Below are 56905 nucleotides of genomic sequence, written 5' to 3' on the forward strand. Positions count from 1 at the left end.
GTGAGCCACAGAATCACTCGCCGGATGACGAGGTCTGTGGCTTGCGTCGTTTCAGGGTCATAGGTGGTGGATTTCGACAGCATCGCTGATCTTGTCCAGATAGCTGCTGTTTCCCACGCGGTCTTGTACCACCGCTCCGCACACGATGTCGGCCACCCAGAGCGCAGGTCCGATTCGACCGACGCTGTGATGCAGACGTAGACCTGAGGTAACCATTTTTTGTGCGCGGAACTTCTGAAGTAGATCGAGATCGCTTCGGTCCTGGTTTCCTCCCGATTCCAGCGTAACGCGGGCGCATTGCATCTCGGCGAGGTTCGGTAACAGCAATCCAAGCACTTTCGGCGATGCCGGCGATCGCTTGCTTCAGTAGTGTGTACGAGCACCAAGCCCATCATCGGCAGGGAGGCGATTGCCTCCACGAGAAGGTGGCGGCAATCGGGACTACTTCCATGCCAATGCACCTTGGGCTCGGTGACGAGGCGGACCTGTTCCATGGTGTTGCGCCATTCCGGCACATCACCTCCGTCGCACAGGACCGCCGCCATCAGATAGGTGTGAGGATCTCGGCCGGGCTGAGACCCGCTCTCGTCACCCCACGCAGTCAGCATGGGCGGCGAGTTCACGGACCGGGACCGACCGAATCCTCACTCCGAAAAGGCCATGGCCCTGGGACCGGCCGTTCCCGCTCAGCTATGCGCGTGCAACGGCCGTCCCGACAGTGCCATCATCGCTTCACCGAGTGCCTCGTTCTGCGTGGGGTGCGCGTGCACGAAGGTCCCGACCTCCGACGGCAGTGCCTCCCACGCGACCGCGAGTTGTGCCTCACCGATCAGCTCGCCCACGCGGTCACCGACGAGGTGGACGCCGACGACAGGACCGTCCTCGCGTGCGCGAATAACCTTGACTCCGCCTGCGGTGGCGAGAATGCGACTTTTGCCGTTGCCGCCGAGGTCGTAGACCACCGACGTCACGGCTCCGTACTTCTCCTCTGCGGCCTTCTCGGTGAGACCGACCGACGCAACCTCGGGATGCGAATAGGTAACGCGTGGAACGAGATCGCCGTCTATGCGTGCGGGTGCGAGACCGGCGATGTGCTCGGCAACGAACATGCCGTGCTGAAAACCGCGATGAGCCAACTGATACCCCGCCACGATGTCGCCGACGGCATAGACGCCGTCTGCGGTGGTGAGCAGGTTGTCGTCCACAGTGACGAAGCTACGTTCGGTGGCGATGCCCTGCTCGGCCAGACCCAGTCCGTCGGTACGGGGTCCGCGACCGACGGACACCAGGACGAGATCCACCGAGAGGGTGTCACCGGACGACAGTGTCACCGAGACGTCGTCGGAAGATTCGGTGACGGTCTCGACTTTGGTCCCGGTTCGAATGTCGATGCCGCGCTTGCGTAATGCTTTGGTCAACTGCTTCGAAGACCACTCGTCTTCACCGGGAACGATACGATCGAAGGCCTCGACGATGGTGACCTTGGCACCGAACGAGGACCAGATACTGGCGAACTCGATACCGATGACTCCGCCGCCTAGCACGACGACAGATTCCGGAACTCGATCGAGTGCCAACGCCCCGTCGCTGGTGAGAACACGAGGTCCAAGTTCGATACCCGGGATGGTGCGTGAATACGATCCGGTCGCGAGGACCAGTGAAGCCCCGGTGATGCGTCGCCCATCGACTTCGACGGTGCGAGGACCGACCACCTGGCCGCGACCGGACACGATTTCGATGCCCGGCCGCTTCAACAGCCCTTGCAGTCCGGAGTACAGGCCGGCGACCACGCTGCTTTTATAGTCCAGCGCCGCAGGCATATCCACACCGGTCAGCGAGGCCGTAACGCCGACGTGAGCAGCCCCGCGCACCGCATCGGCCACCTCGGCGGTGTGCAGCAGCGCCTTGGTGGGGATGCACCCGCGATGCAGGCAGGTGCCACCGAGTTTGTCCTCCTCGACCAGCGCAACCGAGAGACCGAGCTGCTCGGCGCGCAGGGCGCAGGAGTACCCACCTGATCCGCCACCGAGGATGAGAACGTCGACATCACTCATCGGACGGATCCCAATGCCACGACGGGGTTTTCGACAAAATCGGCAGCAGTGCGCAGGAACCCACCAGCGACTCCGCCGTCGCACACGCGGTGATCGAATGCCAACGACAGCTGCGCTACCTTGCGGACGGCCAATTGACCATCGACCACCCACGGGCGGTCGATGATGCGTCCGATACCCAGAATCGCAGCCTCGGGATGATTGATGATCGCGGCCGAGCCGTCGACCCCGAACACCCCGTAGTTGTTGAGGGTGAACGTTCCGCCGCTCAGGCGAGCTGCAGGGAGAGAACCAGTACGTGCGAGCTCGGTCAATTCGGCCAACCGCTCGGAGAGTTCTTTCAGATCGGCCTTGTCTGCTTGCGGCACAACGGGAACCATCAATCCGCGATCGGTCTGTGCGGCAATGCCGAGTCCGACGTTCTCGTAGCGCAGGATCTCGCCCGCGGCAGTATCGACCGTGCTGTTCAGCTCGGGGAACTTGGCCAGAGCGATCATCGTCAGCTTGGCGAGAACCGCCAACAGCGTCACCTTGACTCCGTCGATGGAGGCGTCGAGGTCGCGTCGGGCCTGCAGTAGAGCTGTTGCGTCGACGTCGACCCAGACGGTGGCCTCGGGAATCTCCGAGCGACTGCGAGAGAGCTTGTCTGCGATGGTCTTGCGAATCCCGGTGATAGGGATTCGCGTGACCCCGTCGGTAGTGGGAACGCTGGTGGAGAGTGCCCGTTCCACGTCCGCACGGGTGATGACTCCGTGGCCGCCGGCTGTCTCGATAATGGCCAGATCGAGCCCACCCTGTAACGCCATGCTCCGGACGACGGGGGAGAGCACCTTCGGTGCATGTGAGCGGAAACTCGTAGCCTGGGTCGAGTTTCCGCTCACCTGCGGCGCAGCCGCTCTCCGACGACGGCCGGTCGGACCGTGTCCCGTGCCGTAGCCGATCAGCACATTTCCCGAGCCGGCTTTCTCCTCTTCGCGGTAACGCTCATGGGCAGCGGACACATCGGCGACGGCACCGCCGGTGATGCTGATCAGCGGAGCACCGACGGCGAGTGACGTGCCCTCGGCGGCATGCAGTTCGCCGACGACACCCTCGAACGGGCAGGGCACCTCGACGGAGGCTTTCGCCGTCTCGACCTCCACGACAACTTGATCGATGGTGACGGTGTCGCCGGGCTTGACCTTCCATTCGACTATCTCGGCCTCGGTCAGTCCTTCACCGAGGTCGGGGAGCAGAAATACCTGCATGCTCATACCGTGACCGCCTTGCTGAGGTCGGGGGCGTCGTTCCACTGCAGTCGGTCCATCGCGTCGAGCACGCGGTCGGCGGACGGCAGGTGGAAGTGCTCCAGTTTCGGTGCAGGGTAGGGGATGTCGAGACCGGTGACCCGCAGAACCGGAGCGTGCAGGTGATGGAAGCAACGCTCGGATACCCGCGACGCGATCTCGGCGGCGACACCCGAGAAGCCCTGCGCTTCCTGAATCACAATGCAGCGACCGGTCTTACGTACCGAGGCCGCGACGGTCACGTCGTCGAAAGGATTGAGCGATCGCAGATCGATGACTTCGACGCTCCGGCCGTCCTCGGCTGCGAACTCTGCCGACTGCATGGCCACGGACACGGTGGGGCCGTAGGCGAGAAGAGTGACGTCGGTACCGGCACGGCGGACGACGGCGGTGCCGATCGGCTCGGTCTTGGTCAATTCGATGTCGTCCTTGGAGAAGTACAGCCGCTTCGGCTCGAGGAAGATCACCGGGTCCGGATCGGCGATGGCGTCGCGCATCAGTGAGTACGCGTCGGCGACGGTGGACGGGGATACGACCTTCAGGCCCGGGGTGTGGGCGTAGTAGGCCTCGGACGAGTCGCAGTGGTGCTCCACTCCGCCGATACCGCCGGCGAACGGGATGCGAATGACCATCGGCGCGGTGAGTGAGCCGCGAGTTCTGTTGCGCAACTTGGCCACATGGGACACGATCTGCTCGAAGGCCGGGTAGGCGAAGGCGTCGAACTGCATCTCGACGACGGGCTTGTAACCCGACATCGCCATTCCGATCGCGAATCCGACGATGCCCGACTCGGCGAGCGGGGTGTCGAAGCAGCGGTCGTCGCCGAAGTCGCGGGTGAGGCCGTCGGTGACGCGGAAGACGCCGCCGAGTGTGCCGACGTCCTCGCCGAACACAACTACTTTCTCGTCCTCGGTCAACGCGTCGCGCAGAGCGGCGTTGAGGGCTCCGGCCATGGTCATCGTGGTCATGACAGTTCTCCTGCAGCGATTTCGGCGGCAACCTGATCGCGTTGTTCGGTCAGGCCGGGTGTGGGGGAGGAATAGACGAACCGGAACAGATCCTCGGGGTCGACTTCCTGCTCGACGTTCATGCCGGCGCGAAGCGCAGCGGCGTCGGCGTCGGCCGATACCGTCATCTGCTCGCGCAGCTCGTCGGTGAGCAGCCCCTGGCCTTCGAGGTAGGAATCGAGGCGCAAGAGCGGATCTCGGGCCAGCCACCCTTCGACCTCGTCGGCCTTGCGGTAGCGCGTAGCATCGTCGGCGTTGGTGTGCGCGTCCATGCGGTATGTGTGCGCCTCGACGACCACCGGTCCCTTGCCCGCTCTGACGTACTTGACGGCCTCGTCCATCACGGCCATCATGGCGATCGGGTCGTTGCCGTCGACCTGCTCGCTGCCGATTCCGTAGCCGACTCCCTTGTGCGACAACGAGGGAGCCGCACTCTGACGTGCCAGGGGAACGCTGATCGCGAAGCCGTTGTTCTGCACCAGGAAGATGACCGGTGCCCGGAACACCGCGGCGAAGTTGAGGGCCTCGTGGAAGTCGCCCTCACTGGTGGCACCGTCGCCGCAGAAGGCGAGGGCGATGGTGTCGCGACCCTGCTTGGCCTCGGCGTACGCGAAGCCGGTCGCGTGGAGCAATTGTGTTGCCAGTGGGGTGCATTGGGGAGCGACCTTGTAGGCGGTCGGGTCGTAGCCGCAGTGCCAGTAGCCGGCGAGCATGCCGAGCAACTCCACCTGGTCGACGCCTCGCGCCGCGAGAGCCATCGAGTCACGGTACGTCGGAAACATCCAGTCCTGCTCACCCAGACACAGGGCGGCCGCGATCTGGCAGGCCTCCTGTCCGCGCGAGGACGGGTAGACCGCGAGACGGCCCTGCTTGGTCAAAGCTGTTGCCTGCTGGTCGAATCGGCGACCGTGCACCATCGAGCGGTACATCTCGAGCAGGCGCTCGTTGGACGGGTGTGCGTAGCGGGCGGCACTGTCCACGCCCGTCCCGTCCGGCGCGAGATACTGCACGGGACGGTCGGCGGGCATGAACTGTTGGTAGGACGTTGCCGCTACCTTCTCGACGGTCGTCATGACGCACTCTCCTGAAATCGGCTTGTACGGCGATTCTGGCCGATTTTGTGATGAACAAGTCCGAAGGTCGTAGAATTGCAGACATATGGCCGCTGATCGCCGCGCGAATCCAGAATCTGTCCGATCGGCGCAACGAACCACGAGGTAGGAGCGGACGAATGGACGACGTCTCGAGGCGTGTGGAGTTGGACGACACCGATCGTCGCATCCTCGCCGAGCTCACCGCAGACGGCCGGGTCTCGATGCGGGTGCTGGCCGATCGGTTGAATCTCTCTCGTGCACATACCTATACGCGGGTGGACAGACTCAAGGATTCCGGTGTCATCGAACGGTTCACCGTGCAGGTGGATCACGCGGCGTCCGGGCTCGGAACCTCGGCGTTCATCGCCTTGTCCATCCGTCAGGATTCGTGGCGGACCGTGTCCGAGGGGCTGAGGGCGATGGAGTTCGTCGACCATTTCAGTTTGCTCGGAGGGGATTTCGACGTACTGGTACTCATCAGGACTCCCGACAACGAGAGCCTGCGGCTGGTGGTGCTCGAGGGCCTGCAATCGCTCGACGGCGTTCGGGCGACCCGCACATGGTTGATCTTCGACGAGGACCGAGGCGGTCTGGGACGCACGACGCCGCCCACCGAACGCTGACAGTGGGCGGCGTCGAACAGATCACGAGTCAGAAGTTTCCGCGCGCGTCCTGCTCCCGCTCGATGGCCTCGAACAGTGCCTTGAAGTTACCGATTCCGAAGCCGAGCGAGCCGTGGCGTTCGATCAGCTCGAAGAATACCGTCGGGCGATCGACCAGTGGCTTGGTGAAGATCTGCAGGAGATACCCGTCCTCGTCACGGTCGACGAGAATGCCGCGCTTCTGCAGCTCTTCGATCGGAACCCGAACGTTGCCGATACGGGCCCGCAGTTCCGGGTCCTCGTAGTACGAATCGGGTGTGGCGAGAAATTCGACGCCCGCTGCGCGGAGGGCATCGACCGAGGACAGGATGTCGTTGGTCGCGAGCGCCAGATGCTGTGCTCCTGGGCCTCGGTAGAAGTCGAGGTACTCGTCGATCTGTGAGCGCTTCTTGGCGATGGCCGGTTCGTTCAGTGGGAACTTCACGCGGTGGTTGCCGTTGGAGACGACCTTGCTCATCAGCGCGGAGTAATCGGTGGCGATATCGGCCCCGACGAATTCGGCCATGTTCGTGAAACCCATGACGCGGTGGTAGAAGTCGACCCACTCGTCCATCTTTCCGAGCTCGACATTGCCGACCACGTGATCGAGAGCCTGGAAGATGCGCTTGGGAGCGCCTTCCGGTCGCTGTAACGTCGACGTTCGCGGTACGTAGCCGGGTAGGTAGGCGCCGGTGTAGCGGGAGCGGTCCACCAACGTGTGCCGGGTGTCGCCGTAGGTCGCGATGGCCGCGGTGCGGACTGTGCCGTGCTCGTCGGAGGTGTCGGTCGGCTCTTGCAGTACTCGAGCGCCCTGGGCCCGCGCATGTTCGATGCATCGATCCACATCCGGTACGGCCAGCGCGATGTCGACGACGCCGTCACCGTGGCGGGTGTGGTGGGCGACCAGATCGCTGTCCGGATCGACGGCTCCCTTGATGACGAAACGCACTGCGCCGGACTTGAGCACGTACGCGTGGTGGTCACGTTTGCCCGTTGTCGGGCCGGAGTAGGCAACGAGCTCCATGCCGAACGCGGACTGGAAGAAGTGCGCGGTCTGCGTCGCGTTGCCGACGACCCACACGATGGCGTCCCAGCCGCTGACCGGAAAGGGATCTTTCTTGTCGTCGTACTCGACCAGGCCGACGAGCTGTCGAAGCTGATCTGCATCGAGATCGGCCAATCTTTCGTCGTCGTTGAGGATGCTGTCGAGGCTCATGAAGGCTCCCTGGTTGGTGTGATGGCTCGGGCGCGGCGACGAGGGGATCGGCCGCCTTCGGTTCGAGCTGAGCGAACTGTCCTGATGACTCAAACATTGCCGGTGAAAGGTGTCAATCGACCGAACTTCTGCTACATGAGCTGCACAGATGGGCCAGGAGAATGCGCTGCTTGCTATACAATTCGTACAGAAAACTGGAGGTGCGCGATGGAATCCACATTGGACGAGTTGGACCGGGCGATGCTCGCTGCGCTGCATGACAATTCGAGGATCGGCGTGCTCGAGCTGTCGCGGACGCTCGGCGTTGCGCGTGCGACTGTGTCGGCCCGTCTGCAGCGACTGGAGGACACCGGTGTCATCAGGGGGTATCAACCTCGAATCGGCTTGGCTGCAGCAGGTTACGGCGTTCAGGCGTTCGTGACGTTGGAGATCGCCCAGGGCGCTCTCGGTGACGTCGTCGCTGTTCTGGAGCAAATACCCGGGGTGTTGGAAGCATTCGCAACGACCGGTGCTGGCGACGTACTGTGCCGGGTCGCGGCCGCCTCGCACGACGATCTGCAGCGAACTCTGATCGTGCTCAACCAGTCTCGTACGATCGCACGGTCCACCAGTGTGGTCGTGCTCTCGGAACTGGTCGAGTTTCGAGCGATGCCGTTGCTGAACACCGCCGAGCCCGAGAGAACGCCGAAGGCCCCTGCCTATCGACGAACGCGCGACTGAGCACGTCCGCGTCGAGGCAGGGGCCGAAGTGGCTGTCGAATCAGGTCATCGAAGGCCCGACCACCGTCAGCAACCATACGGTCGGCGGAGCGAGGAGAACGACGAGTCCGCAGTAACCCAACATCTTTCGCTGGAATCGGGCTTTGTCGTCCACCCGTGCCTCGGCCAGGACCATCACGCCGTTGGTGGAGAACGGGCTCACGTCCACCACCGTCGCCGAGAAGGCAATGGCAGCAACGAATCCGATGGCTCCCAACTCGCCGGCGGCGAGCATGGGTGCAGCGAGTGGGAGGGCGATACCGATGGTGCCGATCGACGATCCGAACGCCGAGATGATTGCCACCGCGTAGCACAGGATGAGTGCCGTCAGCAGTGGTGATCCCAGGGCTGAGGCGGCGTCGCCGAGGAATCCCAGCGTACCGTTCTGGGTCATGACCGCCATGTACGTCTGAACACCGCAGACCAGAACCACGGCGGGCCAGGCGATGTTGTCGACCACCTTCGGATGAGTCTTCGGTGCCAGCAGCAACAACACGACCGACACGCAGATCGCGCTGACGCCGATGTCGACGCCCAAAGTCACGGACAGCAGAACCAGGGCGGCAATACCGAGAAGCGTGAGTACGCGCACTCGAGTCAGGGGAACGGCTTGATCGGGAACCGTTGTGACCGAGGCTGCTTCGATCGGATCGGCTTCGACCTGCACGGCGGTGCCGCCACCGCTGCCCTCGGGCAACCCGGTGTTGCCCGGACGCGGTCCTGACGGCACCGGCAGCCCGCCCTCCTGGTCGCGGAGATCCTGGACATCGAACGCACGCGTGCGGTCTTTGATCAGGTCGCGGCCGAGAACGAGGAAGAGGACCAGTGCGATCAGCGTGTTGAGAACGAACGGGATGAGGAACAGTGCGAGCGGATGTGAGCCCACACCGGTGGAGTCCATCAAGCCGTTGACGAAGGCACCGTAGAGGTTGATCGGGGAGAAGCAGCAGGCGAGCGCGCCATGGCTGACGACCATGCCCATCAGGAAGGGATTGATGTTGTTGCGCTTGGCCAGCGGCATCGCGATCGGTGCCAGCATGCCGACGGCGAGCACGGATCCGAGGGCCATCAGCAGGCCGGACAGCAGGAACATCATCCACAGGATGGCCCAGCGCCGTCCGCCCACCAGTCGGAGGGATCGATCGATGACGACGTCGATGGTTCCGTTGGCTTTGGCGATGGCGAACAACAAGGTGATGCCACCGACGATGATGAAGGTGCTACCTGGGAATGCGTCGATGATGTCTTCGATGGGTATGCCGGATATCGCGCCACCGATGAGGAAGGCGCCGGCGAAGGCCAGTAGGCCCATGTTGATGGGAGTGATCGTCGCGACCGTGAAGATTGCGATGAGGGCGATGATCGAGATTGCGTAGACCATGGCTGGCCTTTCGGACGGAGGATGAGGTTGTGCCGCAGGGGAAGCGGCGATGCGCGGACCGGAGCCCGCCTGATCAGAGAGCGGAAGCAGAAGTGGGGAGAGGAAGAGCGCGATCGACCACTGAACGAGCGAGATCGGCAGCGGCGGCCAGAGCAGCCGTGTCGATACCGGTGTCGATTCCGGCGCGATGGAACCTGTCGACGAGCTGCTCGGTGGCCAGGTTTCCGTGCGCGCCCGGGGCGAAGGGGCAACCGCCGTACCCGGCGAGCGCGCTGTCGAAGTGCTCGATCTCGAGGTCGAGCACTGCACGAACCGCTGTTTCGAGGGCCTGGTCGTGGGCGTTGTGCAGATGCAGGCTGATCGTCAACTCCGGCAACGCCTTTCGGACGGCGTCGGCCCCGGCCAGTACCTGATCCGTGGTCGCGATGCCGAGGGTATCCGCGAGACCGAGGCTCGATACGCCGATGTCGGCCATGCGCGTGCAGACCTCGACGAGCCGTGCGGGCGTGATGATGCCGTCGAACGGGCACACGAACGCGGTACTGACTCCGCCGATGAACGTCCGATCCGGATGCGCCGCGACTGCACGGTGCAAATCCTGCAGAGCGTCCTCGGACGACCGTCCGGCATTCGCGCGGCTGTGGCCCTCACTGGCGGAGGTGACGACCTGGATGACATCGATGTCGGTCTCGGCGGCCCGGTGCACTCCCCGTCCGTTCAATGTCAATGCGGTGTAACGGATATCGGATCGGCGCGGTGCACGCGAGACGACCTCTTCGGCGTCGGCCATCTGCGGCACTCGGGTGGGAGAAACGAACGAGGCGATCTCGACGGTCGTGATGCCCGACGCGAGGGTGGCGTCGAGCACGGCGAGTTTGTCCTCCGTGGGGACGATGCATTTCTCGTCCTGCAATCCGTCGCGGAGATAGACGTCGGTGATGTGTACGCGAGGCATGTCAGATCACCTTCCTGGCGCGGAGATCGTCGAGCTGCTCCTCGGTGAGCCCGAGCGTGCGGCCGAGGACATCGTCCGTGTGCTCGCCCAGGTCCGGTCCGGCCCACTTCACGGCGGTGGGTTCGTCGCCGAAGCGTGGAACCACTCCGGGAAAGCGCACTTCCTCGGTACTACCCTGTTCCACAGAGACTTTCAGAGGTTGGACCATCCCGCGTGAAACGAAGTGTTCGTCGTCGGCGATCTGAGCTGCGTCGAACACTTCTCCGACGGGAATGCCCGCGGCACCGAGTTCGTCGACGACAACAGCTGTCGGCCTTACCGACGTCCAGTCGGAGATGGCTCCGTCGAGTTCGGCCTCGCGCGCAAATCGTTTGTCGCCGTTCGCCAGTTCCGGGTCGGCGGCCAGGTCTGCTCGGCCCACCGCGGTCATGAGCCGTCCGAACACGCTGCTCGAGTTTCCGGCGATCATGACGCTGCCGTCCTGGGACGGATAGATGCCGCTGGGGACCACGCCGGGGAGATTGCCTGCTGTGCGCTGGCGAACCGTGCCGTATGCGTCGTAGTCCGGGACCAGCGATTCCATGGCCATGAACACCGCCTCGTAGAGTGCGACGTCGGCAACCTTGGGCCGGGAATGATCTCCGCTTCGTTCGCGAGCCAGGAGCATCACGAGAGCGCCGACGGCACCGTGCAATCCGGCCAGTACGTCGCCGATGGGTGCTGCGGGCCGAACGGGCTCGCGATCCGCGTGACCGGTGACGTGGCGCAATCCGCCGAATGCTTCTGCTACCCCGCCGAATCCGGCCCGGTCTCGATGCGGGCCGGTTTGGCCGTAGCCCGAGATACGGACCATGACCACGTCGGGATTGGCTTCCTGTAGTCGGTCGGGTCCGAGGCCCCACCGCTCGAGGGTGCCGGGCCGGAAGTTTTCCACGACGACATCGGCGGTCTCGACCAACTTCAGCGCGAGATCGCGGCCTTCGTCGGTACGCAGATCGAGAGTCACCGAATGTTTGTTGCGAGCGATGGTTCGAAACATCATGGAGGTGTCGCCGCGGCTTCGACGCCAGCCGCGGAGTTCGTCGCCGACGCCGGGGCGTTCGATCTTGATGACGTCGGCACCGAAGTCGGCGAAAAGGCGACTCGCGAAGGGTGCAGCGATGAAATTGCCCAGCTCGATCACACGGATTCCGTGCAAAGGGCCGTTCTCAGTGGTGATGGACACCGGTGGTCACTCCCTGCAGTACGTAGTAAGTCAGAGTGAAGATGGCCTGATTATCATTATTTGATAAAGGCATTATCTTCTGATAGGAATGACCATAGTGTGCTGGATCACGTATGACAACCACTGTGATGTGGATTTCTCAGATATTCGTGCCGCTGGAAGGAAACAGGAACTCATGACCGACAAGAACCCAGGGTCGATGCTGCTCGCGCTCGAGTGCGGATCTCCTACTGTCGACGCATCTGCGTGGGTCGCCCCCACTGCGACGCTCGTCGGGCGAGTGAATCTCGGTCCGGACAGCAGTGTCTGGTACCAAGCCGTTCTACGGGCCGACTCGGAGGAGATCACGATCGGCGGTGGGTCCAACATTCAGGATGGTGTTGTTGCACATGTGGATCCGGGCTTCCCGCTTACGATCGGACGCAACGTGAGTGTGGGACACAATGCCGTCTTGCACGGTTGCACCGTCGGCGACGGAACCTTGGTCGGCATGGCTGCCGTCATCATGAACGGAGCAGTGGTGGGGGAGGACTGCCTCGTTGCCGCAGGTGCACTGGTGACGGAAGGTGCGCAGATCCCACCGAGATCATTGGTCGCCGGTGTCCCTGCCAAGGTTCGGCGGGAATTGACCGCCGAGGAGGTCGAGAACTGCACAGCCAACGCGCTCACCTACCGCGACCTGGCCGGCGTCCATCGTGGCGCTCGGCCCTGCTGACAGCGTCGTCGACCCGCCCGACACCTATGCTGCGTAGGCAGTGTCGGCCATGTAGCCGATGCTGTACGGGAATCGAAAACGGAGGTCGACAGCAGTGACGGACGGTAGCGCCGACACCACTACCGGGGTGCTGGCCCGGGCCGCGGCGATTCTCAATGCCGTCGAGGCATGTCCGCGAACCACCGGTGACCTCGCCAAGATACTGGGCCTGTCTGCATCGACGGTCTATCGACTGGTCGGCGAGATGGTGCGGTACTCGATGCTCCGCCGGGACAACGACGGTCTTCTTCATCCCGGTGATCGCTTCGGCACCTCCACCCTCAGCGGACTTGCGGTACCGATTCTCAGGCGCCTGCGGCAAGAGACCGGAGAGTCCGCCCAGCTGTGGGTACTGCGGGGATCGCATCGGTTGTGCCTCGTCTCCGAGGATTCCCAGCACGAACTCCGCGCATCGTTGCCTGTAGGGGCGCTACTTCCGCTCGGAGCCGGGTCGGCCGGTCACGTGTTGGCCGGCGATCTCGACGCCGACTCCGAGAGCCGCGCACTCGGCTGGTGGGAATCTGTATCCGAGCGAACACCGGGACTGACCTCGGTGAGCGCCCCGGTTCGCCGAGACCAGCGCATCGTGGCCGCCGTCTGCGTCGCGGGACCGATCGAGAGGGTGTCGACGTCGGCCGGCGTATTGTGGGGGCAGGCCGTGCGCGACGCAGCACTCGAAATCGAGCAGTCCCTCGTCGTGCGCTCGGACTGGTAGCTGTCGCTCAGGCGGGCTTGATACGACCCCGAACATCACCGAATCCGATGCGAGATCCGTTGGGTCCTGGGGCACTCCCGGCGATGACAATTTCGTCGCCGTCCTCAAGGAAGGTTCGGTTCTCCGATCCGAGGGTCACGGGTTCTGCTCCACCCCAGGTCAATTCGATGAACGCGCCGCGCTGATTCTTCTCGGGTCCCGAGATGGTGCCCGAGGCGAACAGATCACCGGTTCGGGATGTCGCACCGTTGACGGTCTCGTGCGCGAGCATCTGAGCCGGCGACCAGTACATTGCACTGTAGGGCGGGTGCGAGACGACATGCCCGTTCCACACGACGGTCAGGTCGATATCGAGAGCCCAGGAACGAGATTCGCGGAGGTACTCGAGCGGCTCCGGGTCCTGAACCGGCGTCGAGGTTCGCGCCTGCTCCAACGCGAGCAGGGGCACCACCCACGGCGAGATGGACGTCGCGAAACTCTTGCCGAGATTCGGCCCGAGTGGCACGTACTCCCAGGCCTGGATGTCGCGCGCCGACCAGTCGTTGACGATGACGGCTCCGAACACGTGGTCCGAGAACCGATCCGGCGATATCGGCCCGTCGGACGGAACGCCGACGACGAAGCCCATCTCTGCCTCGATGTCCAGTCGCCTACTCGGACCGAAGGTGGGCGACGCCTCGTCGGGTGCCTTGCGTTGGCCGCGAGGCCTGGTGATGTCGGTGCCGGAGACGACGACCGTGCCGGCCCGACCGTGGTACGCAACGGGTAGGTGCTTCCAATTCGGTAGCAGCGGTTCGGCGTCGGGGCGAAAGAGTCGGCCGAGGTTGGCTGCGTGATGCTCGGAGGCGTAGAAGTCCACGTAGTCGGCCACATCGAACGGCAGGTGCATCGTCACGTCGGAAACGGGCACGATTGCTTCCGCGGGGGTCGTGCCACCGGTGAGCATGTCGGTGACCGACGAGCGGACCTCCGCCCACCGACCGCGTCCGCGAGCCATGAACGCGTTCAGGCTTGCCGAAGAAAAATCTGGATCACCCAGAGCTGCGGATAGATCGATCACGTTGTCGCCGTAGCGGACTCCGACACGGGAATCCGTGCCCGGAGTGCTGAAAATGCCGTAGGGGAGGTTGTCGATTCCGAACTCGGAATCGGCGGTAATGTCGATGTGCGTCATGAGCGGCGCTCCTAGGTCACAGAGGTGGGACGAGTCCGAGTCGGACGAGATCGTCCAGGGGTTCACGAATGTTGCAGGTGCCGAAGGAGGCAAAGGCGCGTTGGCCCTCGATCCCGGCGACGAGCCCGGCGAGGACGTCTGCGTCTCGGATCGCCAGGATCTTCTCGAGCTCGCCGACGCGAGCGCCGCTGTGCGCTGCTTCGGCCGCAAGAATCACGTTGAGGAAGCCGTGCTGCTCGAAACCGTTGTGGGGATCGGTGTTACGCGCCGCGTGATGCAGACCGGCGGTGGCCTTGAAATGAATCTCTCGCTGTGCCGCCTGGTAGATCGACGCGGCGAGCTCGTGTTCGTCTGGGTACTGGTCGGCCGTGACGCCACCGGTCCGGAACTTGGCGCGATACCCGAACTCGTCGACGGCGTCGAAGATGTCGTCTTTTCGGGAGTCCCGGGGAATCTCGACATAGATGTCGATGTCCTGAGTGATGTTGCGGAGCACATCGATGTCGGTGCCCTGGGGGACTGCGACTTCGATGGACACGACCGTCACGCCCGCCGTGCGGTCGGCGGCGCGTAGGCCTGCCTCCACACTGCCCGGCCCGGCAGGTGCGGTCAACGCCACCTCCATCCGAGCACCCAGATCCAGCTCGCCCACACGGTCCATCGGAACGACCAACGGGCCGACGAGGTCTGCGAACGCACTGGCCCGGTGCTCGAGATGTTGTGCCACAGCAACATCGAGCGGCGCATTGCCGGGAGGGAAAGCGGCGGCGTCGTCGCACAGGCGACGGAAGAACGGAGGGATCATCGGTTCGGCCCCCGGCCTGCCCACGTCCACGCATAGCCGGTGTCCTCGCACGCGAGCGCACCCTCGCCGAGTTCGAGGGGGCGGAACGTATCGACCATGACGGCCAGTTCGTCGAAGAACTCGGCACCGATACTACGTTCGTAGGCACCGGGTTGCGGCCCATGAGCGTGACCGCCCGGATGTACCGAGATCGAGCCTTGCCCGATGCCCGAGCCCTTGCGGGCTTCGTAGTCGCCGCCGACGTAGAACATGATCTCGTCGGAGTCGACGTTGGAGTGGTAGTACGGCACCGGAATTGCCAACGGGTGGTAATCGACCTTGCGCGGCACGAAATTGCAGATCACGAAATTGGCCCCCTCGAATGCCTGATGCGCAGGCGGTGGTTGATGCACCCGGCCGGTGATCGGTTCGTAGTCCGAGATGTTGAACGTGTACGGATAGAGGCAACCGTCCCATCCCACCACGTCGAACGGGTGGTTGGGGTAGACGTATCGGGTTCCGACGATGCCCGTCGAACCACGATGTTTGACAAGCACTTCGACGTCGCTTCCGTCTGCCAGTAGGGGCTCGGTGGGGCCGCGCAGATCGCGTTCGCAGTAGGGGGCGTTCTCGAGCAGCTGGCCGAACTTCGACAGAAAGCGCTTGGGCGGTGCAATGTGACTGTTGGCCTCGATGGCGTAGGCGCGCAGGGTGCCGTCGGGAATCCAGCGGTGCGTCGTGGCACGCGGAATGAGCACGTAGTCGCCTTGCCGCGCCTCGAGGGTTCCGAACACGGTTTCGACGGTGGCTGAACCGGATTCGATGTAGACCATCTCGTCGCCGATCGAATTGCGATACAGCGGTGAGATTTTCGATGCGACGACGTAGGAGAGTCGGACGTCGGCGTTGCCGAGGACGAGCCGGCGACCGGTGACGACGTCGGTGTCGGCGACGACGGATTCCGGAAACAGCTCGTGCAACTTCAAGTGCCGCGGCATCAGTGGGTGATTCGGGGTCGTTGTCTGGTCGGGCAGATCCCAGACCGTGGCGTCGACGATGGCCGACGGAATGTGGCGGTGATAGAGCAGAGACGAGTCCGAGGAGAAGCCCTCCTCGCCCATCAGCTCCTCGAAATAGAGGTTGCCGTCGGGAGTTCGGTGCTGGGTGTGCCGCTTCGGCGGTACCGATCCGAGCTGCCGGTAGTAGGCCACGTCATCGCTCCTGTGTTGTGTTCACCGCTTGTAGTAAACACATTAACTATTTTAACGTGATCTACGCAACCCTCAGTTGCGTCCCCGGACGTCGAATTGGCTGCGGTGGGTGATGAGTTTGGTCAACAGCATCACCAGGATCCGCTGCTCGGGTTCGGTGAGCGCGCTGGCCCACGCGTTCTCCCGTTCGTTCTGTTCGGCGAACGCCTCGACCATCTCGTCGTGCCCCTGGGCGGTGAGGGCGAGGCGCACCGAACGCCCGTCCTTCTCGTCGGGAGTACTGGCGAGCAGTCCGCCGGCGATGAGGGGCTTGGACAGGTTGGATACGGCCGCGCGGCTCATACCCGTCAGCTCGGCCGCCCGCTTGGGCTCGATCGGGCCCGACAACCACGTGACGAACATCAGCCGGAACGACGACCACGACCAGCCTCGCGGGCGATGAACCGTCGCTTCGAGGTCGTAGGTGACGATGTTCGATGCCCGGTTCAGGGTCAGTAGTACCTCGGTGGCCAGCTGATGCTCGAACCCGTAGTCCCGGGCCAGCGTGGTGTTGGCGGTCTCGATGAACGACCAGAAATCGGGCTCGGGTGAATCGGTCACAGATTCACTGTAGCCATGAACTCATCTGATCAACACCTTTATTACTTCCGCACGCGCGATTCGTGTCTCATCCCGCAGGGGCCATGATGGACCCATGAGCTCGAAGAACCTGTTCGGTGGCCCACGGACCCTGCTGATCGTGGCAGCAGTGGTCATCGTGATCGCACTCGTCGCTGCCGCCGCAACGCTGATCGTCCGTGCCGTCCTCGGACCGCCCGAGGGCGAGAACAAGTTCGAGATTCAGGGCTACTCCGTCGTGCAGGTGGATCCCCAGGTCAACGACCTCGCGCTCGCCACACGCTAGCCGACTCCGCACCGACCCGCGGGTCGTGAGTCTGCTGAAAATTGCGGCCACCGCGCGCGAAAGTCTGCAGTGTCGCCGCGGGAACCTCGCGCTCGGGAACGGGTTCGCTCGTCCACTCGCAGTCCCGCACGAAGATCATGTTCGACGCCACCGCGTCGGCGCTGCGATCCTCACGTAGAGGACCGGAAGTCCGCCCGAGAAAGAACTCGCCACGCTCGGTGCGCGTCCAGACGAAAGATCCGTCCGGAACCTGCTCGAAGCGCTCGACGCGTCGTAGCGAGCGTTCGTCGTCGGCCGCCATTCCACACAGTCCGTAGGTGAGGGCGCGCTCGACGCCGTCCGGCATCGGTGCGCGATAGACGGCATTCGGCATGCACTCGAGCTTAGGACCCGAGGGGTTTACATACCATTCGGTCTGTTGCACGATGATCTCGGACGTCGGACGAATTCAACGAAATGGGGAGCATCGTGTTTTCGAGAAAAGTAGTCACTCGCCTCGTGGCGGCACCGTTGGCAGCGGGAGCCTTGACTCTGGGGACGGCAGGAATCGCTGCGGCCGCGACCACGACCGAATTACGCCCAGTGCAGACATTCGTGTTCTTCCAACACGGCATCAGCTTCGGGTCGGGACCGGTCGAGGCCACGGCAACGACGGGTGCGGAGGCGGGGAAAGTCACGGTGACGACCGTGAGCAACATTTCTGGCGCGGGAGACATGGGCTCGTCCGCGGCAAGTATGGTGCCGGTTCCGGTGACCGTGGTGTGGACGAACATCGACAACGGTCGATCCGGTTCGGCGGGTGGAATATCGACCGAGCCGCTCACTCTCGACACCGGAGCCGGTCGCGTCGATCTGACAATCACCACCGACACTCCCAACCTGCCCGGCGGTGGTCGCGTCGTCGTGGAGTAGCCATGCCTTCGGCGTGGACGCTGGGTGTAGCGGTAGCAACCTCGCGGACGTGGTGGACCGCATCATCGATACGGTGCGTCGACGCCTCACAGCACTGACGTGAGTGTCCACAATTCGCTCCCACAAACGGGAAAAGGCTTCCAGGCACGAATAGTGGACGCTGAGGTCACCGGCGATCGAGGTCTACCCGCGAGGTGGCGTTGTCATGAATCGATTCGAGTGGTAACTTGAAGCTTCAAGTTAAACACTCGAAGGACCCGCCATGACATCTGTGATCAACCCGCCCGTCGCGGGAGCAGCGTTCGACGCATTTCTCGCCGATACCGCACCCGCGAGCCGGTCACAGGAACTGTGGACTCCGAGCGATGGTCCGATGCCCGCCCTGTACATCAGCCACGGCGCACCCCCGGTCTTCGACGACGCCCTCTGGATGAACGAACTCTTCACGTGGTCGCAGTCGATGCCCAAGCCGAAGGCGATCCTCATCGTCAGCGCGCACTGGGAGGAGGCCCCGCTGAGCCTGTCCGCATCGGCGGCTGCGACCCCGCTGGTCTACGACTTCGGCGGATTCGCCCAGCGCTACTTCTCGATGGAATACCGCACACCCGACGCCGAGGCCTTGGCCGCTCGCGTTGCCGCGGCAATCCCGCCGTCGGAAAATCTGCACCGACACACCTCTCGCGGACTCGACCACGGTGCCTGGGTTCCCCTGAAGGTGATGTACCCGTACGCCGACGTCCCCGTTCTCCAGTTGAGCTTGCCGACGCATGCTCCCGACCGGCTGATGGCCATCGGCGCAGCGCTCAAAGAATTGCGCGCGGAGGGTGTGCTGGTCATCGGTTCCGGATTCATGACGCACGGACTGCCGTTCCTCTCGCGCGAGAACTTCGTCACCAACACCGTGCCGACGTGGTCGGAGGACTTCGATCTCTGGGCGGCCGACGCGTTGTCACGCGGTGACGTCGCAACGTTGGCGGACTTCCGCAGCGCCGCACCGGGTATGCCGTATGCCCACCCCACCGTCGAACATTTCACGCCTTTGTTCGTCACGCTCGGTGCCGCCGAGAACCCGGAAGCTCCGGTGACCACAGCCATCACCGGCTTTCAATTCGGCTTGGCGAAGCGGTCGTTCGCGGTCGCGTAGGCGGAGGGTCATACAGTGGACCCATGACGCATGCCACCGGTCCACTCGCAGGGCTTGTCGTCGCGGATTTCTCTCGCGTACTCGCAGGCCCGTACGCGACGATGATGCTCGGCGACATGGGGGCCGAGGTCATCAAGATCGAAAGGCCCGGGATCGGTGACGACACCCGATCGTGGGGACCACCGTACGACTCTGCCGGTACGGCAACGTATTTCAATTCGGTCAATCGCAACAAGACGTCGAGGTTCATCGACCTGCAATCCGAGGGCGGCGTAGCCGAGGCGCAGGAGATCGTTTCGGGCGCAGACATTCTGATCGAGAACTTCCGAGCCGGTGCGATGGACCGGCTCGGACTGGGCTACTCGGATCTGGCTCGGACGAATCCCGGTCTGATCTACTGCTCGATCACCGGCTTCGGCACTGGCGGAGGCTCCGCACTTCCGGGATACGACCTGGTGGTCCAGGCGGTCGGCGGTCTGATGAGCGTCACCGGCCCCGATTCCTCGACGCCCACCAAAGTGGGAGTGGCGATGGTCGACATCGTCACCGGACTGCACGCGCTCAGCGGAATCCTTGCGGCACTGCATCATCGGTCGAACACCGGTGCAGGCCAACAGGTACACACCTCACTGATGGCATCGGTGCTGTCCGCGTTGAGCAATCAGTCGTCGGCCTACCTGGGGGCAGGCGTCGTGCCGGTCCCGATGGGCAACAAGCACCCGTCGCTCGTGCCGTACGAGGTGTTCGAGACTGCCGATCGTCCGTTGGCATTGGCCGTGGGCAACGACCGACAATTCTCCGCGCTGACCGACGTGCTGGGAATCCCGAAATTGGCTCTGGACGAGCGGTTCTCGTCCAACTCTCTACGCGTCGAACATCGAGATCAGTTGGTCGACATCCTCAACTCGGCTTTGCGATCACGTACGGCCGACGAATGGTACCGAGAACTGATGGCCCGCAACGTCCCCGCGGGGCCGGTCAATTCGATCGACGAGGCCTTCGCCTTCGCGGAGTCGCTCGGGCTCGAACCGCGCGTCCAGGTTCCGGGAGCAGCGGCCGAGGGCGTCCGCAATCCTCTGGATTTCTCGGCCACTCCGGTGAACTACCGCTTGCCACCGCCCGCCGGGATCTAGTTCAACGCCCACTTCACCGACACGGACACGCTGACGGTCTGTTGTCCCGGCTCGATGGGCACTGCCGTGTCGAACGAAGTGGCGGACTCGCCGAACGCCCGCGGCTGCTCCTGGCCGGTGATCGACTCCGTGATCGACAGAACGTCCCCGAGTTCTCCGCCTGCGAGCGACGCGTACTGCTCGGCGCGATCGCGGGCGTCGGCGAACGCCCTGGACCGGGCATCGGCGATCAGCTCGGAATTGTCGTCGATCTTGAAGGAGACTCCGGAGATGCGGGTCGCGTTTCCGCCGGCCGAGGTGGCGTCGCCCAGCACTGCGGACGCCTTCGACAGGTCGCGCACCGTCACCTGCAGGGTGTTGGTGGCCTGATATCCGGAAATCGCCGAGGTGCCGCCCGGCAGTGCGCCGGAGTACTGCGGATCGATCGACACCTGCTGAGTCTGGATGTCCTCGCGAGCGACACCGGCCGCGACAACCGCGTCCGTGACGTCACTCACGGCCGCATTCGCCTGTTCGATGGCGGCGGTGACGTCCTCGGCCGTGGCCTGAACGCCGATCTGGGTCGTCAACATGTCCGGCGCACCTTGCACTTCTCCCACGCCGTTGACATTCACTCCCGGAGGTCCATCGGCAGACGAGGTCGCTGGACTGCTGCAGCCCGCGGTCAACGCTACGGCCAGCGTCAGGGCCGATAAGCACGATCCGAACATCCATCGATTTCGACTCATCGCCGTAGTGTCCACCATGACAGGCGAATTGGAAAGACTCAGGGCTTGCGATACTCGGCGTCGAACGTCACGGTGACCTCGTCGACCACCTTCATGGCTCCGAACATCTGCGAATACGGGGTGATCTTGTAATCCGATTGACGCACAGCAGTTTCCGAAACGAGATGCCACCGATTTCCGAGGTCGGTGACGTTCACATCCACGGTGACCTCCCTCGAAACGCCGTGGATCTCCGCCGTGCCGGTCAGCCGAAATCCGGCGTCGACGGCGGTGATGTCGGTCGATCGGAATGTGATCGACGGGTATCGGCCGGCGTCGAAGCTCTTGAGCGCGTTGGCTTTCGCTACTGTCTTCTCCGGTCCGATCAAGGGCGTCAGTCCACCCTCGCCGTGGATCACATCGATCGATCCCACCTCGGCGTCCAGGGTGACCGCGGTGGGTGCGTCCCCGGACCACTCGACGGTGGCGGTCCAGGAGGTCACCGCAATCGTGAGGCGATGCCCCATCTTGGATGCCTTTCCGGTGACATCCGTCCGGACAGCCAACTGTCCGCCGTGCGATGCGTCGAGCGTCCAGGTCTCGGTACTCATGCCCCGACTGTATCGGTCCTGCAGAACCGATGAAGGGACGCGGCGCAGGTGGTTAGGGTGGAGCCATGTTCTCCAATTCCCCTCGAACATTCGTCGCCGACGCCCTCCGCGGTTTCGTCGCCGCCACCGACGACGTCACGTGGCATGCCGATCCCGGATTTCTGACCCGCCGCTACCGCATCTCCGACGGTCAGGTCGCCCTGCTGTCCGGTGGGGGATCGGGCCACGAGCCGCTGCACGCCGGCTTCATCGGACGCGGCATGCTCACCGGCGCGTGCCCGGGCCTGATCTTCACCTCACCCAACGCGCTCCAGGTACACGAGGCATCGAAGGCCGTTGACTCCGGCGGCGGAGTGCTGCACATCGTGAAGAACTACACCGGCGACGTGATGAACTTCAAGATCGCCCGAGAGCTGTTGCAGGAAGACGGTATTGCGGCCGATGTCGTTCTCGTCGACGACGACGTGGCCAGTGAGAGCGAGGACGGTCCAGGTCGACGCGGCACCGCTGCAACCATCGTCGTCGAAAAGGTGTGCGGCGCAGCAGCGGAGCGCGGCGACAGTCTGCAGGCGGTGGTCGCGCTGGGGCGTCGAACCGCGGAGAACGCACGCAGCATGGCGGTTGCACTGAACCCGCCCACCTTGCCGGGAGCAGACGAACCGTCCTTCGAATTGCCCAAGGAAGAGATCGAACTCGGCATCGGTATCCACGGAGAACGCGGCACCGACCGCGTATCCCAGCTGCCCGCTCAGGAAATCGTTCAGAAGCTGACCGAGCCCATCGTGGATTCGCTCGGATTGAAGTCGGGCGAATCGGTGATCGCGGTGGTCAACGGGCTCGGGGCAACACACCCGCTGGAGCTGCACCTGCTGTTCGGTGAACTCTCGGAGTACCTGCACGGCAAAGGTATCGAGATAGCCCGCTCGCTCGTCGGCAGCTTCGTCACCGCGCTCAACATGGGCGGAGCCTCGATCACCCTCGTGCGCGCCGACGACGAGATGCTCGAACTCTGGGACGCGCCGACCGACGCGCCCGGTTGGCCCAACGCCCAGAGCCGTGGTGCGAAGCCGGTGGGCGAACGCGGAGGCTTCGGGCCCTCCTTCGAGCCCTCGGACTCCGGAGAGGTTTCGGCGTTCGCCTCGACATGGATCGGGACGTGGGCGCAGCGGGTACTCGACGAGGAACCTGCCTTGACCGAGCTGGACCGTAAGGCAGGCGACGGTGATTTCGGGACCAACATGGTGGCGGCCCTCGAACAGCTCGATCTGGACGCCGTCAAGGAAAACTACTCGGCAGCAACGGTATTCGAGGCAGTGAGCGAGGCCTACCTCGGCCACGCGGGCGGTACGTCCGGCGCGCTGTTCGGCATCTGGTTCCGCCAGTTCTACCGGACGATGCTGGAATCCGAGCCGGATCTCGCGGCTATCGGGCAGGCCGCCCGTGCCGGGCTGGACAGCATCACCGAACTCGGTGGCGCACGGGTGGGCGACAAGACGATGGTCGACGCCATCGCCCCGGCCGTCGACGCGCTCGAGAAGGACGGCGGAACCTTGCAGGACGCTGCCGACGCGGCGAGAACCGGAGCCGAATCGACGAAGGACATCACCGCAAACCGCGGCCGTGCCAGCTACGTCGGTGAGGCCGCGCGCGGCGTCGTCGACCCCGGTGCGCTGGTCATGGCCTGGTTCTTCGAGGCGGCAGCTGGTTCTACCTCAGAGAGTTGAGAAAAACCGCCGCGATCGCTTCGAGGCCGGCCTGATCGTCGGCGTCGAAGCGGTCGGGGACAGGGCTGTCCAGATCGAACACACCGATCAGCGTCTCACCCTGGTACAGCGGTACGACGACCTCGGAGCGAGTGTTGGCATCGCACGCGATGTGGCCCGGGAAGGCATGGACGTCAGCGACGCGCTGCGTCTCACGGGTGGTCGCGGCCGCTCCGCAGACACCCTTGCTCAGGGCGATGCGCACGCAGGCAGGCTGACCCTGAAACGGCCCGACCACCAGTTCGGTGCCGTCGTACAGGTAGAAGCCGACCCAATTGACCTCGGGCAGAGCGTGATAGACCAACGCAGAGAGATTGGCGGCGTTCGCGATCAGATTCGACTCTTCGTATACCAGGCCGCGGGCCTGCTCGGTGAGCTGCTGGTACTGCTCTACCTTGGATCCGTTCAGTTCGGTCGCGGTGAAGGACATGCGCCGAGTCTAAGCGCACATCCCAGCACCACCAGATACGCCGACATGCCGCCCACTTGAATCCGTTGCGCGATGCCGAGACCGTACTGACCGGGCAGATTGTCGGCGATCAACAGCCACGCGGTGGCCAGCGTCGTGAGGATCAGGACGGCAAGGCCCAGCGTCCGAAGGAGCGGGTACAGCCGGTAGCGGAACGCGGCCAGCGTGAACGCAACCATGACGGTGAAGATCGCGAACACCGCGATGGTGCTGGTGAGTGCGTGAAGATGATGGAGTTGCGGGAAGAGCCCGCTGGGTTCGATCGGGCAACTCGGATCGTCGGCAGCGACACACTCGAGGGGAAGTTTTGCGTCGGCGATGGTGGCGATACCGAAGATGCCCGACGCGACCCATCCGGTGACGACGAGCCGTCGACGCGGGGTTGCGAGGAAGCCGAGAATCGCGGCGAAGACCATCAGTGAACCCGTGACGACGTCTGCGGTGGAGAAGAACTCGCGGTACGGCTGATCGCGGGCGTCGAGTTCGCTGAGGAACGAGGTGGTCGGGTCCAGGCCGGTATCGAGAAAGAACTCGGCCACCCACGCGGAGTACAGCAGTCCGGCGAGGATCAAGCAGATCGCCAGTACGACCCGGCGGATATCCACGCCTTCAGTTCTCGAACGCACCGACCAAGGCTAGCCAGTCAGTACATCGGCAGTTGCCACCGCCAGTGCGACCGCGGAGTCGCAGTGGTCGGTCAGGACGGTCAATGTGGGAACCGTGCGGGCATAGCGAGCGGCGATGTCGTCTTTCTCGGGCATGCCGAGCACGGGGTTGCCCAACACGATGTCCGCGAAGCACGACGAATCGGAATCGCGTGTTTCGACGGTGTAGCCGCCCTGCTGGACGGGCTCGCGGTCCGTCGAACGCATGTCGCCGTCGACGTAGCCGAGCGAGACGTCGAGCATCGCCAGGCTGTCCGCAAATGTTGCCGAGGACGCCGTGAAGTGGCAACGGTCCGGATCGGACGCAGGGTTCCAGCGGTCGACCGTCCAGGTTGCGGGCAAGTGTTCCAGGACCGCGCACGGGTCTTTCATGGCAAGCGGAAGGTTGTACTTGGAATCGGCACGCAGTGGTGGATCGTCCAGCAGCGAGAGCGCGGTCTCGGTGACGGATGTCGCTGTAGTACACGCGTCCCCCACACTGCGGGACACCTCGATCGCGGCGAAACTACGACCCGATTCGGTGAGGTAACCGTCCATGGCCCCCGCGGTGGCACCGTCGAACTCGTCGCGGAGCGGGAAGCTGATGCGGCACGACCCGTGCGACGCGTTCTCGCGATACACCTGTTCGCCGCCGATCGTGATCTGCTCGGTGCCCTTGTCGTCGGAACTCGGCAGATATCCGTTCAGATCGACGGAGATGGAGTCGGTGGCGCTCGATCCCGCGGGATTCAGGGTGGCCGAGCACGTGCTCAATTCGCCGTCGGGCCGCAGCTGCACCACTGTGCCGAGGGCGGCGAGATCGTTCTGGGTGAGAAAGCCGCAAGGATCGAGACTGCGCACGAATTCTGCCGAATCGGCCAGATATCGGTCTGCCTCCGACATCTCGAACCCGTACCGGCTCTGCGGCGACGAACTGCCTGCGGGAAAAGCGTTGCCGAGCAACACCACCGCGCATCCGCTCGTCGATACCGACATCGCCAGCGCCACCGCCGCGAGCAACCAATTTTTACGCACCGTTTCCCCCGAACTCGATTCGACCGATCATGGGGTTGGACGCGCGGGGGCTCGAGATGGTTTCAAGCGGGAGTGGAGCCTGCGGAATGACCCGAATTATTCAGCGGAAAGTTCGTCGACCACTCGGTCGGCGGCGACGGTGGGATCCTCGTGTTCCCAGATTCGCACCACGCGCCAGCCCTCGTCGATCAATCGTCTGTCCGTGTCGCGATCGCGGGCGACGTTGGCGGCCAGTTTGTCGGCCCACCACTGCGCGTTGTTTCGGGGCGCGGTCGCGTGAATCGGGCAGCTGTGCCAGAAGCAGCCGTCGACGTAGACCGCGACCTTGCGCCTGGGAAAGACCAGATCTGCTCGACGCCTCATGCCCTTCAACGGAGCGCGATCGACGAAATATCGTAGGCCCCGCCGGTGCAGTGCCCGCCGCAGCGCCACCTCCGGTTTGGTGTCGCGTCGCTTCTGCTTGCTCAGTCTCGCACTGGTTTTCGCGTCGGTGACGGGGCGGTCTGCGCTCACACCGGAACCCGCTCGGGGTACCCGCCCATGCGCTCGAGGTGGGCGTCGAGGTCGTCGAGGAAACCGTCGGCGAAGCGCAGGTTGCCGGCCCGGGAGCGCTTGAGGAATCCCGCGGTGGCCCGCGCCGACAGCAGCTTGGAGTCGTCCAGAAAGTCGATGAGGTCCTCGTAGGGTTCGTGCACCGGCATGGTCGACGCGGCGACCTTGAACGACGTTCGATCGCGTCCCCAGGCGGCGGTCGGCCAGGCCTGGCCTGGAAGTAGAGCCACATCACCCGACGCGTCGTACGGCTTCGGATCGTCGAGTGCACGCGCGGCCCATGACGCCATCCGCACACTGACGGCATTGCCGACGAGCTTCCAGCGATGTCCGCTGCGCACGCCGGGTTGCTGGACGGCAGGCAGCGTCCAGTCGGGATCGAATCCCTGCAGACGTTCGGCACCGAGGATGCCGGGAGTGACGATCTCTCCGGACGGCAGGCGAACCGCCGGCGGACTGGCGATGCCCAGGGAAGATCCACCCTTGAGCGTCGGGACCGCATTGACCGCCCAGCCCAGACCCCGAATGCCCTCGGTCCAGTAGAAGCCGCACGGCTGTGTGGTGGGGTCGCCGTCGGGCAGCGGTCCGGCGTCCTGCGAGAACAGCACCTCCCGTGGATCGTCGGTGCGCGAGGCCAGCATCACCACCCGCTGTCGACGCTGCGGCAAACCGAACGCGCGGGCGTCGACGACGCGGTAGGCCCACATGTAGCCGAGGTCCTCGAGTGCGTCGGTGATGTGCCGCATGGCAGCCCCGCGGCCGAGTTGCAGCATGAACGGCACGTTCTCCATCAGCAGCCAGCGCGGACCGCGTCGGCGCGTGACGAGCCGAAACACCTCGTCCACCAGGCCGGAGCGGGCACCGGTGATGCCCGCAGTGCGTCCGGCCTGGGACAGATCCTGACAAGGAAAGCCCGCTGCCACCAGTTCGGTGTCGCCGGGCAGGCTGCGGAGAGTGGTGACGTCCGTGTGCAGCGGTGTCTCGGGCATACGCGCTCGAAGGACGGCCCCGGCTCCGGGATCGATCTCGCACAGCAACTGCGTCGACCAGCCCGCCTCGGCCAACCCCAGCTCGAGCCCTCCGATCCCCGCGAACAACCCGACCATCGACCGTGCGCTCACGTGTGCCCTTCTCTCGCCCGACGGCCCTACGTTACTCGAGAGTCGATTCGCTTGACCTCGACCTTGCTCGAGGTTTCACACTGGAATGCGCTGGCCCAAAAATCGGTTGGAAACTGAGCCTGTGCAATGAAATCATTCGAGCACAGCAATAAGGAGAAGAACTGTGTCTACGGGTGTGCTCGATCCCGAAATCGGAACGGTCGATCAGTCATACCCGAACCCTGTGCGTCCGACCAGTTCACTGCGCCGTTTCGCGCCGTTTCTGCTGCCGTACAAGTGGTTCTACATCGCCTCGATCGTGGTCTCGCTGATCGCGACCATGACCGGTCTGGTGATTCCGCTGGTGATGCAGCGCGTCATCGACGGCCCCATCACCGATCGCAATTTCTCGGCCGTCTGGTGGCCGGCGGCATTCGTCCTGCTGCTCGGCACCATCGATGCACTCGGTATCTGGGTTCGTCGCTACCTGGTGTCGCGGCCGTCGAGCCAGTTCGAGATATCAGCGCGGGCAACGGTATTCGACAAGCTTCAGCGGCTGTCGGTCTCGGCTCACGAGAGCTGGGAATCGGGTCAGCTGCTCTCGCGCGCCATCGCAGACCTCGGTTCGCTCCGGCGGTTCATGGCCTTCATCGGCCCGTTCATCATCATCAACGCCGTCACACTCGTCGTCGGTATCGGCGTATTGCTGGTCCAGTCCTGGCAATTGGGACTGATCATGTTGGTGACGTCGGTGCCGCTGGTGATCGCCTGCACCAGGTTCGAGACGCTGTATCGGGTCGTGGCCCGTGACGCTCAGGATCAGGCCGGCGATGTCACGACGACGGTCGAGGAGTCCATCCAGGGTATTCGCGTCCTCAAGGCCTTCGGTCGAAGTGCCCACTTGGGCAAGCAGTTTCTTCGACAGGCGCGCACGTTGCGTGGCACCGAACTGAAGAAGGTGCGCTACCTGGCGATTATCTGGGGTGTGATCGTTGGATTGCAGCCCATCACCATCGGCGCAATTCTGGCGGTGGGGACGTACTCGATCGTGCAGGGCACCATGACGGTCGGCACACTCGTCGCAGCCATTGCGATCGTCACCTTCCTGCTGTGGCCTATCGAATCGTTCGGCTACCTGCTGGCCGAGCTGAACAACGCGCGCACGGCAGCGGATCGGTACTGGGAAATCATGGACACTCCCGAAACCGTCACCGATCCGGACAATCCCGTCGATCTACCCGAAAAGATCCGTGGGCGCGTGCAATTCGATCGCGTCGGATTCACCTTTCCCGACGCGTCCTCGCCGCTTCTGACCGACGTCAGCTTCGTCGTCGAGCCGGGGGAGACGGTCGCGCTGGTCGGCAACACCGGCAGCGGAAAGACTGCGCTGACCAATCTCGTACCCCGACTGTTCGACGCCACCGAGGGCACCATCACGATCGACGGTATCGACGTGGCCTCGATGCGGTTGGCTGACCTGCGCTCGATCGTCACGGTGGCATTCGAGGATCCGGTGCTGTTCTCTGCCAGTGCGCGCGAGAACATCGCACTCGGTTCACCCGACGCGTCCGATGCCGAGGTTGCCGAGGCGTTGGAGATCGCGCACGCAACGGATTTCGTCGAGCAGTTGCCGTGGGGGCTGGCCACCCGCATCGGTGAGCAGGGCATGAGCCTGTCCGGTGGTCAACGGCAGCGGCTCGCCTTGGCGCGCGCCGTGCTGGGCAAGCCGCGGGTGCTGGTGCTCGACGACCCGCTGTCCGCGCTCGACGTGGACACCGAAGCAAAAGTGCAGAAGGAACTGCGACGCGTGTTGGCGCATTCGACGACGGTGCTGGTGGCACACCGGCCGTCGACCGCTGCATTGGCCGACCGCGTGCTCTATCTCGAGAACGGAAGAATTGTGGAGCAGGGAACACACGAGGGACTGCTGGCGTCGTCGCCGCGGTACCGCGAGGTGATGGGGTCGGTTCATGGCTGAGCAAACCGCAGCTGCGGATTGGCGCGGCGTCGGCGGTGAGGAATCGGAGGTCGACGCAACCGGAAACCTGGTGTTGGCCGGGCGTTCTCGCCGGTTGCTCGTCTCGTTGGTGCGCCCGTACAAGAAGCAGGCCCTGCTGTCGTTCCTGATCATTCTGGTCGACAACATCACCTACGTTGCCGGTCCGCTGTTCATCGCCTACGCGCTGGACAACGGCGTCGGCGCTGCAGGACAGGGCGATTGGGGTCCGCTGATGTGGGCGGTCGGCGGCTACACCGGCTTCGGTCTGCTCGGGATGCTCACCACGTACGCGTTTCTCACCGTCTCGGGTCGGCTGAGCCAGAACATCCTGTACGACCTGCGCGGACGGGTGTTCGACCATGCCCAGAAGCTGAGTCTGTCGTTCCACGAGAAGTACACCTCGGGACGGTTGATCTCGCGACTGACCAGCGATGTCGAATCTCTGCAGACACTGCTCGAGAGCGCGCTCAACGATGCGTTGACGGCCATCCTGTCGATGGTGTCGATCGCAATCATTCTGGTGTATCTCGACGTTCCGATGGCGATGATCGTATTGGCCGGCTTCGTTCCGCTGGTGCTCGTCACCCGATGGTCGCAGCGGCGACAACGCCAGGGATACCGTCGCACACGGGTGGCGATCGCGCGCGTGGTGGTGCACTTCGTCGAGTCGATGGGCGGCATCCGCGCGGTGCAGGTGTTCCGGCGCGAGGGCCGCAACGACGCCATTCTGAATACCGAGGACTCGGAGTATCGCGACGCCACCACCGCAGCGCTACGCGGCATGGCCAGCTACACCGGCATCGTGCGCTGGATCGGCAACGTCACGCTCGCCATCATCCTGGTCTTCGGTAGCTGGCGAGTGATCAACGGCCACATGGACATCGGTGTGCTCGCGGCGTACGTGCTGTATCTGCGCCGGTTCTACGGACCGCTCGACGAGCTGGCGATGGTCTTCAACGCCTACCAGTCCGCTGCCGCTGCGCTGGAGAAGATCTCCGGTGTGCTCGAAGAGGAACCGTCGGTGATGGCACCGAAGGACCCGGTGCAGATCGGAACCGCCAAGGGCGACATCACGTTCGAAGACGTGCACTTCGCGTACGGCCCCGAACGCGTCGTGCTGCCGGAATTCTCGCTCCACGTACCCGCCGGACAAGTGGTCGCGATGGTCGGAGCCACCGGAGCGGGCAAGTCGACACTGGCAAAGCTGTTGGCGCGCTTCTACGATCCGACGGCCGGAGCCGTCCGACTCGACGGCATCGACATGCGGGAGATCAGCGACGAAGACCTGCGTCGCAACGTCGTGATGGTGACGCAGGAATCGTTCCTGTTCTCCGGTTCGGTGGCAGACAACATCCGACTCGGACGCCCCACCGCGACCGACGCGGAGGTACGGGCAGCGGCCGACGCCGTCGGACTGACGGAGTTCATCGCGTCGCTACCGGAGGGAATCGACACCGATGTGCGCAAGCGAGGTGGTCGATTGTCCTCGGGCCAAAGGCAATTGGTGGCCTTTGCACGAGTGTTCCTCGCGGCGCCGTCGGTGATCGTGCTGGACGAGGCAACGTCGAGTCTGGACATTCCGAGCGAGCGGCTGGTGCAGCGCGCACTCGAGACGATCCTGCAGGGACGAACGGCGCTGATCATCGCGCACCGCCTGTCGACGGTGGCCATCGCCGATCGTGTGCTCGTCATGGCCGACGGAAACATCGTCGAGGACGGCACCCCCGAGGACCTGATCGCGGGGGAGGGACGCTTCGCGCATCTGCACGAGGCGTGGGAAGACTCGCTGGTCTGATTTGAGTAACGCCTCGTCGGTCCCCGGCGAAAAGACCTGTATGAGAAGAACATTTGTAGCGGCAACACGAGTTGCCACTTTCGTCGTCTCAGGTCTGGCCTTTACCGCACTCATCGGCGCAGGCGTTTCCCATGCTGACACCCAGGATTGCTCCGTCGCTCACGATGCCTTCGGCGCGTCTGCAACGTGTCAGGACACCAGTGCACCTCCGGGTAGGGAGTACGTACTGATCACCGAATGCTGGGGTTTTCACTTCGTCCCCAATCGCTTTCCGGTCCCGGCGGTCGGTCCTTACACCTCGTCGAGCCGATCCTTCGTGCCGACGGGTCAGGCGTCGGGCAACTGCGGTTCGAGCTGGGGCCAGCCCACGTCGACCCTCGGTGTGGTCACGGGTGCCCACGTGGAGATCTATCGGCAGTGAGGTCTGCCCATCACGTCCAGGGGGTTATCGGCGGCTTGACCCACATGATCTTCTCGTCCGCGTGCTGGGGCGTCGCACCGTCGTGACCGGGGTGCTCTGCCGCCCATGCCGATTTGCGGTCGAGCAGCTCGGCCACGATGGTCCACGTTTCCATCGTGCTCGGAGGATGCAGATCGGCGGCGCGAGCCAATTTTCGGCGGACTGCGTCGGTGAGGTCGAGTAGTTCGGCACCGGTGATGCCTCGGTCCCACACGTAACGCGCGAGGGCCGTCGCCTTGTCCTGTCGACTCTTCGCGGCCTGTTCGGAATGCGCGAAATCGAACTGACCGCCGCCGGTGTTCTCTGTCGTCACGGGCACAACCTTAATGAACTGCGAGAAAAGGCACGTCCGCTTGATCTTCTGGGGGCCTCGTCGCCTACCGTAGGTGGGTGATCACTCAAGCATCGGGTGCCGAGCATGCCTCCGTCCCCGCGTCCGATTCCATCGACGCGAAAACCTGGCCCTCGATCCTGACGTGGCGAGCCCACGATGTTCCCCGCATGGAGTCCGTGCGAGTACAGCTCTCCGGCAATCGCATCAAGGCTGCCGGACGCATCATCGGCGCTGCGTGCAGCGATCACCCCGCCTTCAGCGCGTCCTACGACCTGGTGACCGACGAATACGGCGTCACCAAGCGACTGTCGGTGCGCACCTCGCTCGCCTCCGGTGATCGGCAGGCGTCCGTCAGCCGCGACGACGAGGGCTACTGGATGGTGGAGAACAGCACCAGCCATCAGCGCTCGACCTACAGCGGTGCACTCGACGTCGACATGGTGCTCAGCCCGTTCTTCAACACTCTGCCGATCCGTCGATTCGGTCTGCACACCCAGGTCCAGGACCTCGAGGTGCCCACGGTGTACGTCAATGTGCTGGACCTCAGCATTCAGGAAGCAACGCTCACCTACAGCAGTGGCTCCGAGGGCATCCATGTCATCTCGCCGGTCTCCACGTCTTCCGTCACGGTCGACGCCGACGGATTCGTCCTCGATTACCCGGGGCTCGCCGAACGGATCTGACGCACGACGCCACCGCGCCGACCCGCGTCCTGCAGTCTTTCTCGCCAGCCCGGTTCTCCCGGGGTGATGTCGTCGATGTCGAAGCGTCGATGCTGTTCGTACTGCAGGCGCGCGGCGTTTCCGGCGTCGACCAGTGTTTTCGTCGAGTTCTCGTCCAGTTCGTCGCGCGCTGCGGTGAGCGCATGCAGTGCCTCGTCGAGCGCGGTTCGTAGAGCGGCCGCGTTGCCCTCGGTCATCGCGCGGACGAGATTCGGCGACGACGACGCCACCCGCGTCCCGTCACGGAACGAGCCTGCAGCCAGGCCCAACGCCAACGGCCCTCCTGCCGCTCCCACGATCGCAAGCGCCTCGGCCAGCAGGTGCGGTAGATGAGAAATTCTGGCGACGGCGCGATCGTGCTCGACGCTCTCGGCCGGCACCACCACCGAACCGCAATCCAGAGCGAGCCGGGCCACCCGCGTCCACACGTCGGCGTCGACTCCCGGGTCGGTGGCCACCACCCACACCGCGTCGACGAACAACGTGGGATCGGTGGCCGACCAGCCGGACTGGTTGGTACCTGCCATCGGGTGCCCGCCGACGTAGCGGGCCAGCAGTCCGCGAGCCGCTACTGCCGAGGCCACCTCGGCTTTGACGCTGACCACATCGGTGAGCGGGGCGGCCGGCGCGTGCTCGGCGATTGCCGCCAGAACCGAGTCCACGGCAGGCATCGGAACGGCGATGACGAGCAACGCGTCCTGTGTTGCGGCCCTGCTCAGCGCGGCTTTCAGGTCGGTACCGACGTCGTAGCCGTCGGCGATAGCACCGGCGATCGCGTCGGCCGATCGGTTCCACCCCCACACCGGACGACCCGCATCGTGAGCCGCGCGCAGGATCGACCCGCCGATCAATCCGAGACCCAGAACGCACACCGAGGAAGAAGTCACCGGATCAGATTGGCACAGGTGGGTGACGTCGACGGGAGGTGGACTTCGAATACAGGCCCCTACCGGACTACCGTTGCGCGCATGGCCGCACAGCGCGCGAACAACAACCGCGCATCCGCACCGGAATACGACGACCTCGAGGGATTCGGCGTTGCTGTTGTCCGAGAGGAAGGCAAGTGGACCGTCACGCCGCTGTCCGACGACGCACTGACCAGTCTGTCGGCGGCAGAGACCGAACTGCGTGAACTGCGCAGCTCGGGAGCTGTGTTCGGACTGCTCGACGTGGACGAGGAATTCTTCGTCATCCTGCGTCCAGCACCGAACGGCACCCGACTCCTACTGTCCGACGCGGTCGCCGCAGTGGACTACGAAATCGCCGCGGACGTTCTCGATGCGTTGAACATCGAGATCCCCGACGTCGACCCCGATGAACTCGACGACATCGAGCCCTACGAAGAGGGCGACCTCGCCCTGTTGGCGGACCTCGGACTGCCCGAGGCCGTGCTCGGCATCATCGTCGCCGAGACCGACGACTATCCGGACGAGCAACTGCAGTCCATCGCCGAACGACTGGGTTTCGAAAGCGAGTTCGCCGCAGCGGTGGACAAGCTTCGGCGGTAACCGATGCCGATGTCCGACGCGGACATGATCCGAGCAGCGCTGTCGGCTGCGGGCGAGGCATCGGATGCCGACGTCCCCGTCGGAGCCGTCGTGTTCGACGCCACCGGACGTGAGATAGCCCGGGCCTGCAATGCGCGGGAGGCGTCGGGCGACCCCACCGGACACGCAGAAGTGATCGCGTTGCGTCGAGCAGCGGCCGTCCACGGTGACGGCTGGCGACTCGAAGGCTGCACCCTGGCTGTCACGTTGGAACCCTGCACGATGTGCGCCGGGGCGCTGGTCCTCGCCCGCGTCGGAGCGGTGGTGTTCGGAGCATGGGAGCCGAAGACCGGAGCTGTCGGTTCGCTCTGGGACGTCGTGCGCGATCGCCGACTCACCCATCGGCCACAGGTCCGCGGCGGAGTATTGGAAGCCGAATGCGCCGACGTGTTGACCCGATTCTTCGCCCGTCAGAGATAACGATCTCGTCACATGGTGGCCTGCATGTCCGATTTTGTGGAGGGTAGAGGGCAGAGCGCAACGCTGCGCTCCGAACTTGCGAAGGAGACACTCATGGGACTCGGCGACAAGATCTCGAACAAGACCGAAGACCTCGGCGGCAAGGCGAAAGAAGCCGCAGGTTCGGCCACCGGAGACAAGGACCTCGAAGCAGAGGGCAAGGGCGACCAGACCTCGGCCGCATTCAAAGACGGTGCCGAGAAAGTCAAGGACGCAGCCTCGAACATCAAGGACAAGCTCACCGGTAACTAGATTTGCGCGCTGAGCAGGCGATTTAGCCTCAGGCCGTCATTCCGGTACAGTCTTCTGCGGTGGCGTGTCCGAGCGGCCTAAGGAGCACGCCTCGAAAGCGTGTGAGGGTTCACCCCCTCCGAGGGTTCAAATCCCTCCGCCACCGCCAAAACTCCCCACCTGTTCACGCAGGTGGGGAGTTTTTTGTGCGCTGGGCCGGGGTTTGCCGCAAATGCGCGCGCATTCGTCAGACGCGTTCGGATTCGCTATCGATCCGGGGTCTATTTCGCGCGCACCTGGCGAACGCGCGCGCGTTTGCGGGATCACGGGGGTGGGGTGCGGCGGGGGTGAGCTGGGCGGAGGGGTTAGGGGGTGAGCGAGGGCGACGGTGCGGCTCTGGCGGCCTAATCTGCGCAGATGCGTGCGCATTCGTCGGACGCGTTCGGATTCGCTATCGATCCGGGGTCTATTTCGCGCGCACCTGGCGAAGGCGCGCGCATTTGCGGGATCACCGGGGCGGGGCGGGGGACGAGGCCTGGGACGGGGCAGAACCTAACCCCACGCGACTCAGACGCTCAGCATTGCCCCGCACCGGCGGAGTCGAGTCCGCGCAGAATCTGCTCCTGATCACTGGGCGGCACGGTGTTCCAACTCGGCGCGGTGGTCATTTCGGTGCGCAGACCCTCGACCGACTTCGCGCGATCGGAGATTCCGGTTTGTTCGAGTGCATCGATCGACGGCAGAAATTGGGTGCAGGTCTGCTGGTACAGCGCTTCTCCGGTGACGCCCGAGGTTGGGGCATCGGGTTCAGCGGCAGGCGGAGCCTCGGGGATCGGAGTGTCGGCAGGAGCGGGTGCCGGTGCATCGAGCGTGGTGCTGGCGGGGACTGTCGTGGAAGCCGCGGCGGACGTCGTCGTGCTGGCAGCGGCGGAAGTGGTCGACGCCTCCTCGGTCGACGCGTCGTTGCCACATCCGGCCACCGAGACGGCCACGATCAGCCCGAGCAATCCGGTCGCGATTTTTCCGTTCATCGCAACTGTGTACCACCCCGGCAGAACCACCGACGTCAAAGCAGGGTCTGCGCACGTCCGGTAATGGTGCTCAGCGCCGTCGACCAGGCGCGATTCTTCGGGTCGAGGAACGCTCCGTGTCCGGCTCCGGGCAGAACGACCAGCTCGGGGTCGGTGCTGCCGGCCTTCACGGCAGCGTCGACGTAGACGCGGCTCTGGTTCACCGAGACGGTTTGATCGGCGTCGCCGTGCAGCGCGGTCAGGGGGACGTCGAGGGGAAGGTATTCGATGGGGGAGGCGATCTCGTAGCGCCCCGGCACCTCGTTCGGCATGCCGCCGAGGAATGCGGGCACAAATTTGTCGCCGCCGATGTCGGCCGCTCTCTTCATGTCGAAGACGCCGGCCATGATGGTGGCGCTGCGGGGCTTGATCTTCGGTTCGGCCCCCGGCGCGTCGACGGGCATGAGGTGTCGAGCGGCCACCCATGCGGCCAGCTGTCCACCGGCCGAATGTCCGGCGACGTGGACGCGATCGAGATCGAGTCGCCCGTCGGCTGCGTCCTGTACGACGGTTGCCAGTGCCTCGGTGGCGTCGTCGACGTCGGAGAGGGTGTTGGCCCAGTTGTTCGGGCCACGTCGGTATTCGACGTTCCACACGGCGATGCCCTCGTCGGCGATGGCCGTCGACATCTGTTGGAAGTACGACAGGTCGAGGTCTTCCTGCCACCCGCCGCCGTGAATCATCACCACCACCGGGAGCGAGCTGGCGTTGTTGTCCGGGAGGTAGAGGTCGCCGATGTTGTCCGAGTCGTACCCGTATTTCAGTCGGACGGGATCCCCGGCCGGGCCCGATACCGGTTGCAGCGCAGCCGAATACGTTTCGGCGGTGCTCGGTGAGGAGTCGGTGTCGGCCGAACTGCAGCCGACCAACGCGACAGTCAGCAGACCGGAGAGGAAATGGCGACGATTCACGCGCGCTGCGCCGTCCACTCGAGCAGTTCGGCGAGCGGCCAGGTGTTGATCACGCGCTCGGCGGGGACGCCGCGCGCTTCGGCACGGATGCAGCCGTAGCCCTGCCAGTCGAGCTGTCCGGGTGCGTGCGCGTCGGTGTCGATGGAGAACAGGCAGTCGCGCTCGAGGGCGATGTCGATCAGTCGCTCCGGAGGATCCTGGCGCTCGGGCCTGGCGTTGATCTCCACTGCCGTGCCGAACTGGCGACAGCCCTCGAACACCACGGGAGCGTCGAACGTCGATTCGGGCCGGGTGCCGCGGCCACCCTCGACGAGCCGTCCGGTGCAGTGACCGAGGACGTCGACATGCGGGTTGGCGATGGCGGTGACCATGCGCTTGGTCATGGTCTTGGAGTCGGCACGCAGGTTGGAGTGCACGCTCGCCACGACGACGTCCAGCTCGGCGAGCAGGCCTTCGTCCTGGTCGAGTGATCCGTCGTCGAGAATGTCCACTTCGATTCCGGTGAGGATGCGGAACGGTGCGAGCCGCTCGTTCAGCTCGGCGATGACGTCGAGCTGTGCGCGCAGGCGCTCGGCGGTGAGGCCGTTGGCGACCTTGAGGCGCGGGGAATGATCGGTGAGAGCGCAGTATTCGTGGCCGAGCCGCGCGGCGGTGCGCATCATTTCTTCGATGGGGCTGCCGCCGTCGGACCAGTTGGAGTGGGTGTGCAGATCGCCCTTCAATGCGCTGCGAAGTTCGTTGTCGCCGATCGGTTCTGCCGCATCTCGCTGCTCACGGAGATAGTCCGGGACGTCCTGGGTGAGCGCCTGGCGAATGATCAGCGAGGTCTTGGCTCCGATACCGGCGAGCGAGGACCAGCTGTCGGCCTTCTCGTGCTCGGATCGCTGTGTGGGCGTGAGGGATTCGACGACATCGGCGGCCCTACGGTAGGCCTTGACGCGGTGGGTGTCCGAACGTGAGCGCTCGAGCCAGTACCCGATCTCTCGAAGTGCGTCCACCGGATCCATGCGTTCCATTGTGCCTGGCGGTACCGACACGCGTTCACTGGGTAAACGGACAAAACTCTCAGGGAGTTACCAGGTCGCTCACTCCCCATAGGCTTGAAGCTGCAACTACCATCGGCAGTCATGACCAAGAAATGGTGGATCGTCGGAGTGGTTGTTGTCGTCGTGGCGGCGCTCGGGCTGTACTTCGGCCCCAAGATCTACGCATCGCTCCAGGAAGACGACGCACCGGCAGCATCGGTGTCCACCTCGGGCGCGCAGGCCGCCAGCACCGAGAGCATCGATGGACGGTGGATCGTCACCCCAGGTGACGCTGCCAACGCCACCGCCGCGGGCTATACCGTCGACGAACTGCTCAACGGGTCCGATGTCACTGTGGTCGGGTCGACGACCGAGGTCTCGGGCAACGTCGTCATCGCCGACGACACCCTCACCGAGGGACAGGTGGTCGTGATGACCAACTCGATCACCACCGACAGCGATCGTCGTGACAGCCAGTTCCGCGGCAACATCTTCGAGACCGCCGCCTACCCGACGGCGACGTTCGACATCGACTCGCCGATCGACCTGTCCTCGCTGCCCAAGGACGGCACCACCCAAACCGTCACCGCCGAGGGCACATTGACGCTCAAGGACCAGACGCGTCCGGTCTCGGTGCAGATGGAGGTGCTGCAGTCCGGTGACACGCTCATCGCGTCGGGCGCAATTCCGACCACGTGGGCCGATTACGGCATCGAACCGCCGTCGCTCGGCTTCGTCACCGTGGAGGGCTCGGGAACCGTCGACTTCCTGATCAATCTGAGTCAGCAGTAGCGCGTTCTCTCGCGGCCGCAGGCGTCCATCCCGGCGGCCCGACGAGATATCCGACGCGTTCCTTCCATGACCGCGATGCCGCGACATCCCGTGCGATGTTGCGGTATTCGTGTGTCTGGAGGGTCCAGATGTTGAACGTGTCGATGGGCTTGGTGAGGCCGTAGTTGGGGCGCTCGACTTCCTCGGCGTAGGTGCCGAACAGTCGGTCCCAGACGATGAGGATGCCGCCGTAATTCTTGTCGAGATACTGAGGATCGCGGCCGTGATGGACGCGATGATGCGAGGGCGTGTTGAAGACGAACTCGAACGGACGCGGCAGTCGGTCGATGCGCTCGGTGTGGACCCAGAATTGGTAGACGAGGTTGATCGAGAAGCCGACGAACACCATCCATGGCGGCATTCCCAGCAGCGGGAGCGGTAGCCACATGATGACCTCGCCGCTGTTGTTCCATTTCTGTCGCAGCGCAGCCGCGAAGTTGAAGTACTCGCTCGAATGATGAGCCTGATGCGTTGCCCAGATCAGTCGGGTGCGATGCGCGATGCGGTGATAGCCGTAGAACAGCAGGTCGACGCCCAGGATCAGGATCACCCACGTGTACCAGGCGTCGGCCGGGAGATGCCACGGCGCAACGTAGACGTAGATGGCGGTGTAGCCGACGAGGGCGAGCGCCTTCCACGCCGTGGTGGTCGCGATCGAGACCAGGCCCATGCTCAGGCTGGCGCGCGCATCCCTGGCGGAGTAGCTGCCGCGAGAGCCGTCTTCTAGCTTCGCGGCGGCAATCCACTCGATGGCCAGCAGCAGCGCGAACGCGGGAATGGCCAGCGCGACGGGGTCGCGCAGCGGTTCGGGCAGTGCATTCCACGCCGAACCGATCCAGTCGCTCATCGAACCTCCCGCGTGACAGTAAGAGGTTGAGTGTAACGCTGCCTGCCCTACTTTCCTACGGCTCGTACCGTGGAGGGCGCACGCATCGGTCGAGGGAGCGGAGTCGGACATGTTTCAGAAAATCGCGTCCACGGTCGGGCAGGTGGGCGAGTCCGTGTTGAGTGTCGTCGGCATTCGGGTCGGTACCGAGGAACCGCCGCACACGAGTCGGCGACTGACCGATGCGGTGGAGATCCGTCGTTACTCACCACGCATCGCGGCGCAGACCACGGTCGATGCCGATGAGGACGAGGCACGCCAGGAAGGTTTCCGTCGCCTGGCCCGGTACATATTCGGTGGAAACGGGGGCAAGCAGAAGGTTGCCATGACCGCTCCCGTCAGTCAGTCGCCCGCAGACTCGAAGAAGATTGCGATGACTGCCCCCGTGTCGAGCACGCCCGGCAACGACGGCTGGGTCGTCCGGTTCTTCATGCCGGCCGAGTGGACGATGGACACGCTGCCCACGCCCAACGACGACCGGGTGACGTTGACGGAGGTCCCGGCGGAGACGGTGGCCGTGCTGCGTTTCAGCGGAGGTCGCAGCCGGGACGACGTCGAACCGCAGATGGCCGCGTTGGTCGAAGCGCTGCGTGCACACGACATCGAGATGCTCGGTGAGCCGATGACCTGGTTCTACGATCCTCCGTGGACCTTGCCGCCGCTGCGTCGCAACGAGGTGGTCGTGGCGATACCGGACGGTTCCTGACGCTTCGGGGCATTCCGGCAACTGCTCGCTAATTCCCTATTGCAATGGTAGGAATTGAGCGTGCACATCACGGCCAAGGCGGACTACGCAGTTCGGACGCTCGTCGAACTCGCGGCGGTCGGTGGGCAGCGACCCGCGAAGGCCGAGGCGCTGGCCCTGGCGCAGGGAATTCCGCACAAGTTTCTCGAATCGGTGCTCTCCGATCTGCGTCGAGCAGATCTGGTGTGCAGTAGACGGGGACCCGACGGCGGCTACTGGCTGGCGCGGGAGGCGTCGGACATTTCTGTTGCCGACGTGATGAGGGCCGTGGAGGGCCCGCTGGCGTCGGTGCGCGGTCAGCGGCCCGAGGATGCGGAGTACTCCGGTCCGGCCGAGCCGCTCACCCGGGTGTGGCTTGCCGTACGCGCCAATCTGCGGGCGGTGCTCGAGGCGGTCTCGCTGGCGGACATCGTCGAGAACGACTTGCCGGACTTCGTGGGGGAACTCATCAGCGAGCCGACTGCGTGGGCTCGTCGATGACGTGAGTCACATCCGAACTTCGGTGTGGCGCGATCGACAAAATTGCACATCACTGCAAACTTGCAGAACAGTGCAAGTTCCGTAGGTTGGTAGTCGTGACTTCTCCGACGGGCCTTCGTGATCTGAAGAAGGCTGCAACCCGCGACGCACTCGGCGTGGCCGCCGTGCGTCTGGGCAAGGAGCACGGCATCGACGCGGTCACCGCCGACGCCATCGCGCACGAAGCGGGAGTCTCCACCCGTACGTTCCACAACTACTTCTCCAACAAGGAAGAAGCAGTTCTCCATCACATCGAGGTGTCTGCCCTCGAATGGTTCGAGCTCCTGCGCGCCAGGCCGGCGACCGAACCGATCTGGGACTCGTTGCGGCACATCGCAATCGACCTCGTCGCGGACCCCGGCCGGGATCTGGACGACACCTTTGCGGCAGCGCGGCTGATCGAAGCCAACCCCGCCCTGATGGCCCGCAAGCTCGAGATGCACCAATCGCTTACCCGCAAACTCGGCGAAGCCATCGCCGAGCGAACCGGCACCGATATCGACACCGATCTCTACCCCAACCTGCTCCAGATGGCCGTCGGTGGTGCCGTCACTGCAGCGCTGAACATCTGGGTCACCGACTCCGCAGGCGCATCGACGCCGAGGGCGCTCATCGAGGACGCCTTCGACCAACTCCGCGCGGGCCTACCCGAACCCCACTCGTCCGAACACAACCGAGGAGCTTGACAGTGGCCACCTATCTCTACCGAATCGGAAGATTCGCGTACCGACGCAAGGGCATGGTCCTCGGACTGTGGCTGGCGATTCTGGTTCTCGCCGGGGTGGGCGCAGCGACGCTGTCCGGCCCGACGGTCAACTCGTTCTCCATCCCGGGTACGCCCGCCCAGGCCGCACTGGACCTGCAGGAGGAGCGCTTCGGCAACGCCGAGGATCCGCTCACCGCGGTCAGTGCCGAGTACGTGTTCCAGGCACCCGACGGGCAGACGCTGGACACCCCGCAGTACACCTCGGCCATCGATGCCAGCATCGCCGAAATCGAGAAGATCGACGCGGCCAAGCCTGCGGAAGGCGCTCCGGCACTGGCCAATCCGGTCGCAGCCAACCAGTCGATCATCGAGCGGTACACCGAAGCGGCAACGGAGGCAGGCACCCCGGCCGATCAGGTGGCCGCCGACGCCGCTGCCACGTCACCGCTGAGCCCCAACGGCAACGTCGGCACGGTCACCGTGCCGATCAACGTCGAACTGGCCGACGTCACCGATGAGATCCGCACCCAGCTCGACGAGGCCGCGCAGCCCGCCCGTGACGCAGGCCTGACGGTTCTGCTCGGCGGCACCGTCGCGCAGGAGAACGTCTCGCCCGGTGGAACCTCCGAACTCGTCGGTCTCGCCGTCGCCGCCGTTGTGCTGCTCATCATGTTCGGCTCCGCCGCAGCCGCCAGCCTGCCGCTCATCACGGCCATCGTCGGCATTGGCATCTCGAGTCTGGCGATCACCACGGCGTCCGGTTTTGCTGACCTGTCGTCGTTCACGCCGGTTCTGGCCATCATGATCGGCTTGGCCGTCGCCATCGACTACTCGCTCTTCATTCTCGCCCGCTATCGACACGAGTTGACGCTCACCGACGACCGCGAGGAAGCCGTCGGACGGTCCGTGGGAACCGCAGGCTCGGCCGTCGTATTCGCCGGCGCGACCGTACTCATCGCCCTCGTCGCGCTGCGCGTCGTCGGCATTCCGTTCCTGTCCCAGATGGGTGCGGCAGCCGGATTCGCGGTGTTCATCGCGGTCCTGATCGCACTGACGTTCCTGCCGGCCATGCTCGGTCTCTACAAGGGCAAAGCCTTCGCGGGCAAGGTCAAGTTCGTCAACACCACCGATCCCGAGGACCCGAACGCCAAGGCCACCAACGGACTGCGTTGGGCGCGGTTCCTGGTCAAGAGGCCCGCGCTGGGTCTCATCGGCGGCATAGTGCTGCTCGGTGTCATCGCAGGCCCGACCACAGGACTGTCGTTGGCACTGCCGTCCACCGCCACCGCCGACCCGTCGACGCCCGCACGTCAGGCCTACGACATCGTCGACGAGGGCTTCGGGCCGGGACGCAACGGACCGTTGCTCGTCATCGCCGACGCATCCGGCGTTGCCGAGGCCGACCGGACTGCCTCGTTCGGCAAGGTCGTCGAGACCATCACCGGTCAGTCCGACGTCACCAACGCGCAGATCATCGCCGTCAACCCGGCCGGTGACACCGCTCAGATCCTCGTCACCCCGTCCTCCTCGCCCAACAGCGAGCAGACCAAGGACCTGGTGGCCAATATCCGCAATGCCGAACCGGGCGTGCAGGCCAGCGACGGCGTCTCGTACGGCGTCACCGGTCAGACGGCGCTCGAACTCGACGTCTCCGAACGACTGCAGGACGCGTTGATTCCGTACCTGGCAGTGGTGGTCGGCCTGGCGTTCGTGCTGCTGATGCTCGTGTTCCGCTCGATCCTGGTGCCGTTGACCGCGACCCTCGGCTTCCTGCTCAGCGTGCTCGCGACGTTCGGTGCCACGGTGTTCATCTTCCAAGAGGGCGGGCTCGGCCTGATCTCCAACCCGCAGCCGATCGTCAGCTTCATGCCGATCTTCCTCATCGGCGTCGTGTTCGGCCTGGCGATGGATTACCAGGTGTTCCTCGTCTCGCGGATGCGTGAGGAGTTCGTCCACGGAGCCGCCGCCAAGGATGCCGTCGTCAACGGTTTCAAGTACGGCGCTCGCGTGGTCACCTCGGCCGCAGTCATCATGATCTCGGTGTTCGCCGCGTTCATCGCCGAGCCGGACTCGTTCATCAAGTCCATCGGATTCGCTCTTGCCGCAGCCGTGTTCTTCGACGCCTTCGTCGTGCGCATGGTGCTGATTCCGTCGGTGATGGCGCTGATGGGCGACAAGGCCTGGTGGCTGCCGAAGTGGCTGGACAAGATCCTGCCCAACGTCGACATCGAAGGTGCCAAGCTGAAGACGGCCCCGGAGAAGCGCGCGTAGTACTCGCGTCGCAGCTGAGAGGCCGAAGATTACCCGTAATACTCGAACGGAGAGACTGTTATCCATGTGTACGAGTAATCTTCGGTCATCATGCTGATCCCCCTGCTGCGCACGTATCTGGCTCCGTACAAGATGCCGATCGTCGCGTTGATTCTGCTGCAACTCGTGGCCACGCTGGCTGCCCTGTTCCTGCCCAGTCTCAACGCCGACATCATCGACAAGGGCGTCACCACCGGCGACACCGGCTACATCCTCTCGGCCGGCGGAGTCATGTTGCTGGTCTCGGCAGTACAGATCATCAGCTCGGTGGCCGCGGTGTTCATCGGTGCGCGCGCGGCCATGGGTGTCGGACGCGACCTGCGCGGTGCCATCCTGCATCGCGTCGGCACGTTCTCCGCCCGTGAGGTCGGCCAGTTCGGAGCGCCGTCGCTGATCACCCGCAACACCAACGATGTTCAGCAGGTGCAGCTGGTGATCGTCATGGGGTTCACCATCGTGGTGATGGCACCGATCATGTGCGTCGGCGGCATCGTGATGTCGCTGCGCGAGGATCTCGGGTTGTCGTGGATCCTGATGATCGCGGTGCCGGGGCTCGCGATCTCCATGGGCCTGATCATCGTCAAGATGGTCCCGGCGTTCCGCTCGATGCAGAAGCGCATCGACGCCGTCAATCGTGTCCTGCGCGAGCAGATCACCGGAATTCGCGTGGTGCGAGCCTTCGTTCGCGAGGATTTCGAGATCGACCGTTTCGGGTCGGCCAACGCCGCACTCACCGATACCGCCCTGCGCGTCGGACGGCTCATGGCATTGATGTTCCCGACGGTCATGCTCATCAGCAACGTCACCAGCGTTGCCGTCATCTGGTTCGGCGGCCATGCGATCGACGACGGCACGATGCAGATCGGCTCTCTCACAGCACTTCTGAGCTACATCATGCTCATTCTCATGTCGGTGATGATGGCCTCCTTCATCGCGATGATGGTTCCCCGCGCGTCGGTGTGTGCCGACCGCATCAGCGAGGTACTGGCCACCGAATCCTCGGTCGTGTTGCCGGACAAGCCCAAGACTTTCGCGTCCTCGCCGGGAACGGTCGAGCTCGTGAACGCCGAATTCTCATTCCCCGGTGCCGAATATCCGGTGTTGTGCGGAGTGAACCTGCGTGCGGAGGCCGGCAAGGTCACCGCCATCATCGGCGGCACCGGCTCGGGAAAGTCCACCCTCGTCAACCTGATTCCGCGACTCATCGACGTCACCGGCGGTGAGGTACGCGTCGGCGGAGTCGACATCCGCGAGCTCGATCTGGATCTGCTGCGCTCCGAGATAGGCCTGATCCCGCAGAAGCCGTACCTGTTCTCGGGCACCATCGCGAGCAACCTGCGCTACGGCAAATCCGACGCCACCGACGAGGAACTGTGGGAGGCACTCGAGATCGCCCAGGGAGCCGACTTCGTTCGGGCCATGCCGGAGGGATTGGACACTCCCGTCGCGCAGGGCGGTACGACGGTCTCCGGCGGTCAGCGGCAACGCCTCGCCATCGCCCGCGCGCTGGTGCGCAAACCCAGCATCTATCTGTTCGACGACTCGTTCTCCGCACTCGACCTCACCACCGACGCCAATCTGCGCGGGGCTCTGAAGGCAGTGACGAGAGATGCCTGCATGATCGTTGTCGCGCAGCGCGTCTCGACCATCATCGACGCCGATCAGATACTCGTACTCGACGACGGAAAGCCGGTAGGTGTGGGTACCCACGACCAATTGATGGCCGATTGCCCCACCTACGCCGAGATCGTCGACTCGCAGCACGCAGTGGGTGCACTGTGACCGCGCAGGTGGAGAAGACGGAAGAGGAGGAGATCGCCCCCGTCTCCAAGACTGTGAAGCCGGGAACCAAGGCCCGCAACTTCAAGGGTTCGTTCAAGCGTCTGGTGGGCCTGCTCGCTCCCGAGCGACTGCTCCTGTCGGTAATGCTGGCATTCGGTATCGCCAGCACCGTGCTGACCGTCGCGGCACCCAGCGTCCTCGGACACGCGACGGACCTCATCTTCAACGGCGTCGTCGGTCGCGAGCTCGATCCGGGTCTGACCCGAGATCAAGCCATCGACCAGCTCCGGGCGGAGGGAAACGACTCCGTCGCCGATCTGGTGTCCGGGACGAACCTGACCCCAGGAGCCGGAATCGACTTCGGTGCAGTGGGAACCGTGCTGTTGTGGGTCCTGGTTCTGTATGTGCTCTCTGCGGTGCTGGCCTGGGCGCAGGGATACATCCTCAACATCGCGCTGCAGCGTCGAATCCTGTTGCTGCGCGGCAGCGTCGAAGCGAAGGTGCATCGACTGCCGCTCAAGTACTTCGACAACCACGCTCGCGGCGAGACACTGAGCCGCGTCACCAACGACATCGACAACGTCTCCACGAGCCTGCAGCAGACGCTCAGTCAGTTGATCACCGGCATTCTCACCGTGTTGGGCATCCTCGGCGTCATGATCTGGATCTCGCCGTTGCTGGCTCTCGTTGCGGTGCTGACCATTCCGGCGTCGTTCGCGGTGACCGCCGTCATCGCCAAGCGTTCACAACCGCACTTCGTCGCGCAGTGGAAGCACACCGGCAAGCTCAACGCGCAGATCGAAGAGACGTACACTGGCCACGAGATCGTCAAGGCCTTCGGTCGTCAGGCCGAGGTGGAACGCGAGTTCGGCGAGCGCAACGAGAAGTTGTTCCAGTCGAGCTTCCGGGCGCAGTTCATCTCCGGCATGATCATGCCCGTCATCATGTTCCTCGGGAACATCAACTACGTGGTCATCGCCGTGGTCGGCGGGCTGCGGGTCGCGTCGGGCACACTCACGCTCGGTGAGGTGCAGGCGTTCATCCAGTACTCGCGTCAGTTCACGCAACCGCTCACGCAGGTGGGTTCGATGGTGAACCTGGTGCAGTCGGGTGTCGCGTCGGCCGAGCGCATCTTCGAAGTCCTCGACGCCGAGGAAGAAGACGCCGACCCGGCCGATGCGGTGCGGCCCACCGAGCGCCGAGGACGCGTCGAATTCGAGGACGTCTCGTTCGGTTACTCTCCCGACCGCCCGCTCATCGAGAACCTCTCGTTGGTGGCCGATCCCGGGCATCTGGTCGCGATCGTCGGACCGACCGGCGCGGGCAAGACCACCCTGGTGAACCTCATCATGCGGTTCTACGAGATCGATTCCGGCCGAATCACCCTCGACGGCGTCGACACCCGCAAGATGACCCGCGAGGAACTACGCGCTCGCACCGGAATGGTGCTGCAGGACACCTGGTTGTTCGGCGGAACCATTCGCGACAACATCGCCTACGGCGACCCGAGTGCCAGCGAGGAGGAAATCCTCGAGGCCGCGCGAGTGAGCTACGTCGACCGCTTCGTCCACTCGTTGCCCGACGGCTACGACACGATCATCGACGAGGAAGGCAACAACGTCAGCGCCGGTGAGAAGCAGCTCATCACCATCGCCCGCGCTTTCCTGGCCAAGCCGCTGATCCTCATCCTCGACGAGGCCACCAGCTCCGTCGACACCCGTACCGAACTGCTGGTGCAGAAGGCCACCGCGAAGCTGCGCACCGATCGCACCAGCTTCGTTATCGCGCACCGGCTTTCGACCATCCGCGACGCGGACACCATCGTGGTGATGGAGAACGGCAGCATCGTCGAGCAGGGCAATCACGAGGAACTGCTCGCGGCCAAGGGCGCCTACTTCCGCCTGAATGCGGCTGGCGCCGCAGTGGCAGGAATAGGTGCCGCCGAGGGCACTTAACCGCACCACTGCCGCGCAGCGGCATACTGACGCGGTGAGTTCCTCCAGTTTCGGCTTCGATATCGGCACCCGGCTCGACGGTGAGCTGGGCCGCACCGGCACCATCCACACCCCGCACGGCGACATCGCCACCCCCGCGTTCATCGCGGTGGGAACCAAGGCGACCGTCAAAGCGGTGCTGCCGGAGGCGATGAAGGAGCTCGGCGCGCAGGCGGTGCTCGCCAACGCCTACCACCTGTATCTGCAGCCGGGCTCGGACATCGTCGACGAGGCGGGTGGGCTGGGCAAGTTCATGAACTGGGACGGGCCGACGTTCACCGACAGCGGCGGATTTCAGGTGATGTCGCTCGGCGTCGGGTTCAAGAAGGTCATCTCGATGGACGCCACGCGCGTGCAGTCCGACGACGTCATCGCCGAGGGCAAGGAACGCCTCGCGCACGTCGACGACGACGGGGTGACGTTCAAGTCTCACCTCGACGGCTCCAAGCACCGATTCACCCCCGAGGTGTCGATGCAGATTCAACATCGCCTCGGAGCAGACATCATGTTCGCGTTCGACGAGCTGACCACGCTGATGAATACCCGCGGCTACCAGGAGAAGTCGGTCGACCGCACCCAGGCGTGGGCGAAGCGATGCGTCCTCGAGCACGAGCGACTGACCGTCGAGCGCGCCGACAAGCCGTATCAAGCGCTGTTCGGGGTGGTGCAGGGCGCGCAGTACGAGGATCTACGACGCAAGGCCGCACACGATCTCGAGACCATCACCGGAGAGACAGGGCGCGGCTTCGACGGCTACGGCATCGGCGGTGCACTCGAGAAGCAGAACCTGGGCACCATCACCCGGTGGGTGAACGAGGAACTGCCCGAACACAAGCCGCGGCACATGCTCGGCATCAGCGAGCCGGACGACTTCTTCACCGCCATCGAGAACGGTGCCGACACGTTCGACTGCGTCAATCCGTCACGCGTGGCCCGCAATGCGGCGATCTACGTGCCGACGGGACGCTTCAACATCAACACCGCCAAGCATCGACGCGACTTCACCCCGATCGACGAGAACTGCGACTGCTACACCTGCGCGCACTACACCCGCGCGTACATTCATCACCTGTTCAAGGCCAAGGAGATGCTCGCCTCGACGCTGTGCACCATCCACAACGAGCGCTTCACGGTCAAGCTGGTCGACGACATTCGCGCCTCCATCGATCAGGGACGCTTCGCGGAATTCAAGACGGAGTTCCTGGGTCGCTTCTATGCGTCGAAGACTGCGTGAGCTGATCTTCGAGCTCCGAAATGCGCTGTAGCAGTTCCTGTTCCCGCTCGCCTGCCTTGCGCTGGTAGACCTCGGACAGCTCCCGAGGTAGGCCGCGTCGTACCGAGGGATGATGCTGCGAGTGCAGTTCCAATCGAATGCCTCGACGTCGATGACGACGCTACGTTCGCACGTGGCGGCGACGGTCATGTCGCCGATCTTTCTCAATCGTTCCAGTAGCTCGGGGTCGTCGGCCGCTTCGACGGTACGTGCCCGTCCGTAGAGCTTGAGGCGTTGACGCAGAGGGTAATTCACGAGAAGCAGTGCGACGCGATCGTCGTGATCGAGATTGGCCGCCGTCACGTACTGGTGGTTACCGGCGAAATCGGCGAAACCCAACGTGTGGTCGTCGAGGACCTGCAGAAAGCCCTTCGGGCCACTTCGGTACTGGATGTAGGGCCACCCGGTCTCGGCGACAGTGGCGATCTGGAACTGATCGAGCGCGCGAATCATGGCCTTCTCGCGAGTGTCGAGAGGCGTCGGGCCGTCGTCCGGTCGCTCGGTCTGTGATCCGTAGGCGGTGAAACTGCCGTCGACCTTCTGTCGCGCAATCGCAGCAGGGCCGAACATCAAGTGGTGGTAGTGGTTGCTCTGCGGCACGGGTGTCACCTTAGGACACCGGGGCCTCGCGGCAATGGACGTGTCGGAGGCAACTGCAATGATCTTCGACGCGGGATATGTGTCGATCGCGCACAATGGACGAAGACGTCAGAATGCGCCCCAGTGAGAAGGTGATAGCCGTGACCACTCAGTTCGAGTTTCGACTGAAGGGAGTGACTGCACCTGAGGGCGAGCTGGATGCCAACGACCTGATTGCTCTCGTAATGGGTCTCAAGGCAGTTGCTATGAGTATCGGCCGAAGCGAGACCGATGCCGATCGGCTCGGCCGCGCACCCTCACGAGTGCACCGGGTTGCCAATCTGGTCATCGGGTTGACCCCTGGCAGCACCAAACTTCTTGTTCGCCGCGCAGGAGCTGGTGCGGATGCGTTGGATTTCGATCTGGCAGACGAGGAAGGCTTCGACGCAACATTCCAGAAGTTGGTGGAATCGATCGGTCTCGACCATCGGCCGGACTGGGTGAGTGATTCGCTTTCGAGCGCGGCTGGCGAATTGGCATCGGCGCTTCGTCGTGCTGCTCCGGAGGTCGAGTTCAAAGCCGATGGACTGACCTTGCAGACATTCGATACGGCTGCACTTCGACCCGAGACCTGGCAGGTCGCAACTGGCGTGTCGACCGAACTCCGAACCTTTATCGGACGCCTGTACTCGGCGAACCTACATACACACCGCTTTCAGGTGGAGGATGACGCCGGCAACCAGGTCGCTCTCCCCGACGTGGCCGACGACTCGGGACTCGGTCCGTTGCTCGGCAGGTACGTAACCGTGACCGGTAGCCCGGAAGCCGACGCGGGCGGACAGTTGAAGAGGCTGTTGAACGCCAGGATGGTTGCCCTTCCTGAAGCAATAGCGGAGACAGGTGTCCCCGACCCGGTCTCCCTCGAAGACATCCTGGCTGCTGCATCCGGTATCGAGCCCGGGGGGATAGACGGGGTGAGCGACGATGAAGCTGACGCGTTCTTTGCGGCTATCGGTCTATGACCCGGCCCGTGAGTCGGGGTGCTGTTCTCGTTGATACCGACGTATTCAGCATCCTGTACATCGACCCGGTCAAGGCTGCGAATCGTGGCCTTCCTGTCGAACAACTCCGTGCACAACTGGCTGGACTTCAGGTTGTGATTGCCTTCCAGACGAGGGCAGAGGTACTCGCGGGAGCGATGGTGGGCAATTGGGGTGAGCGCAAATTGACTCACACCCGGGCAAAGCTCGATTCGGCCCCTACGATTTCGATCGACACTGGAGTCGTGGATGCTTACGCGTCTTTGACCGCTGCATGCAGGCATGTAGGTCATGCGCTGCACGACAAGATTCACACCGGCGATCGCTGGATTGCAGCATGCGCGATCTCGAAGGAGGTGCCGTTGCTGAGCCTTGACGGCATCTATGCGGGAGCGCCGGACTTGGCTCTACTGGGAGGTTGAGCGCCCGCTGTCGCTTGCCAGGTTGATGGGACCACCTGATTGCCAGAGGGTAGGGACCACCGTGGCGCGTTATTGAGGATGCGCGTTGTCGGTGGTGGCGTCCGTCTCGCGCAGCCGGGGCGTACGGTGGTACTACCGACTGTGTAGTAGCAGCACGCCCTGGGGGGACCACCATGTTCGACGACGCCTTACCTGTGAGTTCGTCCCAGGCCGACATCTGGATTGCCCAACAGTTCATGCCGGACGTGCCCTTCACCATTGCGTACTACGTCGACATCATCGGCGCTGTGAACCTCGACGCGCTGGTCGAGTGCGGTAGCAGGGCGCATCGAGAGTTCTCGTCGTCGACGATGCGCATCGTCGAGATCGACGGCACCCCGATGCAACGGTTCGAGCCTCGGGAGACCGACAGGGTGGAGATCCTCGATTTCCGCGAACACGACCGGCCGGCCGACACGGCGACGCAGTGGATGAACGACGATTGCCGCACGCACTTCCCGATGGACGGCCAGCTCGTCCGGTTGCGGGTCCTTCGCGTCGGGGACGATCGCGTGTTCTGGTACACCCGAGCCCACCACATCGCGCTCGACGGTTATGCCTCGATGAAGGTGCTCGAGCGGGCGGCGGCCCTGTATGCAGCCGCGTCTGGTGGCGTCGAGCCTGCGACCATCGATCCGACGACGCCGACCGCGCTTGTCGCCGAGGACGAGCGCTACCGCACCTCCACCCGCGCGCGACGCGATCGGGCCCACTGGCAGTCCGCAGACCTGGGTCACGCCGAGCCTCTCGGCCGGATCGCTCAGCCTGCATCGGTGCCGATCGTCGTCGGCGAGGATCGATCGGTTTCTCCGACCGCTGCCGGTCATGCGACGTCGACTGTGGTGATCGCGGCCTTCGCTGCGTACCTGGCGCGGATGAACGACACCGAGAACGTGGATCTGTCGTTGCCGGTCTCAGCGCGGCCGTTGGCGATGTTGCGCCGGGCCGGGTCCTCGTTGTCGAACGTTGTGCCGCTGAGCCTGCCGGGCATCGGATCTGCGACGGTGAACAACGTGATCAAGTCCACCGAGGTGGCGATCGGTGCCGTGCTCCGCCATCAGCGCAGCAGACCTCAGTTGTCCGAGAGTGGTAATGCGCTGAGCGCAGGGCGTTTCGGGCCGACGATCAACGTGATGATGTTCGCGAACACCGTCGCCATCGGCAACTTCGACGGTGAGATCAACATTCTGACCACGGGGCCGGTGTCGGACCTCGCCGTCAACATCTACCCCGGGCGAGGTGGAGCGCGTCCTCGCATCGACTTCGAGGCCAATCCTGCCGCCTACGCACCGAGCGACCTGGCGCGCCACCACGCTCGATTCCTGCACTTTCTCGACCGTTTCGCCGAATCCGGCTACGGAGATACCGCGATAGCAGAACTCGACCTGCTCCTGCCTGACGAACCGTGTACGACGCCCGCCTCGGTGGGCGCGGCCGTGACCGAGCGTGGATCTCTGAACGATGTGTTCTCGACGGCAATCACGCAGCACGGCAATCGAATTGCGATCCAGGATGCGGAGGTGTCGGTCACCTACGCGGAGTTGGATACGAGAGTCGCCGCACTCGCATCCGCCTGGAGTACACGAGGAATCGGTAGCGAGGACCGGGTCGCCGTGCGCCTCGGCCGATCCGTGGAGGGGGTCGTCGCGTTCTGGGCCATCGCACGAGTGGGTGCGGTGTACGTTCCGGTCGACCCGAATCACCCACGCGAGAGAGCGCAGTTCGTGGTGCGAAACAGCGGAGCGGTGTTGGGCCTGTGCACCGGAGGTGCCGAGCTGGGCGAGGTGGAATGGCTGAACCTCGATGACGTTCTCGCGGAGGGAGGCCCGGGTGATGAACCCGCTCCGACGACACCGCACCACGCGGCGTACGTCATCTACACCTCCGGCTCCACCGGCACTCCCAAAGGCGTTGTCGTCACTCACGGTGGCATAGCCGCTCTGGTGCAACAGATCAGGAGCAGCTACGACCTCGACGCCGAGTCGCGCGTCTGCCATCTCGCCTCTCCCGGATTCGATACCGCTGTGGTCGAAGTGCTCGCCGCAGCAACCGCCGGCGCGGCAGTGGTGATCGCCCCGCCGGATAGCTACGGCGGCGCAGAACTGTCGGAACTGATTGCCCAGCAATCGATCACACATCTGCTGATCACGCCCTCGGCGCTGGCCACGCTGGATCCCGCAGCCCTGTCGCGTGTCGGGACCATCATCATCGGCGGTGAATCGGCACCGCAGGACACCGTCGACCGATGGTCGGTGGGTCATCGGCTACTCAATGCCTACGGGCCCACCGAGACGACCTGCAGTGTCACCATGACCGAGCCACTGAACCTGGGCAGCGCGGACGGAATCGGTCGAGCCATGGTGGGGGCGGTGATTCACCTTCTCGATCGGGCGTTGCGCCCCGTTCCCTCGGGTGCAGTCGGTGAAATCTACATCGAAACGCGCGGCGTTGCGCGTGGATATCTCGGGCGCACCGCAGAAACAGCAGCTCGCTTCGTCGCGAATCCGTTCGGCAGCAGCGGCCTTCGGATGTTCCGCAGTGGAGATCGGGCGCGTCTGCGCGGAGATGGGACATTGGAGTTCCTTGGACGTACCGACGACCAGATCAAGATCCGCGGCAATCGCGTCGAACTGGGGGAGGTCGACGCGGCACTGCGGTCGCATCCGGAAGTCGCTGCGGCGTCGTCGTCGTTGCGCCGCAGTCGAACTGGTGACCTTCGTATCGACGGGTACATTGTCGCGACGCGGCCGAGGGAACTCGTCGACACGACGCGAATCCGCAACGATCTCGTGGGGCGTCTGCCTGCCCATATGCTGCCGGCGACCATCTCGGTTCTCGACGAGATTCCGCTGACGATCAACCGGAAGATCGATCGTGGAGCGCTGCCGTCACCCGATCTGTCCATGGTGTCGACCGGGCATCGAACTGCGCCGTCCGGTGCAACCGAGGAGATGGTGGCAGCAGCCTTCTCGCGTGTACTCGACACAGATGACGTCGACTGCGCCACATCGTTCTTCGACCTCGGTGGTGACTCACTGGCCGCGACCAGAGTCGTCGCATCGATCCGGGCCGAGGCATCGGTGGACATCGGTGTCCGAGATCTCGCGGCGGCTCCGTCCGTCCAGTCCTGCGCGGCACGGATCGATGCACTCCGTCTGGTTGGGCTACAACATAATTCGAGACCTGAACAAGGTATGTCGCAGGGCGTGATTGCAATTCCGCTGGCGCCGCAGCAACGCCACATCGATCGAAGCGCAGCGCTACCGCTGTCCAATCTGCCGTTCACGGTGTCGATAACCGGGGAGTTCGATCCAGCGGCAGCCTCGCAGGCGTTGACCGATCTGATCGAGCGACACCGCACGTTGCGCACGCGCTATCCGGATGTCGACGGGATTCCAGTTCAGGTGATCGAGCAGGATTCTGCTGGGGTGGCACCGAACCTCGACGTTCTGGACTTCGATGCACCATCAGTGACGGAGACCCTCGAGCACCCTCTCGACGTGCGTACCGAGTTCCCGATCCGTGCTCGACTGTTCGCGCTAGCACCCGATCACCACGTGCTGGCGTGCGCCGTTCACCACATCGCAGCGGACGGGTGGTCGCTCGGGCTGCTGGCGTCGGATTTCGTACTGGCTTATCACGCCAGGATGGCCGGCAGTGCACCGTCGTGGCCTGAATTGCTTTTGCAGTACGCCGATTACAGTGTCTGGGCCGTCGATCGGGATGTATCGGCCGACATCGATTTCTGGCGTGCGGAACTCGCGGGTGTCCCCAGCGGCACAGAGTTGCCGTTGGACCGGCCACGTCCGCAGGAGTGGGATTTCTCCGGTGCACGCACATCGCTTCGCTTCGATGCACCCGCCACGGAGAAAATGACCGAACTTGCCCAGCGTTGTGGGACAGGACGATTCACCGTGCTTCGCGCAGCACTGCTGATTCTGCTCGCGGAGGTGACGGACTCCACCGATATCGTCGTCGGGACCCCGGTTGCCGGACGCGACGATCCGAGGCTCGAGCAGCTGGTCGGTACCTTCACCAACACCGTCGCGATTCGGACGGACATCGCGTCCGCTACGACCGTCGAGGACGTGGTGCAGGCGGCCCGCGGGAGCGAGCTGCGGGCCTTCGATCATGCATCGGTGCCGTTCGAGGATGTCGTCGCCGATCTCGCTTCTGACACGGTGGCCGGGCAGCATCCGATTTTCCAGGTTGCGCTGTCGTTGGACGTCTTCACCGCCGCAACGCTCGACCTGGGGGACACGCGTGTCGAGATCACGCCCCGACCGATCGACATCGCGAAATGCGACCTGCATCTGCACGTCACCGAACGGCGGGACGACCAAGGGAAGGCTATCGGTATCGACGTCGATATCGTCTATCCCACAACATTGTTCGACGCGAACACCGTTGTCGCGCTGGGACGGAATCTCGAGCAGATCGTGCATGCGATGGTCGCCGAACCCGACTCGGCGTGGCGATCCCTGGCGGCACTGGACCCATCCATGCAACTACTACACAACGTGTAGCATGTGTTGTGCGTGAGGTGCACGCGACTTTCCAAGCAAGCGGGAGAACGCATGTCCACCTTCAACGGCCTACCGGCCCACATTCTTCTCGTTCACTTCATCGTGGTGCTGGCACCGCTGACCGCGCTGCTCGCCATCGCGGCCAGCATCTGGTCCGGTGTGCGCAGCCGTCTCGTGTGGCTCATCGCAGCACTGGCGGTGTTCACGTTGGTGTTGACGCCGCTGACGACCGAGGCAGGTGAGTGGCTCGAGGAGCGCGTGCCCGAGACCGCGGCCGTCGAACAGCACACCGAGATCGGCGACTGGATGATCTTCTTCTCCGTCGGTCTTGTCGTCGTCGCCGCGGCGCTTGTGTTCGTGCATCTGCGTGAGCGTCGGGGCAATACCCCCGTGCGTTGGCAGTCGATTACGGTGGTGGTGTTGGCAGTGGTTGTCGGAGCGACCACAATCGTCCAGGTGTACAGAATCGGTGAGTCCGGCGCGCGCGCCGCATGGGATGACGTATCAGTGACGGCCGTCGATGAGTGAGCCCGAGCCGAGCCTGCACGATCACGAACCGCACGCAGATATGTCCGGTCGGCTGAACTGGCTGCGGGCAGGCGTGTTGGGCGCGAACGACGGCATCGTCTCCACTGCCGGCCTGGTCGTCGGTGTCGCAGCTGCCACCACCGACAAAGGATCGCTGCTCACTGCAGGCGTTGCGGGGCTTGTTGCGGGAGCCGTGTCGATGGCGCTCGGGGAGTACGTCTCGGTGAGCACGCAGCGTGACGCCGAGCGATCCCTGTTGATCAAGGAACGCAAAGAGCTGGACGAGCAGCCCGAGGAAGAATTGGCCGAGCTCGCGGCGCTGTACGAGGCCAAGGGGCTCTCGGCAGAGACTGCCCAGACTGTCGCGCGCGAACTCACCGAACACGATCCATTTGCCGCGCACGTGGACGTCGAGTTGGGAATCGACCCCGACGCATTGACCAATCCATGGCAAGCGGCCGCATCGTCGGCGGTGTCGTTCATCAGCGGTGCGCTCTTGCCGTTGCTCTCGATCCTGCTTCTGCCTGCTTCGCAACGTATTCCGGTCACCTTTGTCGTCGTGTTGCTGGCTCTGGCGTTGACCGGAACCATCAGTGCGCGCCTCGGCGGTGCGCCGAGTCGGCCGGCGGTGACTCGTATCGTGATCGGTGGTGCGATCGCGATGGCCGTCACCTATGCGATCGGCCAACTGGCGGGCGTCGCCGGTATCTGACCGAGATCAGCGAAAGATCGAGGTGGCGACTTCTCCGGTTTCGGGGGCCACCACATCTTGAACGACGTCGAACAGTGCCGTGGAAATGACGGTGAAGGCGAGGATCAGCACCAAACCGGCCGCGAGAACCCCGCGATCACGACGGTGCCGTGGTGGTTCGCTGAGGGCCTGCACGCGGCGAACGACGTCGCCGCCGGTACTGGCGAGCGTGCGGGTTCCATGGTCGAGTT

57 protein-coding genes, 1 tRNA gene and 1 pseudogene (2 of these 59 running past the window's edge) are annotated in these 56905 nt (G+C 64.2%); 30 read left to right on the forward strand and 29 right to left on the reverse strand.

Going from position 1 to position 56905, the window contains the following annotated elements; genetic code table 11:
- The 5 genes from AB0362_RS16785 to pdhA form a co-directional block, all read right to left on the reverse strand.
- Positions 1-545, reverse strand: partial view of a hypothetical protein gene (locus AB0362_RS16785; protein WP_366235933.1) — the 5' portion only. The gene continues 79 nt to the left of window position 1, outside the view; 545 of the gene's 624 nt are visible here — the first part of the coding sequence; its start codon is at positions 543-545; the stop codon falls past the left edge of the window.
- A gap of 141 nt (positions 546-686) precedes the next feature.
- Positions 687-2054, reverse strand: a complete 1368-nt coding sequence (gene lpdA, locus AB0362_RS16790) for a dihydrolipoyl dehydrogenase (RefSeq protein ID WP_366235934.1) — start codon at positions 2052-2054, stop codon at positions 687-689.
- Positions 2051-3307: a dihydrolipoamide acetyltransferase family protein gene (locus AB0362_RS16795; protein WP_366235936.1), complete on the reverse strand. Its 1257-nt coding sequence runs from the start codon at positions 3305-3307 to the stop codon at positions 2051-2053. The genes lpdA and AB0362_RS16795 overlap by 4 nt, the downstream gene beginning before the upstream one ends.
- Positions 3304-4308: an alpha-ketoacid dehydrogenase subunit beta gene (locus AB0362_RS16800; protein ID WP_366235937.1), complete on the reverse strand. Its 1005-nt coding sequence runs from the start codon at positions 4306-4308 to the stop codon at positions 3304-3306. Before AB0362_RS16800 ends, AB0362_RS16795 begins: the two co-directional genes overlap by 4 nt.
- A complete protein-coding gene (pdhA, locus tag AB0362_RS16805; RefSeq protein WP_366235938.1) occupies positions 4305-5420 on the reverse strand; it encodes a pyruvate dehydrogenase (acetyl-transferring) E1 component subunit alpha in 1116 nt (371 codons plus the stop codon). Before pdhA ends, AB0362_RS16800 begins: the two co-directional genes overlap by 4 nt.
- 158 nt (positions 5421-5578) lie before the next feature.
- On the opposite strand from pdhA, the gene AB0362_RS16810 reads away from it, so the two are divergent.
- Positions 5579-6064, forward strand: a complete 486-nt coding sequence (locus AB0362_RS16810) for an Lrp/AsnC family transcriptional regulator (protein ID WP_094668637.1) — start codon at positions 5579-5581, stop codon at positions 6062-6064.
- Positions 6065-6092: 28 nt separating this feature from the next.
- Here the strand turns inward: AB0362_RS16810 and hppD are convergent, their stop codons facing one another.
- Positions 6093-7298 carry a 4-hydroxyphenylpyruvate dioxygenase gene (gene hppD, locus AB0362_RS16815; protein ID WP_366235940.1) on the reverse strand — a complete coding sequence of 402 codons (1206 nt, stop codon included), beginning with the start codon at positions 7296-7298 and terminating at the stop codon, positions 6093-6095.
- 207 nt (positions 7299-7505) lie between these two features.
- On the opposite strand from hppD, the gene AB0362_RS16820 reads away from it, so the two are divergent.
- Positions 7506-8018, forward strand: coding sequence for an Lrp/AsnC family transcriptional regulator (locus AB0362_RS16820; protein WP_094687568.1), 513 nt, complete (start codon positions 7506-7508; stop codon positions 8016-8018).
- A gap of 40 nt (positions 8019-8058) precedes the next feature.
- Here AB0362_RS16820 and AB0362_RS16825 read toward each other — a convergent pair whose 3' ends face one another.
- From AB0362_RS16825 to AB0362_RS16835, 3 genes are all read right to left on the reverse strand, one after another.
- On the reverse strand, positions 8059-9438 hold the full coding sequence (locus AB0362_RS16825; protein ID WP_094668638.1) for an SLC13 family permease: 1380 nt from the start codon (positions 9436-9438) through the stop codon (positions 8059-8061).
- 73 nt (positions 9439-9511) lie between these two features.
- A complete protein-coding gene (locus AB0362_RS16830) occupies positions 9512-10393 on the reverse strand; it encodes a hydroxymethylglutaryl-CoA lyase (RefSeq protein ID WP_366235941.1) in 882 nt (293 codons plus the stop codon).
- Position 10394: 1 nt separating this feature from the next.
- Positions 10395-11618, reverse strand: coding sequence for a CoA transferase (locus tag AB0362_RS16835; RefSeq protein ID WP_366235942.1), 1224 nt, complete (start codon positions 11616-11618; stop codon positions 10395-10397).
- 175 nt (positions 11619-11793) lie between these two features.
- Here AB0362_RS16835 and AB0362_RS16840 point away from each other — a divergent pair, with 175 nt between their 5' ends.
- Both AB0362_RS16840 and AB0362_RS16845 read left to right on the forward strand, forming a co-directional pair.
- On the forward strand, positions 11794-12333 hold the full coding sequence (locus tag AB0362_RS16840) for a gamma carbonic anhydrase family protein (RefSeq protein ID WP_366235943.1): 540 nt from the start codon (positions 11794-11796) through the stop codon (positions 12331-12333).
- Between the two features lie 94 nt (positions 12334-12427).
- Positions 12428-13087, forward strand: coding sequence for a helix-turn-helix domain-containing protein (locus tag AB0362_RS16845; protein WP_366235945.1), 660 nt, complete (start codon positions 12428-12430; stop codon positions 13085-13087).
- Positions 13088-13094: 7 nt separating this feature from the next.
- On the opposite strand, the gene fahA is transcribed toward AB0362_RS16845, so the two are convergent.
- From fahA to AB0362_RS16865, 4 genes are all read right to left on the reverse strand, one after another.
- The gene (fahA, locus tag AB0362_RS16850; RefSeq protein ID WP_366235946.1) at positions 13095-14261 is read right to left on the reverse strand and encodes a fumarylacetoacetase; all 1167 of its coding nucleotides are present in this window, start codon (positions 14259-14261) and stop codon (positions 13095-13097) included.
- Between the two features lie 16 nt (positions 14262-14277).
- Complete coding sequence (locus tag AB0362_RS16855) at positions 14278-15096, reverse strand: hypothetical protein (protein ID WP_366235948.1); 819 nt, start codon at positions 15094-15096, stop codon at positions 14278-14280.
- A complete protein-coding gene (locus AB0362_RS16860) occupies positions 15063-16256 on the reverse strand; it encodes a homogentisate 1,2-dioxygenase domain-containing protein (RefSeq protein ID WP_149407200.1) in 1194 nt (397 codons plus the stop codon). The genes AB0362_RS16855 and AB0362_RS16860 overlap by 34 nt, the downstream gene beginning before the upstream one ends.
- Before the next feature lie 72 nt (positions 16257-16328).
- Positions 16329-16856: a MarR family winged helix-turn-helix transcriptional regulator gene (locus tag AB0362_RS16865; RefSeq protein WP_366235949.1), complete on the reverse strand. Its 528-nt coding sequence runs from the start codon at positions 16854-16856 to the stop codon at positions 16329-16331.
- A gap of 94 nt (positions 16857-16950) precedes the next feature.
- Here AB0362_RS16865 and AB0362_RS16870 point away from each other — a divergent pair, with 94 nt between their 5' ends.
- Complete coding sequence (locus tag AB0362_RS16870; protein ID WP_094634107.1) at positions 16951-17160, forward strand: hypothetical protein; 210 nt, start codon at positions 16951-16953, stop codon at positions 17158-17160.
- Here AB0362_RS16870 and AB0362_RS16875 read toward each other — a convergent pair.
- On the reverse strand, positions 17132-17533 hold the full coding sequence (locus tag AB0362_RS16875) for a GAF domain-containing protein (RefSeq protein ID WP_366235951.1): 402 nt from the start codon (positions 17531-17533) through the stop codon (positions 17132-17134). The two genes, AB0362_RS16870 and AB0362_RS16875, sit on opposite strands and share 29 nt — an antisense overlap.
- Before the next feature lie 125 nt (positions 17534-17658).
- On the opposite strand from AB0362_RS16875, the gene AB0362_RS16880 reads away from it, so the two are divergent.
- From AB0362_RS16880 to AB0362_RS16890, 3 genes are all read left to right on the forward strand, one after another.
- Complete coding sequence (locus tag AB0362_RS16880) at positions 17659-18072, forward strand: hypothetical protein (protein WP_317549013.1); 414 nt, start codon at positions 17659-17661, stop codon at positions 18070-18072.
- Positions 18073-18334: 262 nt separating this feature from the next.
- Positions 18335-19216, forward strand: a complete 882-nt coding sequence (locus AB0362_RS16885) for a class III extradiol ring-cleavage dioxygenase (protein ID WP_366235953.1) — start codon at positions 18335-18337, stop codon at positions 19214-19216.
- A 23-nt stretch (positions 19217-19239) separates the two neighbouring features.
- Positions 19240-20349 carry a CoA transferase gene (locus AB0362_RS16890; protein ID WP_366235955.1) on the forward strand — a complete coding sequence of 370 codons (1110 nt, stop codon included), beginning with the start codon at positions 19240-19242 and terminating at the stop codon, positions 20347-20349.
- On the opposite strand, the gene AB0362_RS16895 is transcribed toward AB0362_RS16890, so the two are convergent.
- Positions 20346-21095 (reverse strand): SIMPL domain-containing protein, encoded by a 750-nt coding sequence (locus tag AB0362_RS16895; RefSeq protein ID WP_366235957.1) that lies wholly within the window; start codon positions 21093-21095, stop codon positions 20346-20348. The two genes, AB0362_RS16890 and AB0362_RS16895, sit on opposite strands and share 4 nt — an antisense overlap.
- 20 nt (positions 21096-21115) lie before the next feature.
- Entirely contained in the window at positions 21116-21667 is a 552-nt protein-coding gene (locus tag AB0362_RS16900) for a YceI family protein (protein ID WP_317810886.1), read from the reverse strand.
- 65 nt (positions 21668-21732) lie between these two features.
- Between AB0362_RS16900 and AB0362_RS16905 the strand changes: the two genes are divergently transcribed.
- The gene (locus AB0362_RS16905) at positions 21733-23391 is read left to right on the forward strand and encodes a dihydroxyacetone kinase family protein (protein WP_366235959.1); all 1659 of its coding nucleotides are present in this window, start codon (positions 21733-21735) and stop codon (positions 23389-23391) included.
- On the opposite strand, the gene AB0362_RS16910 is transcribed toward AB0362_RS16905, so the two are convergent.
- The 5 genes from AB0362_RS16910 to dcm all read right to left on the reverse strand — a co-directional run bounded on the left by AB0362_RS16910 (position 23375) and on the right by dcm (position 27236).
- A complete protein-coding gene (locus AB0362_RS16910) occupies positions 23375-23860 on the reverse strand; it encodes a GAF domain-containing protein (protein ID WP_366235961.1) in 486 nt (161 codons plus the stop codon). The two genes, AB0362_RS16905 and AB0362_RS16910, sit on opposite strands and share 17 nt — an antisense overlap.
- The gene (locus AB0362_RS16915; RefSeq protein ID WP_366235963.1) at positions 23836-24525 is read right to left on the reverse strand and encodes a DUF998 domain-containing protein; all 690 of its coding nucleotides are present in this window, start codon (positions 24523-24525) and stop codon (positions 23836-23838) included. Before AB0362_RS16915 ends, AB0362_RS16910 begins: the two co-directional genes overlap by 25 nt.
- Positions 24526-24534: 9 nt before the next feature.
- The gene (locus tag AB0362_RS16920; RefSeq protein ID WP_366235964.1) at positions 24535-25578 is read right to left on the reverse strand and encodes a hypothetical protein; all 1044 of its coding nucleotides are present in this window, start codon (positions 25576-25578) and stop codon (positions 24535-24537) included.
- 96 nt (positions 25579-25674) lie between these two features.
- Positions 25675-26091, reverse strand: coding sequence for a very short patch repair endonuclease (locus AB0362_RS16925; RefSeq protein WP_149407210.1), 417 nt, complete (start codon positions 26089-26091; stop codon positions 25675-25677).
- Positions 26088-27236 carry a DNA (cytosine-5-)-methyltransferase gene (gene dcm / locus AB0362_RS16930; RefSeq protein WP_366235974.1) on the reverse strand — a complete coding sequence of 383 codons (1149 nt, stop codon included), beginning with the start codon at positions 27234-27236 and terminating at the stop codon, positions 26088-26090. The genes AB0362_RS16925 and dcm overlap by 4 nt, the downstream gene beginning before the upstream one ends.
- Positions 27237-27414: 178 nt before the next feature.
- Between dcm and AB0362_RS16935 the strand changes: the two genes are divergently transcribed.
- From AB0362_RS16935 to AB0362_RS16945, 3 genes are read left to right on the forward strand one after another with little or no spacing between them, the layout of a single operon-like run.
- Complete coding sequence (locus tag AB0362_RS16935; RefSeq protein ID WP_366235965.1) at positions 27415-29208, forward strand: ABC transporter ATP-binding protein; 1794 nt, start codon at positions 27415-27417, stop codon at positions 29206-29208.
- Positions 29201-31024 carry an ABC transporter ATP-binding protein gene (locus AB0362_RS16940; protein ID WP_366235966.1) on the forward strand — a complete coding sequence of 608 codons (1824 nt, stop codon included), beginning with the start codon at positions 29201-29203 and terminating at the stop codon, positions 31022-31024. Before AB0362_RS16935 ends, AB0362_RS16940 begins: the two co-directional genes overlap by 8 nt.
- 40 nt (positions 31025-31064) lie before the next feature.
- Positions 31065-31445: a hypothetical protein gene (locus AB0362_RS16945; RefSeq protein ID WP_366235967.1), complete on the forward strand. Its 381-nt coding sequence runs from the start codon at positions 31065-31067 to the stop codon at positions 31443-31445.
- A gap of 10 nt (positions 31446-31455) precedes the next feature.
- On the opposite strand, the gene AB0362_RS16950 is transcribed toward AB0362_RS16945, so the two are convergent.
- Positions 31456-31797, reverse strand: a complete 342-nt coding sequence (locus AB0362_RS16950; RefSeq protein WP_149407214.1) for a hypothetical protein — start codon at positions 31795-31797, stop codon at positions 31456-31458.
- A 188-nt stretch (positions 31798-31985) separates the two neighbouring features.
- Here AB0362_RS16950 and AB0362_RS16955 point away from each other — a divergent pair, with 188 nt between their 5' ends.
- Complete coding sequence (locus AB0362_RS16955) at positions 31986-32501, forward strand: putative glycolipid-binding domain-containing protein (RefSeq protein ID WP_068054710.1); 516 nt, start codon at positions 31986-31988, stop codon at positions 32499-32501.
- Here AB0362_RS16955 and AB0362_RS16960 read toward each other — a convergent pair.
- Complete coding sequence (locus tag AB0362_RS16960) at positions 32474-33427, reverse strand: prephenate dehydrogenase (protein ID WP_317549021.1); 954 nt, start codon at positions 33425-33427, stop codon at positions 32474-32476. The genes AB0362_RS16955 and AB0362_RS16960 overlap by 28 nt on opposite strands.
- 81 nt (positions 33428-33508) lie before the next feature.
- Here AB0362_RS16960 and AB0362_RS16965 point away from each other — a divergent pair, with 81 nt between their 5' ends.
- The 4 genes from AB0362_RS16965 (at position 33509) to AB0362_RS16980 (ending at position 34946) form a co-directional block, all read left to right on the forward strand.
- Positions 33509-34048, forward strand: coding sequence for a tRNA adenosine deaminase-associated protein (locus tag AB0362_RS16965; protein WP_068054716.1), 540 nt, complete (start codon positions 33509-33511; stop codon positions 34046-34048).
- A gap of 3 nt (positions 34049-34051) precedes the next feature.
- Positions 34052-34507: a nucleoside deaminase gene (locus tag AB0362_RS16970; RefSeq protein ID WP_317549022.1), complete on the forward strand. Its 456-nt coding sequence runs from the start codon at positions 34052-34054 to the stop codon at positions 34505-34507.
- Between the two features lie 93 nt (positions 34508-34600).
- The gene (locus AB0362_RS16975) at positions 34601-34798 is read left to right on the forward strand and encodes a CsbD family protein (RefSeq protein ID WP_032380656.1); all 198 of its coding nucleotides are present in this window, start codon (positions 34601-34603) and stop codon (positions 34796-34798) included.
- A gap of 58 nt (positions 34799-34856) precedes the next feature.
- Positions 34857-34946 (forward strand) — tRNA-Ser (locus tag AB0362_RS16980).
- 406 nt (positions 34947-35352) lie between these two features.
- Here AB0362_RS16980 and AB0362_RS16985 read toward each other — a convergent pair.
- From AB0362_RS16985 to AB0362_RS16995, 3 genes are read right to left on the reverse strand one after another with little or no spacing between them, the layout of a single operon-like run.
- Positions 35353-35808, reverse strand: coding sequence for a hypothetical protein (locus AB0362_RS16985; protein ID WP_317549023.1), 456 nt, complete (start codon positions 35806-35808; stop codon positions 35353-35355).
- 35 nt (positions 35809-35843) lie between these two features.
- Complete coding sequence (locus tag AB0362_RS16990; protein ID WP_317549024.1) at positions 35844-36758, reverse strand: alpha/beta hydrolase; 915 nt, start codon at positions 36756-36758, stop codon at positions 35844-35846.
- Complete coding sequence (locus AB0362_RS16995) at positions 36755-37765, reverse strand: PHP domain-containing protein (RefSeq protein WP_317549025.1); 1011 nt, start codon at positions 37763-37765, stop codon at positions 36755-36757. Before AB0362_RS16995 ends, AB0362_RS16990 begins: the two co-directional genes overlap by 4 nt.
- A 120-nt stretch (positions 37766-37885) precedes the next feature.
- Here AB0362_RS16995 and AB0362_RS17000 point away from each other — a divergent pair, with 120 nt between their 5' ends.
- Positions 37886-38575, forward strand: a complete 690-nt coding sequence (locus AB0362_RS17000) for a YceI family protein (RefSeq protein WP_300519657.1) — start codon at positions 37886-37888, stop codon at positions 38573-38575.
- Here AB0362_RS17000 and AB0362_RS17005 read toward each other — a convergent pair.
- Positions 38556-39461, reverse strand: a complete 906-nt coding sequence (locus tag AB0362_RS17005) for a sterol desaturase family protein (RefSeq protein ID WP_317549026.1) — start codon at positions 39459-39461, stop codon at positions 38556-38558. The genes AB0362_RS17000 and AB0362_RS17005 overlap by 20 nt on opposite strands.
- Positions 39462-39570: 109 nt before the next feature.
- On the opposite strand from AB0362_RS17005, the gene AB0362_RS17010 reads away from it, so the two are divergent.
- The 7 genes from AB0362_RS17010 to tgt all read left to right on the forward strand — a co-directional run bounded on the left by AB0362_RS17010 (position 39571) and on the right by tgt (position 48790).
- Positions 39571-40206, forward strand: coding sequence for a heme-binding protein (locus AB0362_RS17010; RefSeq protein WP_317549027.1), 636 nt, complete (start codon positions 39571-39573; stop codon positions 40204-40206).
- 60 nt (positions 40207-40266) lie between these two features.
- Positions 40267-40725: an Rrf2 family transcriptional regulator gene (locus tag AB0362_RS17015; protein ID WP_300519677.1), complete on the forward strand. Its 459-nt coding sequence runs from the start codon at positions 40267-40269 to the stop codon at positions 40723-40725.
- Positions 40726-40811: 86 nt separating this feature from the next.
- A complete protein-coding gene (locus tag AB0362_RS17020; RefSeq protein ID WP_317549028.1) occupies positions 40812-41450 on the forward strand; it encodes a TetR family transcriptional regulator in 639 nt (212 codons plus the stop codon).
- 2 nt (positions 41451-41452) lie between these two features.
- Positions 41453-43741, forward strand: a complete 2289-nt coding sequence (locus AB0362_RS17025) for an MMPL family transporter (protein WP_317533800.1) — start codon at positions 41453-41455, stop codon at positions 43739-43741.
- A gap of 90 nt (positions 43742-43831) precedes the next feature.
- Positions 43832-45562, forward strand: coding sequence for an ABC transporter ATP-binding protein (locus AB0362_RS17030; protein WP_317533799.1), 1731 nt, complete (start codon positions 43832-43834; stop codon positions 45560-45562).
- An 8-nt stretch (positions 45563-45570) separates the two neighbouring features.
- Entirely contained in the window at positions 45571-47517 is a 1947-nt protein-coding gene (locus tag AB0362_RS17035) for an ABC transporter ATP-binding protein (RefSeq protein ID WP_317549082.1), read from the forward strand.
- Between the two features lie 34 nt (positions 47518-47551).
- Positions 47552-48790 (forward strand): tRNA guanosine(34) transglycosylase Tgt, encoded by a 1239-nt coding sequence (tgt, locus tag AB0362_RS17040; protein ID WP_094668999.1) that lies wholly within the window; start codon positions 47552-47554, stop codon positions 48788-48790.
- Between the two features lie 291 nt (positions 48791-49081).
- Here tgt and AB0362_RS17045 read toward each other — a convergent pair.
- Positions 49082-49399 (reverse strand): annotated as a pseudogene (locus AB0362_RS17045) (pyridoxamine 5'-phosphate oxidase family protein); the annotation flags it as partial.
- A gap of 170 nt (positions 49400-49569) precedes the next feature.
- Here AB0362_RS17045 and AB0362_RS17050 point away from each other — a divergent pair.
- The 5 genes from AB0362_RS17050 to AB0362_RS17070 all read left to right on the forward strand — a co-directional run bounded on the left by AB0362_RS17050 (position 49570) and on the right by AB0362_RS17070 (position 56675).
- On the forward strand, positions 49570-50430 hold the full coding sequence (locus AB0362_RS17050) for a hypothetical protein (RefSeq protein WP_317549030.1): 861 nt from the start codon (positions 49570-49572) through the stop codon (positions 50428-50430).
- A gap of 8 nt (positions 50431-50438) precedes the next feature.
- Positions 50439-50870 (forward strand): PIN domain-containing protein, encoded by a 432-nt coding sequence (locus AB0362_RS17055; RefSeq protein ID WP_317549031.1) that lies wholly within the window; start codon positions 50439-50441, stop codon positions 50868-50870.
- 194 nt (positions 50871-51064) lie between these two features.
- Positions 51065-55435, forward strand: a complete 4371-nt coding sequence (locus tag AB0362_RS17060) for an amino acid adenylation domain-containing protein (protein ID WP_317549032.1) — start codon at positions 51065-51067, stop codon at positions 55433-55435.
- 51 nt (positions 55436-55486) lie between these two features.
- Entirely contained in the window at positions 55487-55963 is a 477-nt protein-coding gene (locus AB0362_RS17065; protein WP_149407228.1) for a DUF2231 domain-containing protein, read from the forward strand.
- A complete protein-coding gene (locus AB0362_RS17070; RefSeq protein ID WP_068054727.1) occupies positions 55956-56675 on the forward strand; it encodes a VIT family protein in 720 nt (239 codons plus the stop codon). The genes AB0362_RS17065 and AB0362_RS17070 overlap by 8 nt, the downstream gene beginning before the upstream one ends.
- A gap of 6 nt (positions 56676-56681) precedes the next feature.
- On the opposite strand, the gene AB0362_RS17075 is transcribed toward AB0362_RS17070, so the two are convergent.
- A protein-coding gene (locus AB0362_RS17075; protein ID WP_317549033.1) for a M56 family metallopeptidase crosses the window boundary here: on the reverse strand, positions 56682-56905 show its end. 658 nt of this gene lie beyond the right edge of the window; only the last 224 of its 882 coding nucleotides appear in the window; its start codon lies off the right edge, out of view; the stop codon is at positions 56682-56684.

The organism is Rhodococcus sp. NPDC079359 (genome assembly GCF_040702585.1).
In the GTDB taxonomy this organism is placed as follows: Bacteria; Actinomycetota; Actinomycetes; order Mycobacteriales; family Mycobacteriaceae; genus Rhodococcoides.

Bases quoted from the DNA above. Each gene is read 5' to 3' on its own strand.
- AB0362_RS16905 (WP_366235959.1), top strand. From the start codon at position 21,733: ATGTTCTCCAATTCCCCTCGAACATTCGTCGCCGACGCCCTCCGCGGT.
- AB0362_RS16945 (WP_366235967.1), top strand. From the start codon at position 31,065: ATGAGAAGAACATTTGTAGCGGCAACACGAGTTGCCACTTTCGTCGTC.
- AB0362_RS16995 (WP_317549025.1), bottom strand. From the start codon at position 37,765: ATGGATCCGGTGGACGCACTTCGAGAGATCGGGTACTGGCTCGAGCGC.
- hppD (WP_366235940.1), bottom strand. From the start codon at position 7,298: ATGAGCCTCGACAGCATCCTCAACGACGACGAAAGATTGGCCGATCTC.
- AB0362_RS16970 (WP_317549022.1), top strand. From the start codon at position 34,052: ATGCCGATGTCCGACGCGGACATGATCCGAGCAGCGCTGTCGGCTGCG.
- AB0362_RS16965 (WP_068054716.1), top strand. From the start codon at position 33,509: ATGGCCGCACAGCGCGCGAACAACAACCGCGCATCCGCACCGGAATAC.
- AB0362_RS16955 (WP_068054710.1), top strand. From the start codon at position 31,986: ATGGAGTCCGTGCGAGTACAGCTCTCCGGCAATCGCATCAAGGCTGCC.
- AB0362_RS16900 (WP_317810886.1), bottom strand. From the start codon at position 21,667: ATGAGTACCGAGACCTGGACGCTCGACGCATCGCACGGCGGACAGTTG.
- AB0362_RS17005 (WP_317549026.1), bottom strand. From the start codon at position 39,461: ATGAGCGACTGGATCGGTTCGGCGTGGAATGCACTGCCCGAACCGCTG.
- lpdA (WP_366235934.1), bottom strand. From the start codon at position 2,054: ATGAGTGATGTCGACGTTCTCATCCTCGGTGGCGGATCAGGTGGGTAC.
- AB0362_RS16985 (WP_317549023.1), bottom strand. From the start codon at position 35,808: ATGAACGGAAAAATCGCGACCGGATTGCTCGGGCTGATCGTGGCCGTC.
- AB0362_RS16870 (WP_094634107.1), top strand. From the start codon at position 16,951: ATGAGCTCGAAGAACCTGTTCGGTGGCCCACGGACCCTGCTGATCGTG.
- AB0362_RS17010 (WP_317549027.1), top strand. From the start codon at position 39,571: ATGTTTCAGAAAATCGCGTCCACGGTCGGGCAGGTGGGCGAGTCCGTG.
- AB0362_RS16800 (WP_366235937.1), bottom strand. From the start codon at position 4,308: ATGACCACGATGACCATGGCCGGAGCCCTCAACGCCGCTCTGCGCGAC.
- AB0362_RS16885 (WP_366235953.1), top strand. From the start codon at position 18,335: ATGACATCTGTGATCAACCCGCCCGTCGCGGGAGCAGCGTTCGACGCA.
- AB0362_RS17070 (WP_068054727.1), top strand. From the start codon at position 55,956: ATGAGTGAGCCCGAGCCGAGCCTGCACGATCACGAACCGCACGCAGAT.
- AB0362_RS16910 (WP_366235961.1), bottom strand. From the start codon at position 23,860: ATGTCCTTCACCGCGACCGAACTGAACGGATCCAAGGTAGAGCAGTAC.
- AB0362_RS17000 (WP_300519657.1), top strand. From the start codon at position 37,886: ATGACCAAGAAATGGTGGATCGTCGGAGTGGTTGTTGTCGTCGTGGCG.
- pdhA (WP_366235938.1), bottom strand. From the start codon at position 5,420: ATGACGACCGTCGAGAAGGTAGCGGCAACGTCCTACCAACAGTTCATG.
- AB0362_RS16825 (WP_094668638.1), bottom strand. From the start codon at position 9,438: ATGGTCTACGCAATCTCGATCATCGCCCTCATCGCAATCTTCACGGTC.
- AB0362_RS16830 (WP_366235941.1), bottom strand. From the start codon at position 10,393: ATGCCTCGCGTACACATCACCGACGTCTATCTCCGCGACGGATTGCAG.
- AB0362_RS16975 (WP_032380656.1), top strand. From the start codon at position 34,601: ATGGGACTCGGCGACAAGATCTCGAACAAGACCGAAGACCTCGGCGGC.
- AB0362_RS16820 (WP_094687568.1), top strand. From the start codon at position 7,506: ATGGAATCCACATTGGACGAGTTGGACCGGGCGATGCTCGCTGCGCTG.
- AB0362_RS16875 (WP_366235951.1), bottom strand. From the start codon at position 17,533: ATGCCGAATGCCGTCTATCGCGCACCGATGCCGGACGGCGTCGAGCGC.
- AB0362_RS16890 (WP_366235955.1), top strand. From the start codon at position 19,240: ATGACGCATGCCACCGGTCCACTCGCAGGGCTTGTCGTCGCGGATTTC.
- dcm (WP_366235974.1), bottom strand. From the start codon at position 27,236: ATGGTCGGGTTGTTCGCGGGGATCGGAGGGCTCGAGCTGGGGTTGGCC.
- AB0362_RS16895 (WP_366235957.1), bottom strand. From the start codon at position 21,095: ATGGTGGACACTACGGCGATGAGTCGAAATCGATGGATGTTCGGATCG.
- AB0362_RS17065 (WP_149407228.1), top strand. From the start codon at position 55,487: ATGTCCACCTTCAACGGCCTACCGGCCCACATTCTTCTCGTTCACTTC.
- AB0362_RS16840 (WP_366235943.1), top strand. From the start codon at position 11,794: ATGACCGACAAGAACCCAGGGTCGATGCTGCTCGCGCTCGAGTGCGGA.
- AB0362_RS16940 (WP_366235966.1), top strand. From the start codon at position 29,201: ATGGCTGAGCAAACCGCAGCTGCGGATTGGCGCGGCGTCGGCGGTGAG.
- AB0362_RS16795 (WP_366235936.1), bottom strand. From the start codon at position 3,307: ATGAGCATGCAGGTATTTCTGCTCCCCGACCTCGGTGAAGGACTGACC.
- AB0362_RS16810 (WP_094668637.1), top strand. From the start codon at position 5,579: ATGGACGACGTCTCGAGGCGTGTGGAGTTGGACGACACCGATCGTCGC.
- fahA (WP_366235946.1), bottom strand. From the start codon at position 14,261: ATGACGCACATCGACATTACCGCCGATTCCGAGTTCGGAATCGACAAC.
- AB0362_RS17030 (WP_317533799.1), top strand. From the start codon at position 43,832: ATGCTGATCCCCCTGCTGCGCACGTATCTGGCTCCGTACAAGATGCCG.